At 61.2% G+C, this 57,671-nt stretch carries 45 protein-coding genes (2 of these 45 cut by a window edge); 29 read left to right on the top strand and 16 right to left on the bottom strand.

Annotated features, from left to right (window positions below; translation table 11 throughout):
• The 8 genes in view from LMG28727_RS25640 to LMG28727_RS25605 are tightly spaced (at most 41 nt apart) and all read right to left on the bottom strand, a layout consistent with a single transcriptional unit that may run on beyond the window.
• On the bottom strand, positions 1 to 900 hold the 5' portion of the coding sequence (locus LMG28727_RS25640; RefSeq protein ID WP_201645103.1) for an ATPase, T2SS/T4P/T4SS family. It extends 1,017 nt beyond the left edge of the window; 900 of the gene's 1,917 nt are visible here — the first part of the coding sequence; the start codon lies at positions 898 to 900; its stop codon lies beyond the left edge, outside the window.
• Positions 901 to 921: 21 nt separating this feature from the next.
• Positions 922 to 2,667, bottom strand: coding sequence for a type II and III secretion system protein family protein (locus LMG28727_RS25635; RefSeq protein ID WP_201645102.1), 1,746 nt, complete (start codon positions 2,665 to 2,667; stop codon positions 922 to 924).
• Between the two features lie 19 nt (positions 2,668 to 2,686).
• Positions 2,687 to 3,814 (bottom strand): Flp pilus assembly protein CpaB, encoded by a 1,128-nt coding sequence (cpaB, locus tag LMG28727_RS25630; RefSeq protein WP_201645101.1) that lies wholly within the window; start codon positions 3,812 to 3,814, stop codon positions 2,687 to 2,689.
• 19 nt (positions 3,815 to 3,833) lie between these two features.
• Entirely contained in the window at positions 3,834 to 4,040 is a 207-nt protein-coding gene (locus LMG28727_RS25625) for a hypothetical protein (RefSeq protein ID WP_201645100.1), read from the bottom strand.
• A 1-nt stretch (position 4,041) separates the two neighbouring features.
• The gene (locus LMG28727_RS25620; protein WP_201645099.1) at positions 4,042 to 4,758 is read right to left on the bottom strand and encodes a hypothetical protein; all 717 of its coding nucleotides are present in this window, start codon (positions 4,756 to 4,758) and stop codon (positions 4,042 to 4,044) included.
• Positions 4,755 to 5,594 carry a hypothetical protein gene (locus tag LMG28727_RS25615; protein ID WP_236592338.1) on the bottom strand — a complete coding sequence of 280 codons (840 nt, stop codon included), beginning with the start codon at positions 5,592 to 5,594 and terminating at the stop codon, positions 4,755 to 4,757. Before LMG28727_RS25615 ends, LMG28727_RS25620 begins: the two co-directional genes overlap by 4 nt.
• Before the next feature lie 41 nt (positions 5,595 to 5,635).
• Positions 5,636 to 7,276, bottom strand: a complete 1,641-nt coding sequence (locus LMG28727_RS25610; RefSeq protein ID WP_201645097.1) for a pilus assembly protein TadG-related protein — start codon at positions 7,274 to 7,276, stop codon at positions 5,636 to 5,638.
• Positions 7,277 to 7,303: 27 nt separating this feature from the next.
• Positions 7,304 to 7,594 (bottom strand): Flp family type IVb pilin, encoded by a 291-nt coding sequence (locus LMG28727_RS25605; RefSeq protein WP_201645096.1) that lies wholly within the window; start codon positions 7,592 to 7,594, stop codon positions 7,304 to 7,306.
• 647 nt (positions 7,595 to 8,241) lie between these two features.
• Between LMG28727_RS25605 and LMG28727_RS25600 the strand changes: the two genes are divergently transcribed.
• The 5 genes from LMG28727_RS25600 to LMG28727_RS25580 all read left to right on the top strand — a co-directional run bounded on the left by LMG28727_RS25600 (position 8,242) and on the right by LMG28727_RS25580 (position 21,188).
• On the top strand, positions 8,242 to 16,122 hold the full coding sequence (locus tag LMG28727_RS25600) for a YadA-like family protein (RefSeq protein WP_201645095.1): 7,881 nt from the start codon (positions 8,242 to 8,244) through the stop codon (positions 16,120 to 16,122).
• Positions 16,123 to 16,218: 96 nt separating this feature from the next.
• The gene (locus LMG28727_RS25595; RefSeq protein WP_201645094.1) at positions 16,219 to 17,322 is read left to right on the top strand and encodes an OmpA family protein; all 1,104 of its coding nucleotides are present in this window, start codon (positions 16,219 to 16,221) and stop codon (positions 17,320 to 17,322) included.
• Positions 17,323 to 17,601: 279 nt separating this feature from the next.
• Entirely contained in the window at positions 17,602 to 18,210 is a 609-nt protein-coding gene (locus LMG28727_RS25590) for a response regulator transcription factor (protein ID WP_201645093.1), read from the top strand.
• 12 nt (positions 18,211 to 18,222) lie between these two features.
• Positions 18,223 to 20,001, top strand: coding sequence for a histidine kinase (locus LMG28727_RS34315; RefSeq protein ID WP_236592336.1), 1,779 nt, complete (start codon positions 18,223 to 18,225; stop codon positions 19,999 to 20,001).
• A 125-nt stretch (positions 20,002 to 20,126) separates the two neighbouring features.
• A complete protein-coding gene (locus LMG28727_RS25580; protein WP_201645092.1) occupies positions 20,127 to 21,188 on the top strand; it encodes a hypothetical protein in 1,062 nt (353 codons plus the stop codon).
• Positions 21,189 to 21,355: 167 nt separating this feature from the next.
• Here LMG28727_RS25580 and acnA read toward each other — a convergent pair whose 3' ends face one another.
• The 6 genes from acnA to LMG28727_RS25550 all read right to left on the bottom strand — a co-directional run bounded on the left by acnA (position 21,356) and on the right by LMG28727_RS25550 (position 29,791).
• Positions 21,356 to 24,073 (bottom strand): aconitate hydratase AcnA, encoded by a 2,718-nt coding sequence (acnA, locus tag LMG28727_RS25575; protein ID WP_201645091.1) that lies wholly within the window; start codon positions 24,071 to 24,073, stop codon positions 21,356 to 21,358.
• A 41-nt stretch (positions 24,074 to 24,114) separates the two neighbouring features.
• Entirely contained in the window at positions 24,115 to 25,566 is a 1,452-nt protein-coding gene (locus LMG28727_RS25570) for a bifunctional 2-methylcitrate dehydratase/aconitate hydratase (RefSeq protein ID WP_201645090.1), read from the bottom strand.
• A gap of 25 nt (positions 25,567 to 25,591) precedes the next feature.
• Positions 25,592 to 26,104: a hypothetical protein gene (locus LMG28727_RS25565; RefSeq protein WP_201645089.1), complete on the bottom strand. Its 513-nt coding sequence runs from the start codon at positions 26,102 to 26,104 to the stop codon at positions 25,592 to 25,594.
• A 104-nt stretch (positions 26,105 to 26,208) separates the two neighbouring features.
• Positions 26,209 to 27,396, bottom strand: a complete 1,188-nt coding sequence (gene prpC, locus LMG28727_RS25560) for a bifunctional 2-methylcitrate synthase/citrate synthase (RefSeq protein WP_201645088.1) — start codon at positions 27,394 to 27,396, stop codon at positions 26,209 to 26,211.
• Between the two features lie 183 nt (positions 27,397 to 27,579).
• Positions 27,580 to 28,596 carry an HpcH/HpaI aldolase/citrate lyase family protein gene (locus LMG28727_RS25555; RefSeq protein ID WP_201645087.1) on the bottom strand — a complete coding sequence of 339 codons (1,017 nt, stop codon included), beginning with the start codon at positions 28,594 to 28,596 and terminating at the stop codon, positions 27,580 to 27,582.
• 211 nt (positions 28,597 to 28,807) lie between these two features.
• The gene (locus LMG28727_RS25550) at positions 28,808 to 29,791 is read right to left on the bottom strand and encodes a malate dehydrogenase (protein ID WP_074766652.1); all 984 of its coding nucleotides are present in this window, start codon (positions 29,789 to 29,791) and stop codon (positions 28,808 to 28,810) included.
• Between the two features lie 493 nt (positions 29,792 to 30,284).
• On the opposite strand from LMG28727_RS25550, the gene LMG28727_RS25545 reads away from it, so the two are divergent.
• The 23 genes from LMG28727_RS25545 to LMG28727_RS25435 all read left to right on the top strand — a co-directional run bounded on the left by LMG28727_RS25545 (position 30,285) and on the right by LMG28727_RS25435 (position 55,826).
• Positions 30,285 to 31,085 carry a GntR family transcriptional regulator gene (locus LMG28727_RS25545; protein WP_201645086.1) on the top strand — a complete coding sequence of 267 codons (801 nt, stop codon included), beginning with the start codon at positions 30,285 to 30,287 and terminating at the stop codon, positions 31,083 to 31,085.
• 157 nt (positions 31,086 to 31,242) lie between these two features.
• On the top strand, positions 31,243 to 31,659 hold the full coding sequence (sdhC, locus tag LMG28727_RS25540) for a succinate dehydrogenase, cytochrome b556 subunit (protein ID WP_201645085.1): 417 nt from the start codon (positions 31,243 to 31,245) through the stop codon (positions 31,657 to 31,659).
• A 3-nt stretch (positions 31,660 to 31,662) separates the two neighbouring features.
• Entirely contained in the window at positions 31,663 to 32,031 is a 369-nt protein-coding gene (sdhD, locus tag LMG28727_RS25535; protein WP_201645084.1) for a succinate dehydrogenase, hydrophobic membrane anchor protein, read from the top strand.
• Positions 32,032 to 32,035: 4 nt separating this feature from the next.
• A complete protein-coding gene (gene sdhA / locus LMG28727_RS25530) occupies positions 32,036 to 33,811 on the top strand; it encodes a succinate dehydrogenase flavoprotein subunit (protein ID WP_201645083.1) in 1,776 nt (591 codons plus the stop codon).
• Between the two features lie 24 nt (positions 33,812 to 33,835).
• Positions 33,836 to 34,540 carry a succinate dehydrogenase iron-sulfur subunit gene (locus tag LMG28727_RS25525; protein ID WP_074766662.1) on the top strand — a complete coding sequence of 235 codons (705 nt, stop codon included), beginning with the start codon at positions 33,836 to 33,838 and terminating at the stop codon, positions 34,538 to 34,540.
• A gap of 1 nt (position 34,541) precedes the next feature.
• Complete coding sequence (locus LMG28727_RS25520; RefSeq protein WP_074766664.1) at positions 34,542 to 34,814, top strand: FAD assembly factor SdhE; 273 nt, start codon at positions 34,542 to 34,544, stop codon at positions 34,812 to 34,814.
• A gap of 72 nt (positions 34,815 to 34,886) precedes the next feature.
• Positions 34,887 to 36,188 (top strand): citrate synthase, encoded by a 1,302-nt coding sequence (gene gltA / locus LMG28727_RS25515; RefSeq protein WP_201645082.1) that lies wholly within the window; start codon positions 34,887 to 34,889, stop codon positions 36,186 to 36,188.
• 483 nt (positions 36,189 to 36,671) lie between these two features.
• A complete protein-coding gene (gene leuC / locus LMG28727_RS25510; RefSeq protein ID WP_201645081.1) occupies positions 36,672 to 38,081 on the top strand; it encodes a 3-isopropylmalate dehydratase large subunit in 1,410 nt (469 codons plus the stop codon).
• A 3-nt stretch (positions 38,082 to 38,084) separates the two neighbouring features.
• The gene (gene leuD, locus LMG28727_RS25505) at positions 38,085 to 38,738 is read left to right on the top strand and encodes a 3-isopropylmalate dehydratase small subunit (RefSeq protein ID WP_201645080.1); all 654 of its coding nucleotides are present in this window, start codon (positions 38,085 to 38,087) and stop codon (positions 38,736 to 38,738) included.
• Positions 38,739 to 38,814: 76 nt separating this feature from the next.
• Complete coding sequence (gene leuB / locus LMG28727_RS25500; protein WP_074766672.1) at positions 38,815 to 39,882, top strand: 3-isopropylmalate dehydrogenase; 1,068 nt, start codon at positions 38,815 to 38,817, stop codon at positions 39,880 to 39,882.
• Positions 39,883 to 40,243: 361 nt separating this feature from the next.
• A complete protein-coding gene (gene asd / locus LMG28727_RS25495; RefSeq protein WP_074766674.1) occupies positions 40,244 to 41,365 on the top strand; it encodes an aspartate-semialdehyde dehydrogenase in 1,122 nt (373 codons plus the stop codon).
• Between the two features lie 139 nt (positions 41,366 to 41,504).
• Positions 41,505 to 44,078 (top strand): FimV/HubP family polar landmark protein, encoded by a 2,574-nt coding sequence (locus LMG28727_RS25490; protein ID WP_201645079.1) that lies wholly within the window; start codon positions 41,505 to 41,507, stop codon positions 44,076 to 44,078.
• Positions 44,075 to 44,881, top strand: coding sequence for a tRNA pseudouridine(38-40) synthase TruA (truA, locus tag LMG28727_RS25485; RefSeq protein ID WP_201645078.1), 807 nt, complete (start codon positions 44,075 to 44,077; stop codon positions 44,879 to 44,881). Before LMG28727_RS25490 ends, truA begins: the two co-directional genes overlap by 4 nt.
• A gap of 2 nt (positions 44,882 to 44,883) precedes the next feature.
• Positions 44,884 to 45,597: a phosphoribosylanthranilate isomerase gene (locus LMG28727_RS25480; protein ID WP_201645077.1), complete on the top strand. Its 714-nt coding sequence runs from the start codon at positions 44,884 to 44,886 to the stop codon at positions 45,595 to 45,597.
• Between the two features lie 57 nt (positions 45,598 to 45,654).
• A complete protein-coding gene (gene trpB, locus LMG28727_RS25475; RefSeq protein WP_201645076.1) occupies positions 45,655 to 46,848 on the top strand; it encodes a tryptophan synthase subunit beta in 1,194 nt (397 codons plus the stop codon).
• 11 nt (positions 46,849 to 46,859) lie between these two features.
• Positions 46,860 to 47,768 carry a DNA-methyltransferase gene (locus LMG28727_RS25470; protein ID WP_201645075.1) on the top strand — a complete coding sequence of 303 codons (909 nt, stop codon included), beginning with the start codon at positions 46,860 to 46,862 and terminating at the stop codon, positions 47,766 to 47,768.
• Between the two features lie 64 nt (positions 47,769 to 47,832).
• On the top strand, positions 47,833 to 48,645 hold the full coding sequence (gene trpA / locus LMG28727_RS25465; protein WP_201645074.1) for a tryptophan synthase subunit alpha: 813 nt from the start codon (positions 47,833 to 47,835) through the stop codon (positions 48,643 to 48,645).
• A gap of 78 nt (positions 48,646 to 48,723) precedes the next feature.
• Positions 48,724 to 49,596 (top strand): acetyl-CoA carboxylase, carboxyltransferase subunit beta, encoded by an 873-nt coding sequence (accD, locus tag LMG28727_RS25460; RefSeq protein WP_201645073.1) that lies wholly within the window; start codon positions 48,724 to 48,726, stop codon positions 49,594 to 49,596.
• Positions 49,597 to 49,871: 275 nt separating this feature from the next.
• Positions 49,872 to 51,182 carry a bifunctional tetrahydrofolate synthase/dihydrofolate synthase gene (folC, locus tag LMG28727_RS25455; RefSeq protein WP_201645072.1) on the top strand — a complete coding sequence of 437 codons (1,311 nt, stop codon included), beginning with the start codon at positions 49,872 to 49,874 and terminating at the stop codon, positions 51,180 to 51,182.
• Between the two features lie 29 nt (positions 51,183 to 51,211).
• Positions 51,212 to 52,132: an SPOR domain-containing protein gene (locus LMG28727_RS25450; RefSeq protein ID WP_201645071.1), complete on the top strand. Its 921-nt coding sequence runs from the start codon at positions 51,212 to 51,214 to the stop codon at positions 52,130 to 52,132.
• A 7-nt stretch (positions 52,133 to 52,139) separates the two neighbouring features.
• A complete protein-coding gene (locus LMG28727_RS25445) occupies positions 52,140 to 52,634 on the top strand; it encodes a CvpA family protein (RefSeq protein ID WP_074766695.1) in 495 nt (164 codons plus the stop codon).
• Positions 52,635 to 52,793: 159 nt separating this feature from the next.
• Positions 52,794 to 54,344: an amidophosphoribosyltransferase gene (purF, locus tag LMG28727_RS25440; protein WP_201645070.1), complete on the top strand. Its 1,551-nt coding sequence runs from the start codon at positions 52,794 to 52,796 to the stop codon at positions 54,342 to 54,344.
• Between the two features lie 291 nt (positions 54,345 to 54,635).
• Complete coding sequence (locus LMG28727_RS25435; RefSeq protein ID WP_201645069.1) at positions 54,636 to 55,826, top strand: O-succinylhomoserine sulfhydrylase; 1,191 nt, start codon at positions 54,636 to 54,638, stop codon at positions 55,824 to 55,826.
• Between the two features lie 142 nt (positions 55,827 to 55,968).
• Here LMG28727_RS25435 and LMG28727_RS25430 read toward each other — a convergent pair whose 3' ends face one another.
• Both LMG28727_RS25430 and LMG28727_RS25425 read right to left on the bottom strand, forming a co-directional pair.
• Entirely contained in the window at positions 55,969 to 56,748 is a 780-nt protein-coding gene (locus LMG28727_RS25430) for an AraC family transcriptional regulator (protein ID WP_201645068.1), read from the bottom strand.
• Between the two features lie 52 nt (positions 56,749 to 56,800).
• Positions 56,801 to 57,142 carry an FKBP-type peptidyl-prolyl cis-trans isomerase gene (locus LMG28727_RS25425; RefSeq protein WP_074770998.1) on the bottom strand — a complete coding sequence of 114 codons (342 nt, stop codon included), beginning with the start codon at positions 57,140 to 57,142 and terminating at the stop codon, positions 56,801 to 56,803.
• Between the two features lie 208 nt (positions 57,143 to 57,350).
• On the opposite strand from LMG28727_RS25425, the gene LMG28727_RS25420 reads away from it, so the two are divergent.
• On the top strand, positions 57,351 to 57,671 hold the start of the coding sequence (locus LMG28727_RS25420) for a sensor histidine kinase (protein WP_201645067.1). Its footprint extends 489 nt past the window's final position; the window shows 321 of its 810 coding nt (coding positions 1–321); the start codon lies at positions 57,351 to 57,353; its stop codon lies beyond the right edge, outside the window.

Genomic DNA, 57,671 nt, shown 5'->3' with positions numbered 1-57,671 from the left:
CGACACGGTCGGGTCGGCGATCAGTTCTTCGAGCGGCCCCAGCCCGATGATTTCGTCGAACACGCTTTTTTTCAGCGTTTCGAGCGGGATGTCCGTCGAGCTGAACGCGCGGTCGTGATCCAGGATGTCGTCAAGCGCGGCGCTGACGGTCTTGCGCAACTCGTCGTCTTCCATCCGCGCGACGTTCAGACGGCGCAGGTCGAGTGCCGAGATCACTTTCATGTGAGCCTGCTTGCGCAGTTCGATGCCACGCGGGCTGTTGATCGGCGCAACGGTCAACTCGGCGGCGGCTGTCCGCTTCGCGTGCGAGGTGTTGACGCGCAACGGGGCTTCGGTTGCCGGTGCGGTCTGAGTGGGTATGGAGGGCTGTGGCGCACGCGGCTGTTGAGCCGCGACTGCGGCGGTGGATTCGGTCGTGACCGGGTATGACGCCCCGCTCGACGCAGATGCCGTCGCCGGAGCGGCCGCGACGTTCGTGTGTGCCTGCGACGTGCTTGGCTGAGCAGCATTGGCAGCCTGCAGCCCGACATGTTCGGTGTCTGGCTGAGTGGGCGATGCAGGGTTGACGTCAGCGGGCATGCCTACCGGCGCTTGTGCCGCCTGCTGCGCAGACGCGGCACGCTGGATCTTGATCGTCGTCGTGCCGACTTCGATCTGATCCGCTTCGTTCAGCGGCCCATAGCGCGTGATCGGCGAACCATTGACGAGCGTTGCCGTAATGCCGCCCTGGTCTTCCACGTAGTAGGCGCTGTTTTCTCTCACAATGCGCGCCTGCACCTTGCCAACCAGCATTCCCTTGACGACGATATCGCAACTCGCGCTCTTGCCGATCGTACAACCGTGTTCGATCTGGAATGCCTGCATCGGCGTATTGCGCGCATGTATCTGAAGATTGAGCATGTGTTCCTTGGCGAGAGCCGGTCAGTTAGCCGAACTGCCGAGCACGCCGACTTGCTGCGCGGGTACCTTGCCGTTCAAGGCTGATTGCGCGGGGTCGACCGGCATGCCGGATGGAGCAGGAGGTTGCGCGGTGTTGAGCAGACGAAGCGCCTCGGCGACACCTGGCGGCGGCGTGCTCGCGGGTGGCGGCTGCGGCACAGCAGGCGTTGCGGTGGGGTCGGTCGCCTGGCCCGCTTGCACGGCTTGCACTGCTTGCGCCACTTGTTCATGCGCAGGAGCAGACCCCGCGGCGGCCCCTGATACGGGCGCTTCCGGTTGATCGTGCTGCGGAACGTGTGTCGACGATTCCGCCACCGCGGGCGTACTGCGAATAGGTGCGGGAAGCAGTGCCGGCGTCGCTTCGATAGGCTGACGCGGCGCCACCGTGCGTTTCGCCTTTTCTTCGTCCGACAGAAGCGGGCTCGGGTTGCCGTATTCGTTGCGGAAGCTTTCGTCGATCCGGTTGGCGCGTGCCAGCAAGCCCGTATTCGGGTCGAGCGACGGATCGGAGATGACCGGCGTCACGAAGATCACCAGATCGCTCTTCTTCGCGCGGAAGCTGTCCGACCGGAACAGCTGACCGATGATCGGCAACTTCCCGAGAAATGGCATGCCGTTACTGTCGTTGGCGGCGTCGGCGCTGACGAGGCCGGAGATCGCGAGGGTCTCGCCCGCGCGCATCGAAATATCGGAACTCGTGTTGCGGGTCAGGAAACCGGGCATGCCGCCATAGGTGACGGACGGATCGATCTGACTGATCTCGGTAGTCAGATGCGCGGAAATGATGTTATTCGCGTCGACCACGGGGACGATGTTCAGTTTGATCCCGTAGTCCTTGTACTGGACATTGGTTGTACCAAGCGCACCCGCTTGCGGAATCGGAATCTGGCCACCAGCCAGGAAACTCGCGGTGCCGCCGCTCTTCGTATTCAGCTCGGGCGTGGCGAGCACGAATGCGTCGCCATTGGCAACGGCAAAATTGATACGCGACGTGATGTTCGACGCGATACCCGCGAGGAAGTAACTGGTGCCCGCTGTCGCGGCCGTTGCTGCGCCGGTCGCGGCGCTGATCGCGCCGCCTATCTGCGGCCCATTGAACGTGCTGTCCCACGCAATGCCAAGTTGTTTTTGGGCAGTGCGCGTGACCTCCATGATCTGCACCTTGAAGTGCACGGTCTTTCTGAGCGCCTCGCCTTCATCGGCTTTGGTGGTGTCGATGACATTCGGCATGTCTTGCGTGGCAGACTTGATGATCGGCAGCATGTCGCTATGCACGACACCGGACAACACGATGTTCGAGCCGATTGCATCGATCTGGAGCCCGGTGACGGGCTTCAGCACCGCGCGCAACTGTTGCAGTGACGCATTCACTTCCGACCTGGCAATGCGAACCGTGGTTTGCAGCGCGATACCTTTCTCCGTCCAGACGACGAGGGACGTAATGCCGTCATGCTCGCCCAGCAGCATCAGGCTGCCGTCGACGACATTCGCAGTCAGCAGCTTGCCGTTGCCGATGGCGATCCGCTTGATCGTGCCGTGAATCGGCAGGATACGGACCTCGCCGCGAAACATTTCCAGCACGCGAGCGCTGTCGGACGCGTTGGCGGTTGCTGTGGGATAGGCGGCCTGAGCGAGTGCGGCCGGAGCGGCCTCGCATAGCAGCATGCCGATAAGGACGGACAGCAGAATCCGTTGACGCAGTCGCGCCGGGTTGTGTTTGACTTTCATGGTGTGAAACATGGACTCGCTACTGTAGTTGCGGCGACGTGCTCGGCGCGACGGCGTTCTGCAATTGTTGGGCGATGGCGTTGGCCTGCTCATAGAGACTCGGCTGCGGCTGCGGCTGCGGCTGAGTCTGTGGCGAAGCGGCTGCGCCCGGAAATGGGTTGGCCGAAGCTTGTCCGGCGGCTGGCGCGTTTTGGGCAGACGTTGACGATGTGGCCGGGCTGACGATCAGACTCGTGTTATTCGCACCGCCGCCTGTAATGAGTTCGACCACCTGGCGTGACGGAGCCGTGCTATTCGTGGTGGATGTCGTTGAGCCTTGAGCGGGGTCCATGAACACGTCGTTTTCCTGCACGAGCGATGGCCCTTCGCTGCCCTTGTCGCCGGAATTGCGCAAAATGAGGCGCAAGCCGCCAATCTTCTGCGCGAGCGCGATACGTGCCACGTCCTCTACCGGCACTTGCAGCGTGACTGTGCTGTAGCCGACGCCTTGCTGCCGGCTCATCGCGCTGCTGTTCGGGTTCGTTTGATCCTGCTGCCCGGCTTCGCCCGCGTCGCGCGGACGCAGATCCTGGCCGGTCGCGAGGACCAGCACGTCGGGCATCAGCAGTTGCGCGACTTTTCTGTCGTCAGACGCGCGGTCTTCGTGGAATGTCTTGCCGAGCCAGTACAGATCGACCCGATTGCCGGGGCGCAGCAGCAGCGCCGTCGAGTTGACCGTGTCGATTTCCACCGTCAGCGCGCGTTGTCCCGGTGGCAGCATGTCCGAAAAGTCGCGGCCGCTTAGTGCGTCGACGTCGGCGGCACGTAATGGCAGGCCGCGGCGCAACGGTTTGACGAGATGCGAAGCGCGGTATTTCGGAAAATCCTCGGGACGAATCATGTCGTCATAGACCATGTCGGTCGGGATCTCACGCGCGACGAACACGCTGCTCGACAACGGCGTGCCGACAGGCGCGTCGCTTGACGGTACGACGACCTGGACGCCACTACGGGTGCTCCGTGCTGTGATGTCGGCCTTGAGCTTGCTCTCGCGGTCGTTCAGGTACTTGTAGAGAAGAAACGTGAGACCGCCCGCCACCACAATAGCGAGGAATAGCAATACCCATGAGTTCGTGAATAACGAGCGGAGGTTGATTTTCTTAAGCATGACTTTCGACCGCTGACGGTCAGGGAAGCGAGAGGGTGAAGCTGTAAGCGCTAAAAAACGACTTCAAGCCGGAGGTGAGCGCGACGAGCGGCGCAATGTCGTCACCGGCGGCCAGCAGCAGAATGCCGATCAGTGCCGTGGTGACGACGAGGTACTCCGCATAAGCTTGGCCACGCTGCCGCTGAAGGCGTGTTGCGGATAAACGGAAACGTCCAGGGTGCTGCATCTCAACGGCTCCTGGTTGCATGAATGGTCGCGACGGTCGCGTCGCCGCGACCCGAAAAACTCACATCGAGGTTGTCGCTGCCGTGCTGCATGGCAAACGCGGCGCCTTGAATCGTGCTACCCGTGGACTGGTAGTCCGGCTGATGGCCGACGCTTACCCACCCTCGCGCGGCGAGGCTGTTGCGGTAACGCTGCGCGTTCCATCGCGGCTCCCCTGGCATATCGAGCAGCCATGTGCGTCCTGTTTGGCCCGGGTCGCGGCTTTCCACGTCCGACAGAACCTTGCTGTCTTCCGGCAGCGGAATACTGGACGCTGGAATGCGGTGATCGGCCTCGCCAGTGCCGAGTTGGATCACACTCATGAGTCCGCGTGTGTAGGCCGCATTCTGTTGACGCGGGATGCTGAGCACATAGAGGCAGCCGCCATCCAGGGCGCTGAGCAGCATTCCTGATGAATCGGCTCTTCCTTTCGCGGGCACGTCCTCGCGGGTCCAGAATTCCCGGAAAGCATTCGACACGTCGTTGGTCGTGCCGGCGAACTGCATACCGACTAGCGACGTGGGCACCCCGTTCACGATCATGTCGCGACCAATAGCCTCGCTGCTGTGTGGCGACACTGGCACTCTGTTGCATGCGCTGCCGGCCACTGCCAGACCAGTGCCGCCGACCAATGCACCAGCAAGACAGACAGCGCGCGTCAGATGATGGAGATGTTTCATTGGCTCAAACGGTTGGGTGGTACAACGTCTTGCCGCACACGGCCGAATTCGAGCGTTGAAATTTCGGGGGCGTACTTTTTCATCCCGAGATATCGGTCGGACGGCACCACCGTCGCGTTGGCGGCGCCCACGGCCTGGCTAAACAGCGCCTTGTTGCGAGCGGAACCGTCCGGCATCCAGGTGTTGGTCATCAGCACGTTTGTATCCGAAAAGGTGAGGCCGCCGAATGCGGGCAGTAAGTTGTCCTTGGGCCAGAGTCGCTTGAGTACTTCGTTGTTCTGGCCGACCGAAATGCTGACGGAGCCCGATTGGAGCGTGCGGGTTGGCAGGTTCAGCCGGGTCTTGAACGGCGCCACGTCGACAGTTGGAATGGACCATCTGGCGAGGGCGCCCATGTCGTTACTGCTGTCGGGATCGGCGCTCGAAGCGGTTCCCACGGTGACGGCCGCTTCGGACGCCAACAAAGGATTGCCGCCGTGGTCTTTCCACATGGCCGGCAGAACGGCCGCAAGCTGGGTGTCTTTACGATCGCCCGATGACAGAAGCGCGCGGTCGCTGACAATCACACGTTGCATCACTTCATCTTTTAGTTCGGCATCGGTTTTGCTGACGGACAACGCCGAGTCGCCGTATGCACGCGACCAGCCCTCGGTCGTGCCGGAGTCGCTGGCGAGCGCTTTATTGATGTCGCCGTCGGTCCACACCGTGCGTTCCCACGCGACGTAGCGCGAGCTCATCAGCGCGCGGTTACGCACGTCGTTGAACTTGCCGAGCATGACGATGGCGAGCAGCAGAACGCCCATGACCGCAGTCATGGCGACGACGAATTCCACCATCGCCTGGCCGGCTTGCGTGCCGGCTTTTACGCGGACTGGTTTCATTGCGCGGCTACCTCCGAGGCGGCGGGAATCTGGCCTGCCCAGGCGGCCGTACGCTCATCGGTACTGACGGGTGCGAGGGAAGCCTGCCAATACGGGCTGAACAGGTTCGGATATTCGGTCTTATGATCGGCGCGAGCCCATTGGTCGGCGTTCATTAGCCTGCCTAACATCGAACTGTTCGACCCGGTTTCATCCGGGCGCACGAAGTAGGCGCTCGCGCTCGACAATGCGCGCATGACGCCCCCCGCGCCGTTGTTGTCGATCTGCAGCCGGCCACCGCCCTTCAGGCGCTCGGTTTTCACCAGCGAGTCGACGTTGCGTGTCACTTCAATCGTGATGCGTGGCGCGCGGTTACCGAACTGGACGCCGTCCACTTCCTGATAAGGCAGCAATCCTCCGTTCAGCGGATCGAGCGAATTGCCGGGGCCGACCGAGAATGCTTTCGCCATTGCGTCGGGCACCCCCTGGCCGGGATTGAGCGGAACATCCTGGCCGAGGCCGGGAGGTCTGCTTGCCCGGTAGCCGAAGTTGTAACAGCCGCCGTAGCCTTGCCAGTCCTGCCATGCTGCAAACGGCGGCCGGCTCATGAAACTCGTGATGTTTCCGTTGCTGCTGCCGCCATAGCCGGCAATCGCTTCGATCGGTCCGAGACAACTGACTTTCAGGTGCGCGGTACTCGCGTCGATGGATTGCCAGCCTGCTTTGTCGTTACGAAGCTGCGTGCCGCCGTCGTGCGTCACGGTGATGGTGAACGTGCTATTGGGACCGCATATCTTGTCGGCGGTGGAGTTCAGTTGCTGGAAATTGGGCGCGACACTGCGTATTGACGCGCGATTCTTGACGAAACAGTCGAGACTATCCGGCCCGGTGGTTTGCGGACACGTGCTTGCATCAGGTCCCGGGGACGTCACCACGTCGGCGAAGTTGTCTCGGGCAACCACGACGTCGGGAGGGGGCGGAGCGCTCGGAATGATAGTCGCCGTGTACGAGGCCCATGCTGCGAGTTGAGCCGCATTGCGAGGGCCAGTGAAATAGCCGCTCGTCACGTGCGTGTCAGGCTGGTTGATCTGCGCAACGGCGTCCGCCGTATCGGGCACGACGGTGATCATTTGCGCGTGATAGTTGGCCTGCGCCACGCTCAGTTCGCGGTTCAATGTGCCAATGTTGCGTGCCACGGTGGGCAGCAATGCATCTAAAGCTGCGCGCACGGGCGCGATGTCGGCCTTGCCGATCTGTTTGGGGGCGGTCCACAGCGCCGGGTTGTCGGCGAAATCGTTGACCGTCCTGTCGAGTTCGAGCGAAGTTTTTGGATCGGGGTCCGGTGGTGAGTAAGTGGTGTCGAGTTCGTCGATCCATGACTTCAGCGCGACCACCTGGGCAGCCGTGACCTGATTGGCGACCATCGCGCGGTTCGTATAGGCGGAGAAGTTGTAGTCGCGCGCCTGCAGCACGGCCGCGCTGTAGGCAGCTGCGTCGGCCGTGTTCTGAAGCTTGATCTTCGCGCTGCTCATCTGGAAGGAATTGAACGCTACATAGAGGCCTATGCAGCCAACCAGAAGAAACATCAGTGCAGGGACCAGCGCCTGCCCGCTAGCGCTGGCGACCCTGGCCCTGCCCTTGCGGGCAGAGCGGTTCATGATGGATATGGCGATACGTTGAGAAGCTTAATTGCCACCGCCGCCGACGTTGTTGCTGTCGTTATACGTACCCATGTTCTTTGTCTTGTTCGCGTTGTCCGTTGCGTTGGTCGCGTTGGTTTGCGCCGTCGAGATGTTCGTTGCGGCGTCCTGACCGGACATTTCTTTGGCCAGACCCGCAGTCTGATTCCGCAGCGTTTGACCAAATAGCGAATACACACCGATAGCGGACACGGCAATTAGCGCGACGATAATGATGTATTCCGTCATGCCCTGACCGAGTTGCTTATTTTTGCGCCGAATTTGTGAAATTTTCATAAGCTCTGTTGGATAACTAATACGTAAGAGATTGGTTGCTGGACACAACTGTGCAGTTTTGTCACGTTTTGACAAAAAATAGGAATTTAAAAAATCTTGCTAAAACGCACGAGCAACAGTGTCGATGCGAAGTATAGAAATGGATCTATCTTACAAACGACGGAAACGTCCGAATCTCTACGGCGTAATTCCTCACGCTTATCAGAGTTAAAAGAGCGGTGCGAAATTAAAGCAGGGGCAAAAGAGAGCGCACGTAAGCGCCGGTGCTGTCGGGCCGCATCCGCCGACCATCAGTCATTTACCTTCTATCACGAGTTTCCTCGTTTCCGTCAACGCAATTCTGTTGCAAACAGGCGACGGTAATCAGGAATTGGCGCAAAGTTCACCTGATTAACGAATTCGCTCAAATCCAAGCTGGGCACGGTAAAAGCCCGTGACTACGATTTCTCAGGCGATTGTTCGGACATTTCCTACATGGTTTCCGCATTCCCTGATGTTTAGGGATAAAGCCGGCAGTTAGATTTGCGACGCGTGAAAAACTTTGGGTCGAGCCTTTAGGTGCCGGCCAGTTTTTTTTGCGGGAAGCGTGTGCGCACGATTTCTCAAATCGAACTGCAAGCGGGGCTTGCCCTCTATTTAGGGAATTTATGAACAAGTCGTATATCAGCATCTGGAACGACGTATCCGGAACCTGGGTGGCTGCACCCGAAACCGCCCGAACGGGCGGTGGTGCGGGGACGATCTCCTCGCGTGAGATCGTGTCGGGCAATGACATGACGAGCCGGCCGGCCACTCCGCTCAAGGCTGCTTTCGTCCCGATTGCCATGGCTCTCGGCGCGGTGATGTTGCCGGGTTCGGCAGCGGCACAGGTCAGGCCGGGTGCAGGCGGTCTCGAGTTGTGTGCGGCGCCGATCGGTTCGTCAACCGTGCTCGGGTCTGCCTACGGGTCGGCGGGGTACGCTATCGGCGCCGTTTACTGTGCTCCGGACTCCAACGGCAACCTGTCGTTTTCGCTGAACAACTCGAGTAACCCTGTGGGTGCCGAGGGCTACGACAGCGGCTCGATTTCGGCTCGCGTCGCCGGTTATTCGGACGGCCGGATCCTGATTCAAGGCTCGGGCGGCATTTCGATGATCGGCCAGGTCAACATGAATGGCTACAAGATCGGCAATCTGCAGGCTGGCAGCGTAACGTCCGGAAGCGGCGACGCGGTCAACGGCGGCCAGCTTTATGAGTACACCCGATATTTCAAGGCGAACTCGTCTTCGGCCGATCCGTCTTCCGACGCAGCGGCTACGGGTGCCAACTCGGTGGCGACCGGTGCATTCGCGAAAGCGACCGGTGCCAATTCGGTAGCGTTCGGCGCGAACGCCCGCGCGTTGGTCACCAATTCGGTGGCACTCGGCGCGAACTCGGTGGCAAGCCGTAGCGACTCCGTGTCGGTGGGCTACCTGTCGGCAGACGGCAAGTCGCAGTACACGAGACAGATCACCAACGTCACTGCCGGCGCAGCCGGTACGGACGCGGTCAACGTCGATCAGCTGAACGCCGCCATCGCGAGCGTCAACGGTACGGGTAACGGCATCATCGCCGATAACCCCGTCGGCTATGACAGCCCGGCAGCGGACATGATTACGCTGAAGGGCACGAACGGCACCAGGATCACGAATGTGAAGACTGGCGACGCGTCGTCCGAATGGAGTACCGACGCTGTCAACGGCGGGCAGCTGTACGAGACGAACCAGAAAGTGGCGGGCGTGGCGGATAACGTCGCGAGTGTGTCGGACGACCTCGACGGCGTGAAGAGCACGGTCAACGACCTCGTGAAGAACGGGCTGGCTGGCTCGCCGCTCGTGGTGGGCTACGATTCTACCGACCGCGACAAGGTCACACTCGGCGGCGTGGAAGGCACGAAGCCGGTCTCGCTGACCAATGTGGCGAAGGGCGACGTCTCTTTTGCGAGCAGCGACGCAGTCACGGGTGCGCAGTTGTTCCAGACGAATGAAGACCTGGCCGCACTCTCGGACTCGGTGAACTACGCTGTCGGCAGCTTCCTGATGCGGGGTGCTAACTACTTCTCGGCCAACTCGAATGAACTCGATTCGTCGGCGGAAGGCAATGAGACGGTGGCGATCGGCGGCGGCTCGGTCGCAACGGCAGACAACTCGGTCGCGCTGGGTTCGGGTTCGCTGGCCGATCGCGAAAACGCGGTGTCGGTTGGTGCACGTGGGGCAGAGCGTCAGATCATCAACGTGGCAGCCGGCGACATCTCGTCGGCCAATAGCACCGACGCAGTCACCGGCGGGCAACTGTACGAGACGAATGCCAACCTCGCCAACCTGACGGACAACGTGAATTACGCTGTCGGTGCGTTCCTCGAGCGTGGCGCAAACTATTTCGCGGCGAACTCGAACCAGCCTGATTCGTCGGCTGCGGGCGATGACTCGGTCTCGATCGGCGGTGGGTCCGTTGCATCGGCGAACAACTCGGTTGCACTGGGTTCGAACTCGCTGGCGGACCGTGAGGATGCTGTGTCGGTCGGCGCTGCCGGTGCGGAGCGGCAGATCACCAATGTGGCGGGCGCGACGCAAGACACCGACGCGGTTAACCTCGCTCAGTTGAAGCGGGCAATTTCCAATGCTTCGATCGGTAGTGGTCCCGGGGCAGTCAACGCAGTTGCCTACGACTCAGACGCCCACGACTCGCTAACGCTTGGCGATCTTGACGCCTCTGCACCGGTTGCGTTGAAAAACGTGGCCGCTGGCAAGGTCGGGGCGGGCAGCACGGACGCAGTGAACGGCGGCCAGCTGTACAACACGGCCGACAGCATGGCCAAGGCACTCGGCGGCGGCTCGACGGTCAATCCGGATGGCACGGTTTCGGCACCTGGCTACACGGTTAGCGGCACCACCTACGACAATATGGGCGACGCGCTGAGCGCGATCAACGGCGCAGCGGGCGATCTGGTCGGCGCAGCGAAGTACGTCAAGGTCGTATCGACGCTGAACGCGGCACTCGCAAGCGGCGACGAATCGGTAGCGGTTGGCGGCGGTGCGAGAGCGACCAACACCCGCACGCTGGCAATCGGTACGGGCGCAACCGCAGCGTTCGAGAACTCGACGGCAATCGGCGTGAACGCTACGACGGACGCAGCGAATACGGTCTCGTTCGGCAGCCGCGGCGCGGAAATGCGCCTTACACACATCGCCGACGGTATCGATCCGAACGACGCGGTCACGATGGCGCAGCTCGACGCGCTCCAGGTTCAACTGGCTGGCGTGCAGCCGTCCAGCGGTGTGAAGTCGATGCTGGCGGGCGCGGCTGCCCCCGTGACCAGTTACATGGCAGTGAGTTCGCAGGTGACTGGCGGGTCGAACACGTCCGCGTCAGACGATCTGAATGCCATGGCGATCGGCCCGGTGGCGACGGCGATTGGGGAGAATGCACTCTCCGTGGGCGCCCGTTCTGCGGCATCCAGCAATAACTCCACCGCAGTCGGCGCAGGCGCTGGTGCGCTCTCGCTGAATTCCACCGCGATTGGTGCAAGTGCGACCGTGCAGGCACTATCGGACAATTCGGTGTCCATCGGCTACAACACGCGTGCTAGCGCATTCAACACGTTGGCGCTGGGTGCGAACGCCGGTGCTGCAAGTGCCGGATCGGTTGCGATTGGTTACGGCGCGTTTGCCGGTCAGGCTGGTACCAACGGTCTGGCGCTCGGTTCGAACACGTCGGTTAGCGCGGTCAATGGCGTGGCGATCGGTTATGCGGCACTGGCTGACCGTGCCAACGCTGTGTCGGTGGGTAACAAGTCGCGTCAGAGCCAGATCATTAACATGGCGGCCGGCACTGCCGGCACCGATGCGGTCAACGTCAACCAGTTGTCGAGTCTGGCCGATGCGATCGGCGGCGGCGCGGGCGTGAATCCGGACGGTACGATCCGTAAGCCGAGCTTCACGGTGGGCAGCCAGACCTTTAGCGATGTCGGCGCGGCTATCGCAGCGTCGGTTGCCGAGGGTTCGGCCTCTGCTGTGCAATACGACAACCCCGAACACACCAGGTTGACTCTGGGTGGCACGGACGCATCCGAGCCGGTTACGTTGGCGAACGTGGCGGATGGCGTGGCAGATAACGATGCTGTCAACGTCGGTCAGCTCAAGCAGATGGGCATGGGTGTCGATGCCGACGGCAATGTGACGAACAGCTTCGTTGCGTACGACGACACGTCGCTTGGCGCGATCACGCTGAAGGGTGCGGACGGCACGAAGATCTCGAACCTGAAAGCGGGCGACCTCACGGCGACGAGCCAGGACGCGGTCACGGGCGGCCAGTTGTTCGAAACGAATGCGAACGTTGCCAATGTCGCTGCCGATCTGGCGGACGCCAAGGGCGAAGTGGCGAACGTCACCAACACGATCAACAACATCGTGACCGACGGTGCCGGCATCAAGTATTTCCACGCCAATTCGACGCTCGACGATTCGACGGCAACCGGTGCCAACGCGGTGGCGATCGGTGCCGCGGCGAACGCATCGGCGGACGACGCGGTGGCGCTGGGTTCGAACTCGGTCGCCGACCGTGCTAATACGGTGTCGGTGGGTGCGCTCGGCGCTGAACGCCAGATCGTCAACGTGGCCAGTGGTACGAAGGGTACCGACGCGGTGAACCTGTCGCAGCTGCAGGCGCTGGGCGCAAACGTCGATGAAAATGGTGCGGTCACGAATAGCTTCGTCGCCTACGACAATCCGGAAAAGAGCGCGCTGACGCTCGGCGGTCTGGGCGCCAATACGCCAGTTCTGCTGACGAATCTCGACAAGGGCAAGGTTGCCGAATCGAGCAGCGACGCGGTGACCGGTGGGCAGCTATACAACACGGCGAACTCGATCGCGGACGCATTGGGTGGCGGCGCAGCGGTGGCTGACGGTACGCTGTCCAAACCGTCGTATGTCGTGTCGGGCACGACCTACGGCAGCGTCGGCTCGGCGCTGGACGCGGTGGATAGTCAGATTGGCCAGATCGGCTCGGCGTTGGGCACGGTTGGCGATCAGATCAACCAGATCAACACGAACTTCTCCACCAACCTGAAGTACGTGAAGGTGGTGTCGGAATCGGGCTCGGCATTGGCGAGCGGCGTCGAGTCAGTCGCGATCGGCGGGAATGCGATGGCGAGCGGAGACCACGCGCTGGCAATCGGTGCAGGCGCGAATGCGACCTTCCTCAACTCGGTGGCGATTGGCGTGAACTCCATCGCGGACGGAGACAATACGGTGTCGGTGGGTTCGCGTGGTGCAGAAAAACGCATCACCCACGTCGCCGACGGTATCGATCCGAACGACGTGGTCACCATGTCCCAGTTGGACGCGCTGCAAGCGCAACTGTCTGGCGCGGCACCGACTAGCGGCGTCAAATCGATGATGCAGAGCGCGTCGGCGGTGACGGGCTTTATTGCCGTCAGCTCGAAGGTGACCGGCGGTAGCAACACGACCGCTTCGGACGATCTCAATGCCATGGCAATCGGCCCGGTGGCTTCGGCGATTGGCGAGAACGCGCTTGCCATTGGCGGCCGTGCTGGTGCGGGCAGCAACAACTCCACGGCAGTCGGCGCGGGCGCGGGTGCGTTGTCGGTGAACTCGACTGCGATTGGTGCAAGCGCAAGCGTTCAGGCACTGTCGGACAACTCCGTGTCCATCGGCTACAACACACGTGCCGCCGCGCTCAACACGCTGGCCTTGGGCGCTTACTCCGGCACCTCTGCTGCCGGCGGTGTGTCGATCGGTTACAACGCGTTCGTCGGTCAGAGTGCGTCTAACGGTCTGGCGCTCGGTTCGAATACCTCGGTGAGCGCAGCCAACGGCGTGGCGATTGGTTACGCAGCCGTGGCTGATCGTGCCAACGCAGTATCGGTGGGTAACAAGTCGCGTCAGAGCCAGATTATCAATGTCGCTGTGGGTACCGAGAATACCGACGCGGTGAACCTGGGTCAGGTGCGAGACATGCTTGGCAGCCTGTCGGGCAGCGGTTCGCTTGACGGCGTCTCCTATGACACGGCGGCACACGACGTGTTGACGCTTGGCGGAACAACTAACCCGACGCCGGCAGTGAAGCTCAGGAACGTGGCAGCAGGCGCGGTAGGGTCAACCAGCACCGACGCAGTCAACGGTTCGCAGTTGTACAACACGGCGAGCAGCGTGGCCGCGGCACTGGGCGGGGATGCGACGGTTGGCGCGGACGGCAAGGTGTCCAAGCCGACCTACACGGTGGGCGGCAAGACCTACAGCGACATTGGCTCAGCCCTGGTTGCAGCAGCGGACGGTAATGGCGGTGCAGCGTCGCCTGAAGCGGTGAACTACGACACGCCGGCGCACGACAAGCTGACGTTGGGCACAGCCAGCAAGCCGGTGACGTTGTCGAACGTGGCAGCCGGTGTCGCCGGTAACGACGCGGTGAACGTTGATCAGCTCAAGGCGATGGGCGCGACCGTCGACGGCAGCGGCAAGGTGTCCAACGCGTTCGTCGCTTATGACGATACGACCAAGGGCAAAGTCACGCTCGGCGGCATCGGTGCAAGCGTGCCAGTGACGCTGACGAACGTTGCGGCGGGCCAGGTGAGCGGCAGCAGCAAGGACGCAATCAACGGTTCGCAGCTGTACAACACGGCTAGCAGCGTGGCCGCGGCACTGGGCGGCGATGCGACGGTAGGGGCGGACGGCAAGGTGTCCAAGCCGACCTACACGGTGGGCGGTAAGACGTTCAGCGACATCGGCGCGGCCTTGGTCGCGGCGGCGGACGGCAACGGTAGCGGCGGTGGATCGTCGCCCGAAGCGGTGAACTACGACACGCCGGCACACGACAAGCTGACGTTGGGCACGGCCAGTAAGCCGGTGACGTTGTCGAACGTGGCAGACGGCGTAGCCAGCAACGACGCTGTGAACGTTCAGCAGCTCAAGGCAATGGGCGCGAACATCGGCAGTGACGGCAAGGTCTCCAACGCGTTCGTCGCGTATGACGACGCGTCGAAGGGGCAGGTCACGTTCGGCGGCGCAGGTGCATCCATGCCGGTCATTCTGACCAACGTCGCGCAGGGCCAGATTACGTCGGGCAGCAGGGACGCAATCAATGGTTCGCAGCTGTACAACGCGATGGCCAGCGCGGCGGACGCTATGGGTGGCAACTCGAAGGTGACGGCGGACGGCAAGCTCACCGCGCCGGCGTACACACTTGATGGTCAGACTTTCACCGGCGTGAACTCCGCGCTCGACGCGCTTAACGCGAAGATCGGCACCGACGGTGACGTCAATGGTGTGGTGTACGACACGTCCGAGCACGACAAGCTGACGCTGGGCGGCAGCAATGCCACGAAGCCGGTCACCCTCGCCAACGTAGCCGACGCCACGGCCGACGACGAAGCAGTGAACCTGAAGCAATTGAAGGCCGCTGGCCTCAGCTTCGATTCGGATGGCAACGCGACCAACCCGCTCGTCTCCTATGACGATGCAGGCCGCCGCACGCTGACCTTCGGTAATGGCGTCGATCCGACCCAGTTGAAGAACGTCGCAGCGGGTTCGGCTCTGACTGATGCGGTCAACGTCGGGCAGATGCAGAACTATGTCTCCGACTACGTCGACCAGCATGGCGGCGGAAGTGGTTCGGGCAATGGCAATGGCAACGGCAATGGCGGCACGGCAAACGGCGTTGCCTACGACGATGCATCGAAGAGCAGCGTGACGCTGGGAGGCGGTGACGCCACCGGCCCGGTCAAGCTGTCGAATCTGGCAGACGGTGATACGGCGTCGGACGCAGTGACGTACGGGCAGTTTTCGAGTCTCCAGGACCGCGTGAACAACATCGCCAATGGCGACTTGGGTGAGAGCGGCGCATACGTCAACATCGGCACGCCGTCCGGCACCGATGGCGGCGTAGCCGCAGTCGCTTCCGGCGCGGATTCGATCGCGCTGGGCAATGGCGCGAAGGCAACCGGCGTCGAGTCGATTGCAATCGGCAAGAACGCGGTGACGGCGGGTGACAACGCGGTCGCGATGGGTTCGGGCGCGTCGGCGCAAGGTGCAAACTCGGTGGCGCTCGGCAACGGCGCAACGGCTCCGAATGTCAATTCGGTCGCGCTCGGTGCCGGCTCCACGACGGATCGCGATAACTCGGTCTCAGTGGGTACCGCTGACCTGCAACGTCAGCTCACCAACGTCGCGAACGGTACGCAGGCAACCGACGCCGTCAACCTTGGCCAGTTGCAGCAGTCCATGGGCAACATGAATGCCCAGATCAACAACGTTGATCGCAGCGCTGCCAAGGGTATCGCGTCGGCGTCGGCGTTGAATGTCGTCACGCCGTATCTGCCGGGACGCACCACGTTGAACGCAGGTATCGCCAACTACCGTGGCTTCCAGGCTGTCGGTCTGGGCGTGTCCCGCTGGAACGAGAAGGGCACGATCAACTACAACCTTGGCGTGTCTTCCTCGGGCGGCAATAGCACCATCGTTCGCGCTGGTATCGGCATCGTCCTCGGCAACTAAGCAATCGCCCCGGAGCCTTGAACAAAGGCTCCAGACGTTAGCTGTCTGGGTCGCACGGGAAGCTTCCGTGCGACCCGCTTTCCTTGAGAGACAGACATGAAGTATTCGTTAATGGCCATCGCGTTTGCCGCGATGCTCGCAGGATGTTCTTCGTCCGCGACGCGCGATCGGCTGCAAATCCAGGATCCCACGGTCCTGCAAACCGGCTTCAGCGCAACCCAGACTCAGGCTGCCGGGGCGGTGACGCCTGAGTGGCTCGCAACCTATGGCGGTATGAAGAACGCTGAAGTGATTCGTTCCGTGAGGAACCGTCTGAATGCACTGGGCGAACGCAAAAATAACTATTTTGGTGAGAAGGCGCAGTGCTGGCTGAACGCCGCAACCGACGAACGTTCGCTGCACGACGGTTGGGGTTTCGTGCAGGAGGCGCTGGTCGAGGCCGACCATCTGACCAGGGCGCTGGAGACCAGTCAGGGCCTGTCGGTCGACAATCCGGAATTGCGGACAGCCTCGGTCATCCGGCCGGACTTGTGGAAACAGATTCTCGCGGCCAAAACGTCGCCAATGTTTCCGCAGTGCCAGGAAGCGCAGCGTCTGACCGCCTGCTCCGAAGTCGAGTTGATTCGCGCCGGCCACGAGGCGTGGACGCGTGATTTCTCCGAGAGCCAGCGTCTGGTCGAGGGTGTCGAGCGAGGCGTGCCTCACATCGGGGAGGCGCTTGCGGCATGCCAGCCGCCGCCAGCGCCGCCGGCCGCCGCGTCGCCGGTTCCGGAGAAGGTGACGCTGCAAGCCGACGCGTCCTTCAAGTTCGATCGTGGCGATCTGGGCGGCATGCTGCCTGCGGGCAAGACCAGGCTTGACCAGCTGGTTCGTGACCTCAGGCAGGTGGACGATGTGACGCGCATTCGCATCGAGGGCTTCACGGACCGCCTCGGTAGCGATAGTTACAACCGTCAGTTGTCGGCACAGCGTGCTGAAACGGTCAAACGCTACTTGCAGAGCGGCGGTGTCGATCTGCCGATCATGACGCGTGGCCGCGGCAAGGAAGCGCCGGTCGTTGAATGTAACGACCGCAACCAGCAAGCGTTGATCGACTGCCTCGCGCCGAATCGTCGCGTCGAACTCGACTTTGCGCGCAGCGGTGCGCAGACGTCGGCCGCGCCGCAGATTCAACGTGCGCGAAGGCAACCGCAGCAGTAGCAGTTGCCTTTTCAGATACCCTGGCCTTGTAGGCCGGGGTATTTTTGAATCGATGATCTCGAGATCCAGCGCTGCGTCTCGATAAGGCGCACTGTGAATAATTTTACGCGTAGGAAATTTCAATCGCCTTCGCGAGAAAAATCCCCGCGTTTTGAGGAGATATCCCTTCCGCTTGCCGAAAAGTACCGTCGATGATGGGGTTATTATTTTGCTCAATTTATATTTGGGCAAGTTCGATTCCTTTTGCGCCCATTGATTAATATCAAAGGTGAGTCATAAATGAAGAGAATTGCGATTATCGACGACCATCCCATTATTCGGAGAACAATAGCCGCTGTGCTGCATGCCGATCCCGAACTCGATCTGATTGGCGAATGTGGCGATGGAGAAGATGGTCTGAGAATGGTTCAGAACGAACGCCCAGACCTGGTTATTCTCGATCTCGATTTGCCGCGGCTTGACGGTTTGTCCATGATTCGTCGTATTCGCGCGCAGAATCTCAAAACCTGCATTCTCGTTCTTTCGGCCAAATCGGAACATGTTATGGCAGGCTATACGCGCAGTGCCGGTGCGAATGGTTATGTCAGTAAAGGCCGCGAAATCAGTGAATTAATCACCGCGCTTAAAACGATTTTATTTGGCTACAACTGCTTCCCGGCCGATACTGCCGACGCTTTGTCCGCGAGGGGGCTGAACTCGTTGTCGGCACGAGAGGTGGAGGTGTTGCAGCATCTTGCGCGCGGCGCCAGCAACCGCGACATCGCGGGCCACCTCTATCTCAGCGACAAGACCGTGAGTACTTATAAGAGCCGCATTCAGGAAAAGCTCGGGCTGTCGTCGCTAGCCGCGCTAATTGAATTTGCTGCGCTACATAAGCTGGTCGATTGAGTTTTGCAGTCTATGAACAACATGGCCATGCTGGCTTTTTCCAGGCGCGTGCTTCAGCGTGTGTCACGCTTTATCCACGATCTTCTGCACTCGTGCGCGCAGCAAGCGGCGCGGGTTTCGATTCGTGTTGCGACGCTGTCGGGATGTCTTATTGCGTTTGCACTGTTGGGTCTGTTCTCGACGCAGGCCAACTCCGCGTTGCAGGCTGGCGGCGCGTCGTCGGTGACGCTCGCCGATCACGCAGGTCCTGTCGGTGCCGCGGACCAGAACGGTGCAGTGATCCAGTTGCCGCAACCGCTTGACGAGAGCGACGTACACGAAGGCACAGTCGGCGGCACAGCTCCCGCCGCTATGTCGAACGGCAGCGGATACACGCCTTCCGACAACTCACAGGACGATGCATTCGAGAGGCCTACGTGGTCGCTCGCGCTGGCGTTGGCGCTAGGTCTGTCGCTAACGGTCGGTATAGCCGTCGCGCTGGTCGGCGCGTGGCTGTCTCGATCCGCAATAAGGCGCGTGGTTGGACAGCAGAAGCAGATTGCTGACCAGTGGGCTCGCCAGTTTGAAGCCGCAGAGGCGCGCGAGCGGAATGCGAACGTCGTTGCGTGGGACTGCGCGAAAGCCATCGTCATTCCTCAGCCATTCAATGCTCCGGACGCGACACGTTTTTATGTTGAGGCTTCGTTGCCCGCAGTGACGAACATGCTGGATTATTTGAGTGCGCTCAATCTATCCGATGCGTCCTCCAGGCATTCGCTGCAACGGACCATGATCCAATATGCGATACGAACGTGGAGTCAAACGCTCAGCGATTTGCTGGACGATTCTCCACTGGAATCGCGCGCGTTAGTTATCGACGAAAGCGTGACGAATCTTCGCGAACTCGTGAATGGGGTCGTCGCGCTGTGGGCGCCCTTTGCAACGAGCGTGGGCTTACGCATCCATACGAGTGTCGATCCGGCCGTAGCAGAAGCGATTCTGTGCGATCACGCGCGTCTCGGCCAACTCTGCTTCCATCTGTTGGCCCGCGCGATCCAGCTTGGCGTGCGTGAAGAGATCGTGCTCATGGTGCGCGGCGAGTCTCTGGATGCACGCTCGCAAAGCATCCTGATCAGCTTGACGGAGGCCGGTGAGAAGAGCGCGTTGGTTACGCGACGGCAGCGGCCCGATTTCAGCGCTGGCCGCTCAGATGCAGCCGGCAAGTCTCACCATGCTGATACCTGTCTGACGTTGTGTCGTGCGCTCGCGCAGCGCATGCAAGGTGGACTTTCGATTACGAGCGGGCTGGATGCAATCGCTCGGGTGAGCTTCAACGCGCCGTTTGCTGTCGTGCAAAAGCGCCCCCCTTCAAGTGCTACTCGGAGCGATACAGGCACGCCATACGTTCGAGGCGGCAAACCTCCCCCTGAGTCTGTCGCTGCAACCAGACTACCGCGTGACTCCGTCACCGCCTGCTACGAACCGTTCGACCATCGCTTTCTGGATTCATTGTCCAATGAGGGGCTTAATCTTTCTGTCTTTCTGGACGGCTGGCGTCGCGCAATGGACGACGACGTGGCACGCCTCGGCGGGTTGTGTCGTCAGAGCGAGCCCGACCATATGCGCAGTGTGCTGCACCGGTTGAGCGGTGCTGTAGGTCTTGTTGGCGCGCGTAGTTTGATGGAGGCGTTACGGCGCGCGAGTGCTTCGCCGCTTGAGCAGAACACGATCTCGATCGATTCGCTAATAGAACGCGCGAAGCGCCTCGTGATGCAACTCGAAGTGCGGTCAGCCGTACCCGGGAGTTCCTGAGAATGACTCGACCTTTGGCCTTGATTGAAGGCGATCTTGCGCTTCCGGACGCGCGACTGCTTCGCGGCTTGCCGCCCCCGTTTGGTTCGCGACGACAATCAGCGCGAACCGCTCCGCAGCGCGAGATGCAACGTGCGGCGCAACGTGCGGCGGAACACGACGCGCAACACGCGGCGCAACACGTCACCGCTATCGCGGCACAACAAACGATCCGCCGTGCGATAAGGCACAAGGCGCCGGTGCGCCAAAGGCCGCTTCCGCCTGGCACCCTGTTTCGTTTCTTTTACAAGGTGCGACAGCCACGCGACTACTCCACTCATTTCAACGCACAACTGGCCGAAGCAAGGTACTACCTCGACGCGGGAAAAACACCTGCGCGTTCATCGCGCAAAGATTACATGTTGGGGGCGGCAATCTTCGCCGTCACTGGTATCGCGCTGGCCTGGTTACTGACAATCAGCGTAATGCGTGACGCTGAAAAGGGTGGCAGCGCGGTGATAGCGCAGTCAGGTGCGGCCGGTTCGGAAAAACAGGACCCACCGTCACAACTTGCGATCAAGATTGCGCCCACGGTCGTGAAGGATGCGGCGACAGCGCGCAACCCGGTGCATCGTGCCGCGCGTCCGGTTGAATCGTTGACCGGGTTGCAGGCACAGAACTCGTCCACATCAATGACGTCGCAGCAGGCGGTACGTTCGGTTAAGACCAGTCCAACGCATCAGGCTGCGCGTGCAGCTGAGCGTCCGACGTCGTCACGGCACAGGGAGTCGTACAAAACCGCCGGAGCGTTGACTCCCGACGTCGCTACTCGACATAGCGCCAGGGTGGGCGAGAGCGCCCGTCGCGGCCAGTCAATGTTGCACCTGAGCGAGGCGCAGATCGACGATCGCCTGATGATGAGCCGAGCAGTTGCACCGTCTGCACAGCCTGCCGCATCAATGCAACCTGAATGGACCGCACGCGCGCTTTCAACTAAAGCGGCACCCGAACAGGCCGCGTTGCTCAACTGGGCCGCACAACAACGGCAAGCCTCAGTGGCTGCGACCTCGACAGCTACGACCTCGACAACCACGACCCGCGCCAGCGTCCCCGCAACGCCGGCCGACGCTACGTGGAACGCCGCCCTCACGCATCGCAGGATCACGGACAACCCCCACGCGTTCGACACCGACGCAGCTCGGCCCTAACGAACCGCCCCCCAAACCGCCCCCCAAACCGCCCCCCAAACCGCAAACAAAAAAAGCCCGACCAGAGGTCGGGCTTCAAAGTCGGCTGCGCCCTCCACAGGACGCAGCCCCTGCAAAACAGCCAAGCCGTTTGCTTTGCCGCGAGGTCGAACTGAACTAGGTCGAGCTTACGCAGCCAGCAGCGAACGCAGAACGAACGGCAGAATGCCGCCGTGCTTGTAGTAGTCGACTTCGATCGGCGTATCGATACGCAGCAGCACCGGCACGCGCTTCTCGGTGCCGTCCTTGCCGCGAATCACCAGCGTCACTTCCTGTTGCGGTTTGAAGTCATTGCCGAGGCCTTCGATGTCGTACGTTTCTTCGCCGGTAATGCCAAGCGACTGCACGCTATCCGAGCCCTTGAACTGCAGCGGCAGAACGCCCATGCCGACCAGGTTCGAACGGTGAATCCGCTCGAAGCTACGTGCGACCACGGCCTTCACGCCCAGCAGTTGCGTGCCCTTGGCTGCCCAGTCACGCGACGAGCCCGTGCCGTATTCTTCGCCTGCAAACACCACGGTCGGCGTGCCAGCGTCGATGTACTTCATCGCTGCGTCGTAAATCGATTCCTGTTCGCCGCTCGGCTGGTGAATCGTCAGGCCGCCTTCAACGCGTGAGCCGTCTGCCTTTGTCGGGATCATCAGGTTCTTGATCCGGACGTTCGCGAACGTGCCGCGCATCATCACGTCGTGGTTACCGCGACGCGAGCCGTAGCTGTTGAAATCGGCCTTCTGCACGCCGTTTTCCTTCAGCCACTTGCCTGCCGGCGAGTCTTCCTTGATCGAGCCAGCCGGGCTGATGTGGTCGGTCGTCACCGAGTCACCGAAGATACCCAGGGCGCGCGCGTTCTTGACCGGAGCGATGCTGTCGGCTGGCGTCATCGAGAAGTCCTTGCCGAAGAACGGCGGCTCGGCGATGTACGTCGACTTCGGCCAGTCGTAGACCTGACCTTCTTCGCCTTCGATCTTGCTCCACAGGTCGCCCTTCTTGGTCAGCGACGCGTAGTTCTTGCGGAACGCGTCTGCGTCCAGCGCGAACTTGAGCAGTTCATTGACTTCTTCGCTGGTCGGCCAAATGTCGCCCAGGTAGATGTCCTTACCGCCGGTGCCCTTGCCGACCGGCTCGGTCATCAGATCACGCGTGATGTTGCCCGCGATCGCGTAAGCCACGACCAGCGGCGGCGACGCCAGGAAGTTCGCGCGGATGTTCGGGTGAATACGCGCTTCGAAGTTACGGTTGCCCGACAGAACCGCTGCCGCGACGATGTCGTTCTTCGTGATCGCTTCGTTCAGTTCCGGTGTCAGGTCGCCCGCGTTGCCGATACAGGTCGTGCAACCGTAAGCGGCCAGCGTGAAGCCCAGCTTGTCCAGGTACTTCAGCAGGTTGGTCTTCGTCAGATACTCGGTGACGATACGCGACCCAGGAGCCAGCGACGTCTTGATGTGCGGGGCGACCGTCAGGCCGGCTTCAACCGCCTTCTTCGCCAGCAGACCAGCAGCCAGCAGCACGCTCGGGTTCGACGTGTTCGTGCACGACGTGATCGCGGCGATCAGGATGTCGCCGTTCTTCACGTCGACGCCATTGCTCGTCGTGTATTGCGTGTCGAGGTCATCAGCCTTCTTCGCAAAGCCGTTTTCTGCAACCGGCTTCGAGAACAGGTCACTGAAGGTCGACTTCACATTGCCGATTTCAATACGGTCTTGCGGGCGCTTCGGGCCTGCCAACGACGGAGCCACCGTGCCCAGATCCAGCGTCACGACCTTCGTGAAGTCGATGTCGCCGTCTTTCGGAACGCCGAACAGGTTCTGCGCCTTGAAGTAGTTTTCGAACGCCGAGATTTCTGCGTCCGTGCGGCCCGTGCCCTTGAAGTAGTCGATCGTCTTTTCGTCGACCGGGAAGAAGCCCATGGTCGCGCCGTATTCCGGCGCCATGTTGCCGATCGTCGCGCGGTCCGGCAGCGACAGCGAGCGCGTGCCTTCGCCGAAGAACTCGACGAACTTGCCGACAACCTTTTCCTTGCGCAGCAGTTCGGTGATGGTCAGAACCAGGTCGGTTGCCGTCACACCTTCGCGCAGCTTGCCCTTCAGGTGTACGCCGACCACGTCCGGCGTCAGGAAATACACTGGCTGGCCGAGCATGCCGGCTTCCGCTTCGATACCGCCCACGCCCCAGCCCACCACGCCGATGCCGTTGATCATCGTGGTGTGGCTGTCGGTGCCGACCAGCGTGTCCGGGTAGTACACGGTGTCTGCGCCTTCAGCCTTCTTGTGTACGCCGCGTGCAAGGTACTCCAGGTTCACCTGGTGAACGATACCGACGCCCGGCGGCACGACCTTGAACGTGTCGAATGCCTGCATGCCCCACTTCATGAACTGGTAGCGCTCGTTGTTGCGCTGGAATTCCAGTTTCATGTTCAGATCGAGCGCGTTCTTTTCGCGGAAGTGATCGATCTGCACCGAGTGATCGACAACCAGATCGACCGGGACCAGCGGTTCGATCGATTTCGGGTTTTTGCCGACGCGTTGCGCGACACCGCGCATCGCAGCGATGTCGGCGAGCAACGGCACGCCGGTGAAGTCTTGCAGCACGACACGCGCCACGACAAACGGGATTTCGTCGACGCGTGCAGCGTTCGGTTCCCAGTTGGCCAGTTGCGTGATGTGTTCTTCGGCGATCTTCTTGCCGTCGTAGTTACGCAGCACCGATTCCAGCACGAGACGGATCGAAACCGGCAGACGGTCGATCTTGATGTTCAGTGCCTTGCCGAGTTGCGGCAGGGAGTAGAACTTGCCTTTGCCGGAACCGCTGTCGAATTCCTTGAGCGTTTTGTGGAGGTTGTGGGCCATGGTGTTTTCCTTGGTTTGATCGCGGAACTACAAGTACTCAACTAGATGACGTAAAGATCGACATATTCATTGACCGGCATGGCTTCGAGCCTGGGCTGATCGAGCGACACGTCGAGAATCGCCAGTTGTTGCCTGAGCGGAAAGCGCCGTGCGAGGTTGGTCCTGAACTTCTCGACCAGCAACGGAATTCCGTCCTCGCGGCGACGCTTATGACCGATCGGGTATTCGACTACGACTTCACCGAACGCCGATCCGTCGTTGAATTCGATCGTCAGTGCATTGGCGATCGAACGCTTCTCGGGATCGTGATAATCCTGCGTGAACTGCGCATCTTCGACGCATTCCATCTTGGTTCGCAGCACATCGATGCGCGCGTCCTGCGCGACCGAATCTTCGTAATCCGCCGCCGTCAGGCGACCGTGGATCAGCGGTACGGCGATCATGTACTGGATGCAATGATCGCGGTCGGCCGGATTGTTCAGCGGGCCTTTTTTATCGATGATACGGATCGCGGCTTCGTGTGTCCGGATCGTGATCTTGCTGATTTCCTCTACGTTACGGCCTTGTGCTGCGAGTTGCGCGTGCAACGTAATCGCCGCTTCCACCGCGGTCTGCGCATGGAATTCTGCCGGAAAAGAAATCTTGAAGAGTACGTTTTCCATCACGTACGAGCCGTACGGACGTTGAAATCTGAACGCGTTGCCGTTGAACAGCACATCGTAAAAGCCCCACGTCTTCGCCGTGAGTACCGACGGATAGCCCATCTCGCCGGTTTTCGACATCAGCGCGAGACGCACGGCGCGCGACGTTGCATCGCCTGCGGCCCAGGATTTGCGCGAACCGGTATTCGGCGCATGGCGGTACGTGCGCAACGCCTGGCCGTCGACAAAAGCCTGCGACACTGCGTTGATCAATTCGTCACGCGAAAGGCCGATCATTTGACCGACCACCGCCGTTGACGCCAGTTTCACCAGCAACACATGATCGAGCCCGACCTTGTTGAAGGAATTTTCGAGCGCGATACAGCCTTGAATTTCGTGCGCCTTGATCATCGCGATCAACACGTCTTTCATCGTCAGCAGCGCTTTGCCCGCTGCGATGGCACTGCGCGAGAGCCAGTCGGCTGTCGCGAGAATTCCGCCGAGGTTGTCGGACGGATGCCCCCATTCGGCGGCAAGCCAGGTGTCGTTGAAATCGAGCCAGCGGATCATGGCGCCAATGTTGAAGGCAGCCTGAACGGGATCCAGCTGGAACGACGTGCCCGGCACCTTTGCGCCGTTGGGGACGATCGTGCCCGGCACGATCGGTCCCATCAGCTTGGTGCAGGCCGGGTAGGAGAGCGCCTCGAGTCCGCAGCCGAGCGTATCGATCAGGCAATGGCGCGCGGTTTCCAGCGCGAGCTTGCTGTCGATCGGGAAATCCAGCACGTAGTCGACGATATCGACGAGGACAGAATCCGGGTCGGGTCGCACGTTGGAAACCGGAGCGGACATCGGGGAGCGTTCCTGATGACGTCGATTAGTTGGTGGTCCGGTTAATCGCGTTCGATTGGGTCGGAGCCGGTGCGCCTTGCGTCATTGCTGCCGTCTTGCATTCGTCGGCCAGACGCGAGCTGTCTTTGTCCTGGAACAGCATTGCCTTGGTCGGGATCACGACCAGATCCATGCCGGTTGCAGCGTCGTGGAAGCGGTCTGCGCCCGTCGTAGTCACTTCGCGCGGCAGGCTGTAATTTTTGTTAGCCCAGTGGACGGTAACGATCTGGTCACGCTTCATGTCGCCCTTCAGGTCGAATGCCAGACCTTCGGCACACGACCACTTTTCCGAGCCGTCCGGTACCGGATCAACCTTCGCTTCCTTGGCCGGGTTGGCTTTGCGCTTGATCAGGCGACGCGGTTCCGGGCGCTTTGCCACGGCCTTCTTTGCTGCCGGCTTTGCGGTGGTGGTCGCTGTTTGCGCGCTGGCTTCCGTCGAGACGGACAGCATCGTCGTGGACAGGGCGCCAATCACGGCGGCGATCATCAGCTTTTTCATGGAGAAAACCTTTCTATCTAATTTCAGTTAAACATTACGCGGGCTACCGGTCCTGGCGACCGCGTGGGTTGAACTGCACGCGCTTCGAAAGCGCACAGCGACCGCTATTTTCTCCTATTTAGCGGCAGGTACTTTAAATTCTCGGGTCCGGTGTAATTCGCGCTGGGTCGAATGATCTTGTTGTCGACCCGCTGCTCGATGATGTGCGCGCTCCAGCCGGCCGTGCGTGCGATCACGAAGAGCGGCGTAAACATTGCCGTCGGCACGCCCATCATGTGATACGACACCGCGCTGAACCAGTCGAGATTCGGGAACATCTTCTTCGCTTCCCACATCACCGATTCGAGCCGCTCCGCGATGCTGAACAGCTTCGTGTCGCCTGCTTCCTTCGACAGCTTCTTCGCGACTTCCTTGATGACCTTGTTGCGCGGATCGGAGATCGTATAAACAGGGTGACCGAAGCCGATCACCACTTCCTTGTTCTCGACGCGCCGGCGGATGTCGGCTTCGGCCTGGTCGGGCGTTTGATAGCGCGACTGGATCTCGAACGCGACTTCGTTGGCGCCGCCGTGTTTCGGGCCGCGCAGCGCGCCGATCGCGCCGGTGATCGCCGAGTAAATGTCCGACCCTGTGCCGGCGATCACGCGGCCCGTGAACGTCGACGCGTTGAATTCATGCTCGGCGTACAGGTTCAGCGATACGTGCATCGCGTCGACCCACGCCTTCGACGGCTCCACGCCATGCAGCAGATGCAGGAAATGGCCCCCGATCGAATCGTCGTCGGTCTCGACCTCGATGCGCTTGCCGTTGTGCGAGTAGTGATACCAGTACAGCAACATCGAGCCGAGCGAGGCCATCAGCTTGTCGGCGATATCGCGTGCGCCGGGCAGATTGTGATCGTCCTTCTCCGGCAGCACGGTGCCGAGCACGGACACGCCGGTGCGCATCACGTCCATCGGATGGGCGGCGGCGGGGATCCATTCGAGCGCGGCCTTGACGTTCGCGGGCAGCCCGCGCATGCCCTTGAGCTTGGCCTTGTACGCAGTCAGTTCGGCCTGCGTGGGCAGCTTTTCGTGGACCAGCAGATAGGCGATCTCCTCGAATTCACACGCGCTGGCGATGTCGAGAATGTCGTAGCCCCGGTAGTGCAGATCGTTACCGGTCTTGCCGACCGTGCACAGCGCGGTGTTGCCCGCCGTCACGCCAGACAGCGCGACGGATTTCTTCGGTTTGAAGCCGCTTTGGGGCGTGTTCCCGCCTTGTGCGTCTGCGGATTGCGTCGTCTCACTCATCTCCCGCCATCTCCTTTGGGCCTGCGTGCTTTGAGCCTGCGTGTTACCGCTGTGTGAACCGCGTGTTCGATGCTAGTTCCCTGCCAAAACGGCCAATGCTGTCTTCGGTGTAGGCCGCACCGCGCGCAATCGCATGGCTGCTTGTCAGCGAAACCCGTGCGCTAGCCGCCTGACTCCGAACGCTCATGACGCCGCTTGTCCGTTAGCGCCCACTCCCGCGAAAAGCGGCGCGGCGTCTTGCGGAAGCGCGCGGCCCGTGGCTTGCGCACGGCGCAGCACCGACCAGTAATAGCGATAACTCGCGCGATCATGCAGCGTGTCGTGGTGGCGCGTCGGTCCCCATTGCGCGGACTGCGCGGCCAGCAGGATTTCGGTGGCGGTGGCGATTTCCTCGTCGCGCGGCGCAAACGCGGCGACGATCGCCTCGACCTGCGCCGGGTGAATGCTCCACATGCGCGTGTAGCCGAACTCGTTGCGGGCTCGCGCGGCGTCGTTGGCGACCACGCTCATGTCGCGCACTTCCGTGCTGACGTTATGCGACGGCACTTTGCCGAATGCATGACAGGCCGCCGAAATTTCCAGCTTTGCGCGCCGCACCAGCGGGTGATCGAACTGACCGGGCGAGCGCATGGCGGTATCGGGAATCGCGCCGTTGTGCGCGGAGACAAAGTCCATCAGCCCGAAGCTCAGCGCTTCGACGCCCGGCAGGGCGGCCAGATCGAAGACTCGCGTGAGTGCGCCGTGGGTCTCGACCAGCAGTTGCACCGGAACCGGTTGCGCGATGCCGAGTTCGCGCCGTGTTGCCTCGATGAACGCGACCATTTCGGCAGCATCGGGAACGTTGCGGATTTTGGGCAGCGTGATGTAAGCGGGCGCTCGCTTTGCGGCGCGCAGAACGAGGCGGACGTCGTCGCGCCAGTGCGGATGATCGAAGTCGTGAATCCGCACGCCGACGCGCCCAAACCGGTCATGCTCGCTGCCCAGCAGCGATGCGACCAGCTCCGCATGCTCTGCCTCGCGGCCGACCTGCGCACCGTCTTCGCAATCGAGCGTGATGTCGAAGACCGGACCGAGTTGCTGCTGCAACGCGAGCGACTTCAGCATCAGCTTTTCGCTGCCGGCGTAGTGATCGCAGGCAGGCAGCACAATGGGCGGCACTTCGCCGTCAAAGAGTACTTCGGCGGGGGTGAGGGCGCGCATCTTCGGCGTCAGTAGCGTGGGTTTGATGATGAGTGAAAATATGATCCGGATGCGCTCTGCCTGATCGTGACCACTGTCAGGTAATTGCAAAGCGCGTTCGGATCAGTTGCGAATGGGTGGAATTGCGTGAATCCCTGCATTCGAACGAAAAAAACCGGAATCCGCCGCGGTGACGCTTCGGAGTTCCGGTTTATTTGCATCGGGGAGAGGCTTAGCCGAGCAGGTGTTGAACGCCGTCGCGCTCTTCCAGCAATTCCTGCAGCGTGCCGTCCATCTTTTCGCGCGAGAACGCGTCGATTTCCAGGCCTTCGACGCGCTTGTACTCGCCGTTTTCGCACGTAACCGGCACACCGTAGATGATGTCTTCCGGAATGCCATACGAGCCGTCCGACGGGATACCCATCGTGACCCACTTGCCGTTCGTGCCCAGAACCCAGTCACGCACGTGGTCGATTGCAGCATTAGCCGCCGACGCTGCCGACGACAGCCCGCGCGCTTCGATGATCGCTGCGCCGCGCTTGCCAACGGTCGGGATGAACGTGTTGCGGTTCCATTCTTCGTCGTTGATCAGCTTGGTCAGGTCTTGACCTTCAGCCGTTGCAACGCGGAAGTCCGGGTACATGGTCGGCGAGTGGTTGCCCCACACAGCCAGCTTTTCGATCGACGCGACCGGCTTGCCCGACTTGGCAGCCAGTTGCGACAGCGCGCGGTTGTGGTCCAGACGCAGCATGGCGGTGAAGTTCTTCTTCGGCAGATCCGGCGCCGACTTCATCGCGATGTAGGCGTTCGTGTTGGCCGGGTTGCCGACCACCAGAACCTTCACGTCGCGGCTTGCGACTTCGTTCAGCGCCTTGCCCTGAACCGTGAAGATTTCGGCGTTAGCCGACAGCAGGTCTTTACGCTCCATGCCTTTCGAACGCGGGCGGGCGCCGACCAGCAGGGCCACGTCTGCATCCTTGAATGCAACCTTCGGGTCGTCGGTGATCACGACGCCCGACAGCAGCGGGAATGCGCAATCATCCAGTTCCATCACGACGCCTTTGACGGCGCCTTGCGCTTGCGGGAGGTCGAGCAGTTGCAGGACAACCGGCTGATCCTTGCCGAGCAGATCGCCATTGGCGATGCGGAACAGCAGGGAGTAAGCGATTTGACCTGCGGCGCCGGTGACGGCAACGCGCTTTGCGGGCTTAGCCATTGAGAAATCTCCAGGACGATGCGTTAGACGCTAGGGAAAACGCCATTCTATATGCGCGTTCAGCGAAGCGTTATGAAACACGGCGGAATTCACTGTTCGCGTGCGGCCTCGTAATCTGCCGGGGCCAGGCGGCGCGTTGCGGCAAGACCGCCATGCCGGAAAACTGTACTGAGCGGGAGCGGAACAGGGTGGCGCCTGGGGTAGCCGCTGCACGGTGCGGGCTCCTGCAAACAGCGCGTTTCGGCAAGCGTCTGACCAGCGAATGGCGGCGAATCGAAACCTGAACTGCGAGGGAACTGCATGGTGCGCAGTGGCTGCCGAAGCGTCGCGACGCTGCGTCGAACAGCCGTCGAAAACCCCGCAAACCCTTGCTCGACAAGGAGTGTAGAAGTCGTCACACACAAAGTCAACATTATCTTATGTCTTATATAAGACACATCTGTTGCGGGGAAAACCCTAGACGCGCCATACCCCTTTATGATGAAATGCGCGCATGAATTCGAACCCGGCGAATACCACAAACCCAAGCGGCCAGGGCGCCGCGGGCGAAGGTGTACCCGCTAACTCTCCTGCCACGTCGCCTACTTTTAGCCCCTTGTATCAGCAGATCAAGGGGCTGATTACGCAGAGCCTCGAGAGCGGTGAATGGAAGCCGGGCGAGATCATTCCTAGTGAAGTCGAATTGGCGGCAAGATACAAGGTCAGCCAGGGTACCGTGCGCAAAGCCATTGATGAACTGGCCGCCGACAACCTGCTGGTGCGCCGTCAGGGCAAGGGCACTTTTGTTGCAACGCACAACGAAGATCGCGCCCAGTTTCGCTTCCTCAGATTACTGGCCGATGACGGCGCGGAACATCCGCACGTCAGCCGCCTGCTTGAATGCCGGCGTTTGCGTGCCTCAGCCGACATTGCCCGTCAACTCGATCTGAAGCCCGCCGATCCAGTCGTACTGATCAAGCGTTTGCTGCAGTTCGACGGCGAAGTGACGGTCCTCGACGAAATCTGGCTGCCTGGCGCCGTGTTTCGAGGGCTGACGCTCGAACGCCTATCGGAGTACAAGGGTCCCCTCTACGCGATGTTCGAGACGGAATTCGGCACCCGCATGATTCGCGCCACGGAGAAAATCCGCGCGGTCGCGGCAGATCCTTCTGTGGCCGACCTGCTGCATGTGCCTACGGGTTTTCCGTTGCTGTCAGTCGAACGCGTGTCCTATACCTATGGGGACCGGCCGGTGGAAGTCCGGCGAGGTTGGTATGTCACAACCGGGTATTACTATCAGAACGATCTAAGTTGAATCGGGCTGAATGAAGGCGCAGCGTCCCACACGCGCGCCTCTTTGAAGGCGGCTTTATCGCGCGTGCTGACACGGGCCTGTAGTGGTTTTCGCTGCAGCGCGATATAAAAAGGCGCTAAAATTGCGGATTAGTGTGACTACATAGTAGGGGTCTAGCATGGCAGAAGCCGTAAAAAAACCGAGGCCGGAATTCCGGAACATCGGTATTGGGCAGATATTGACGGCATACCGTCTCCCGCTCGCGGGGCGTGTGTCGATCTTGCACCGCGTGAGCGGTGGTCTTTTGTTTGTTTTCCTTCCGTTCCTGCTGTACCTCTTTGACCAGAGCCTGACTTCCGAATTAAGTTTCGAAGTCTTCAAAGGTTTCCTCTCCAATATCGTCGTCAAGCTCATCACGCTCGTTCTGGCGTGGGCTTTCCTTTTCCATTTCTGCGCCGGCGTCCGCCATCTGATGATGGACACGAATCACAACGCAGTGACGAAGGAAAAAGGCAAGTCGACCTCTATCGTCGTTATCGTTGTGTCGTCGCTGCTCACCATCGCATTCGCGGCAAAACTGTTCGGAGCATTCTAAAAAATGTCATCTAATAACCGAATCGGTTCGAAGCGTCTCGTTGTCGGCGCGCATTACGGTCTGCGCGACTGGCTCGCGCAACGCATCACCGCCACGATCATGGCGATCTACACGGTCATCCTGCTCGCCTGGTTCTTCGGCGCGCGCGATTTCTCGTACGACGGTTGGGCGTCGATCTTCGCGACGCAATGGATGAAGCTCGCTACGTTCGTCACGCTGCTTTCGCTGTTCTATCACGCGTGGGTTGGTATCCGCGATATCTGGATGGACTACGTAAAGCCCGTTGGCGTGCGCCTGACCCTTCAGGTGCTGACGATCGTCTGGCTGCTCGCATGTGCGGGCTACGCTGCGCAGATTCTCTGGAGAGTGTAAAAGAATGGCTGCAATCAAGAATTCTCTGCCGCGTCGCAAGTTTGACGTGGTTATCGTCGGCGCAGGCGGCTCGGGAATGCGCGCTTCGCTGCAACTCGCGCGCGCCGGTCTGTCGGTTTGCGTTCTGTCCAAAGTGTTCCCGACGCGTTCGCACACGGTTGCTGCTCAAGGCGGCATCGGCGCTTCGCTCGGCAACATGAGCGAAGACAACTGGCACTATCACTTCTACGACACGATCAAGGGTTCCGACTGGCTCGGCGACCAGGACGCGATCGAGTTCATGTGCCGTGAAGCACCGAACGCAGTCTACGAACTCGAACACATGGGCATGCCGTTCGACCGTAACGCAGACGGCACGATCTATCAGCGCCCGTTCGGCGGCCACACTGCCAACTACGGCGAAAAGCCGGTGCAACGCGCTTGCGCGGCTGCCGACCGTACCGGTCACGCACTGCTGCACACGCTGTACCAGCAGAACGTGGAAGCCAAGACGCAGTTCTTCGTCGAATGGATGGCGCTGGATCTGATCCGCGACGCCGACGGCGACGTGCTCGGCGTGACCGCGCTGGAAATGGAAACCGGCGACGTCTACATCCTCGAAGGCAAGACCACGCTGTTCGCAACGGGCGGCGCAGGCCGGATCTTCGCGGCATCGACCAACGCGTTCATCAACACCGGTGACGGCCTGGGCATGGCTGCGCGTTCGGGCATCGCACTGCAAGACATGGAATTCTGGCAATTCCACCCGACCGGCGTGGCCGGCGCGGGCGTGCTGATTACCGAAGGCGTGCGCGGCGAAGGCGGCATTCTGCGTAACTCGAACGGCGAGCGTTTCATGGAACGCTACGCGCCGACGCTGAAGGATCTGGCGCCGCGCGACTTCGTTTCGCGTTCGATGGACCAGGAAATCAAGGAAGGCCGTGGCGTAGGTCCGAACAAGGATCACGTGCTGCTCGACCTGTCGCACATCGGCGCAGAGACGATCATGAAGCGTCTGCCGTCGATCCGCGAAATCGCAATGAAGTTCGCGAACGTCGATTGTATTAAAGAGCCGATTCCGGTTGTGCCGACCATTCACTACCAGATGGGCGGTATCCCGACGAACATCAACGGTCAGGTCGTCGGTACGGCGCGTGGCCACGAAGAAATCGTCAACGGTTTCTACGCAGTGGGCGAATGCTCGTGCGTGTCGGTGCACGGTGCAAACCGTCTCGGCACGAACTCGCTGCTCGACCTGGTGGTGTTCGGCCGCGCGGCCGGCAACCACATCGTCAAGCACGTGCAGAGCATGAAAGAGCACAAGCCGCTGCCGGCCGATGCTGCTGACTTCGCTCTGTCGCGTCTCGATAAGCTCGACAAGTCGTCGTCGGGCGAGTATGCGCAGGACGTCGCGAACGACATCCGCAGCACGATGCAGGCTCACGCCGGCGTGTTCCGTACGTCGGAGTTGCTGGCCAAGGGCGTCGAGGCTATTCGTGAAGTGGCTCAACGTGTCGATAGCATCCATCTGAAGGACAAGTCGAAGGTGTTCAACACGGCCCGCGTCGAAGCGCTGGAAGTGGCGAACCTGATCGAAGTGGCGCGCGCCACGATGGTCTCCGCCGAAGCGCGCAAGGAAAGCCGTGGCGCACACGCGCAGAACGACTTCGAACATCGCGACGACGAAAACTGGCTGCGCCATACGCTGTGGTTCAGCGAAGGCGACCGCCTCGACTACAAGCCGGTTCACATGCAACCGCTGACCGTCGAATCCGTGCCGCCGAAAGCGCGTACCTTCTAAGGCACCAGTCAAAGGAATTCAGAAATGGCAAAGCGTATATTTGAAATTTACCGCTACGACCCGGATAAGGACGCTGCTCCGCGCATGCAAACGTACGAGATCGACATCGACTCGCACGAACGCATGTTGCTCGACGCGCTCCTGAAGCTGAAGGCCGTGGACGAGACCTTGTCGTTCCGTCGCTCGTGCCGTGAAGGCGTGTGCGGTTCGGACGCAATGAACATCAACGGCAAGAATGGTCTGGCGTGTCTCACGAACCTGAACGATCTGCCGCAGAAGATCGTGCTGCGCCCGCTGCCGGGCCTGCCGGTCATTCGCGACCTGATCGTCGACATGACGAACTTCTTCAACCAGTATCACTCGATCAAGCCGTACCTGATCAACGATACGCCGCCGCCGGAAAAGGAACGTCTGCAGTCGCCGGAAGAACGCGACGAGCTCGACGGCCTGTACGAATGTATCCTGTGCGCCAGCTGCTCGACGTCGTGCCCGAGCTTCTGGTGGAATCCGGACAAGTTCGTTGGCCCGGCTGGCCTGTTGCAAGCCTATCGCTTCATCGCGGACAGCCGTGACGAAGCGACGGGTGAACGCCTCGACAATCTGGAAGATCCGTACCGTCTGTTCCGTTGCCATACCATCATGAATTGCGTCGACGTCTGCCCGAAGGGCCTGAACCCGACCAAGGCGATTGGCAAGATCAAGGAATTGATGGTTCGCCGCGCGGTCTGAGATGGACGAAACATCGCATCAGTCCGACCCTCTCCGCCGGGCGCGCCTTCGTTGGCGTGCCCGGCGGGGCCTGCTGGAAAACGATCTGATCTTCGAACGTTTTTTCAGCCGATATGAGCATGACCTCAGCGACGCCGACGTAGGTGCACTTACGCGCCTGCTCGAGCTGAGCGATAACGACCTGATGGACTTGCTGCTTGTGCGCAAGGAACCGGAGGGCGAGCTTGCCGACCCGGATGTAATCCGTGTTCTGGAGCTGCTGCGCAACGCGTGAGCGCCGCCAGCCTGTTGTTCCAGGCGTGCAATTATCGAAACCCTGTTTCCATACTTCGATTGAGGATGTGCTATGACCCCGTCAGATGTTAAAGCCACGCTATCGTTCAGCGACAATTCGCCGAGCGTTGAAATGCCGATTTACAAGGGTACCCTTGGCCCGGACGTAATCGACATTCGCAAACTGTACGGCCAGACCGGCAAATTCACGTACGACCCGGGCTTCATGTCGACGGCGGCGTGCAATTCCGCGATCACCTACATCGACGGCGACAAGGGCGAGCTGCTGTACCGCGGCTACCCGATCGACAACCTCGCGGAAAACGCGGACTTCCTCGAAAGCTGCTACCTGCTGCTGAAGGGCGAACTGCCGAACGCGGCGCAGAAAGAAGAATTCGTCAAGACTGTGACGAATCACACGATGGTGCATGAACAAATGCACTTCTTCTTCCGCGGCTTCCGTCGTGACGCGCACCCGATGGCGATTCTGGTTGCCGCAGTCGGCGCGCTGTCGGCGTTCTATCACGACTCGCTCGACATCAACAATCCGCGTCACCGTGAAGTGTCGGCGATCCGCATGATCGCGAAGCTGCCGACGCTGGTCGCAATGGCCTACAAGTACAGCATCGGCCAGCCGTTTGCGTACCCGAAGAACGACCTGTCGTACAGCGCGAACTTCATGCACATGATGTTCTCGAACCCGTGCGAAGAGTACAAGGTCAACGACGTGCTGGTGCGCGCACTCGACCGTATCCTGATCCTGCACGCAGATCACGAACAGAACGCGTCGACGTCGACCGTGCGTCTCGCCGGTTCGTCGGGCGCGAACCCGTTCGCGTGTATCGCTGCTGGTATCGCGTGTCTGTGGGGCCCGGCGCACGGTGGTGCGAACGAAGCCGCGCTGAACATGCTGGAAGAAATCGGCTCGGTCGACAACATTCCTGAGTTCATCAAGCAGGTGAAGGACAAGAACTCGGGCGTGAAGCTGATGGGCTTCGGTCACCGCGTGTACAAGAACTACGATCCGCGTGCGAAGCTGATGCGCGAAACCTGCCACGAAGTGCTGGAAGAGCTGGGTCTGCATGACGACCCGCTGTTCAAGCTCGCGATGGCATTGGAAAAGATCGCGCTGGAAGACGAATACTTCGTGTCGCGCAAGCTGTACCCGAACGTCGACTTCTACTCGGGCATCGTGCAACGCGCACTGGGCATCCCGACGTCGATGTTCACGTGTATCTTCGCGATGGCACGTACGGTCGGCTGGATTGCACAGTGGAACGAAATGATCGCCGATCCGGAACAGAAGATTGGCCGTCCGCGTCAGCTGTTCGTTGGCGACACGCAACGCGAAGCGAAGCCGATCGCACAACGTTGATCCGGCCCGGAGTTGTGTAATTCGTAGCGGCGGTTTGCTACGAGCAAAAAGCACTTTCACGACTCGGTCGATTTTTGAGAAACGCCCCAACGGGATTTATCCGTTGGGGCGTTTTTTTTTGCGCGTGAGACCGCGCCCGACTCCTCTGGGTCGCGCGCAACTGCAAAATGGGTATGCACCGAAAGAGCCAGGAGCAATCGTAGATGGCGTGCCAAGAAAAACCAAACTGGATTGAAATCGTCGCGTTAGATAGAAGCCGCGCCAGCTGTTTCGAAGCGCTTCATACGATTTAGCCGCATGCCGGCGCATAGACTCGCCGTCATGCTCACCCTTTCCGGGTGCCATCGATACAGGTATCGCCACTACCACCCAACTCCCTGTTTTTTATCGGTTTTTCCTTGTGCGGAGGGTCGCGTGGCAAGGTTCTGCGTGGCATAATCGACCGACACAGTCAGCCCGAAAGCTATTACTACCCCGCATACCATGGCACAGACTCTCTACGACAAATTGTGGAACACGCACGTGATCCACACGGAAGAAGACGGTACTTCGATTCTTTATATCGACCGTCACCTGCTGCACGAAGTGACCAGCCCGCAGGCGTTTGAAGGCCTGAAGCTGGCTGAGCGCCCGGTGTGGCGCATCAGCGCGAATCTGGCGGTTTCGGATCACAACGTCCCGACCACCGACCGCACGCACGGTATCGCCGACCCGATCTCGAAGCTGCAAGTCGACACGCTCGATTCGAACTGCGACGCCTACGGCATCACGCAGTTCAAGATGAACGACCTGCGTCAGGGCATCGTGCACATCATCGGGCCGGAGCAGGGCGCTACGCTGCCGGGCATGACGATCGTCTGCGGTGACTCGCACACCTCCACGCACGGCGCGTTCGGTGCGCTCGCGCATGGTATCGGCACCTCGGAAGTCGAACACGTGCTCGCCACGCAAACGCTCTTGCAGAAGAAGAGCAAGAACATGCTGGTGAAGGTCGAAGGTCCGCTGCCGCGCGGCTGTACCGCGAAAGACATCGTGCTCGCCATCATCGGCAAGATCGGCACGGCGGGCGGCACGGGTTATGCCATCGAATTCGGCGGCTCGACTATCCGTTCGCTGTCCATGGAGGGCCGCATGACGGTCTGCAACATGGCAATCGAAGCAGGCGCGCGCGCCGGCATGGTCGCCGTGGACGACACCACCGTCGAATACCTGAAGGGCCGTCCGTTCTCGCCGGAAGGCGTCGAGTGGGATCACGCGGTCGAGTACTGGAAGCAGTTCAAGTCGGACGACGGCGCGCACTTCGATCGCGTGGTCGAGTTGAACGCCGCGGAAATCGTGCCGCAAGTCACGTGGGGCACGTCGCCGGAAATGGTCACGGCTGTGGACGGCCGCGTGCCTGATCCGGAACGCGAAAAAGACCCGGTCAAGCGCGACGCAATGGAACGCGCGTTGAAGTACATGGCGCTGGAACCGAACGCGCCGATCGAGTCGATCAAGCCGGACAAGATTTTCATCGGCTCGTGCACCAACGCGCGCATCGAAGACATCCGCGCGGCGGCTTACGTGGTCCGCAAACTTGGTCGCCGTGTGGCACCGAATATCCGTCTGGCCATGGTGGTGCCGGGTTCGGGTCTCGTGAAGGCGCAAGCCGAACGCGAAGGCCTCGACAAGGTTTTCACCGACGCCGGTTTCGAATGGCGCGAGCCGGGTTGCTCGATGTGCCTCGCGATGAACGCCGACCGCCTCGATCCGGGCGAGCGTTGCGCGTCCACATCGAATCGCAACTTCGAAGGCCGTCAAGGCGCCGGTGGCCGCACGCACCTGGTGAGCCCCGCGATGGCCGCGGCTGCGGCAATCGAAGGTCACTTCGTCGATATTCGGAAGCTCGGGTAAATCATGGATAAATTCATCGTACACACTGGCGTCGTGGCGCCGCTCGATCGCGAGAACGTCGACACGGACGCGATCATTCCGAAGCAGTTCCTGAAGTCGATCAAGCGCACGGGTTTCGGCCCGAACGCGTTCGACGAATGGCGTTATCTCGATCACGGCGAGCCGGGTCAGGACAACTCGAAGCGTCCGCTGAATCCGGACTTCGTGCTGAATCAGCCGCGTTATCAGGGCGCGTCGGTGTTGCTGGCGCGCAAGAATTTCGGTTGCGGCAGCTCGCGCGAGCACGCGCCGTGGGCGTTGCAGCAATATGGTTTTCGCGCGCTGATCGCGCCGAGTTTCGCCGACATTTTCTACAACAACTGCTTCAAGAATGGCGTGCTGCCCATCGTGCTGACCGAGCAACAGGTCGATCACCTGTTCAACGAAACGTACGCGTTCAACGGCTATCAGCTGATCGTGGATCTCGAAGCGCAAGTCGTGCGCACGTCGGACGGCAGCGCTGAATATCCGTTCGAAGTCGCCGGCTTCCGCAAATACTGTCTGCTGAACGGTTTCGACGACATCGGTCTCACGCTGCGTCACGCAGACAAGATTCGTCAGTTCGAAGCGGAACGCTTGGCGAAGCAGCCGTGGTTGAATCACCGCATCGTCGGTTAAAGGCGGACGGGTCTTTCGAGGCCCGCTCGCTGACTCGCGCTTAAAAAGTCCCGAAGAAAATCATCAAGGAATTCGCATGAAGATCGCAGTGTTGCCGGGCGACGGCATCGGTCCCGAAATCGTCAAGGAGGCCGTCAAGGTCCTGAACGTACTCGGCGAAAAGTTCGAACTCGAAGAAGCGCCGGTTGGCGGCGCGGGCTACGAAGCAAGCGGCCACCCGCTGCCCGATGCAACACTGGCGCTGGCGAAAGAGGCCGACGCAATCCTGTTCGGCGCGGTCGGCGACTGGAAGTACGACAAGCTCGAACGCGCGCTGCGTCCGGAGCAGGCCATTCTGGGTCTGCGCAAGCATCTGCAACTGTTCGCGAACTTCCGCCCGGCAATCTGCTATCCGCAGCTCACGGGTGCGTCGTCGCTGAAGGAAGAGATCGTGTCGGGTCTCGACATCCTGATCGTGCGCGAATTGAACGGCGACATTTACTTCGGCGCGCCGCGCGGCGTGCGTGAAGCGCCGGACGGTCTGTTCGCCGGCTCGAAGGAAGGCTTCGACACGATGCGTTATTCGGAACCCGAAGTGCGCCGCATTGCACACGTCGCGTTCCAGGCCGCGCAAAAGCGCGACAAGAAGCTGACTTCGGTCGACAAATCCAACGTGCTCGAAACGTCGCAGTTCTGGCGCGATGTGATGATCGACGTGTCGAAGGAATACGCGGACGTCGAGTTGTCGCACATGTACGTCGACAACGCGGCAATGCAACTGGTGAAGGCGCCCAAGGCATTCGACGTGGTCGTCACCGGCAACATGTTCGGCGACATTCTTTCCGACGAAGCTGCAATGCTGACGGGTTCGATCGGCATGCTGCCGTCGGCGTCGCTCGACAAGAACAACAAGGGCTTGTACGAGCCGTCGCACGGTTCCGCGCCGGATATCGCGGGCAAGGGCGTGGCGAATCCGCTGGCGACGATCCTGTCGGCCGCGATGATGCTGCGTTATTCGCTGAACAAGGCGGAACAGGCGGATCGAATCGAAAACGCGGTGAAGAAGGTGCTGGAGCAGGGCTATCGCACCGGCGACATCCTGACGCCGGGTTGCAAGCAGGTCGGCACGGTCGCGATGGGCGATGCGGTCGTGGCGGCGCTGTAAAGCGCTTCGGCGTTAAAGGCGGTCAGCAAGGTCGGCAACGGCCTTTAAAGCGTAAATTGGCCTTTAAAGAGGCCAATTTACGCGTAAAACACACAACAGCGACGGCTGAAGCGGCGAATGGCGTCGCCAGATTCCGGTTTTCGTGTATATTGTGGCGATGGCGCAGATCTCAAAAATCTCCTCGATTTCCAAACTCCACGGCAAAACGGCCCGTGCGGTTGAACTCGCCATTACCACCATCAAAACGATTACCCCGAAAACGATCACGAAACGCTGATCGTCCGTCGTGCCCGCTCATCTTCCCCGCGCGGTCACTGCGGGCAAAGATGCGGGGAAGTTTCCATTCGAAGGGTATGAAGTCATGAACGTAGGTCTCGTAGGTTGGCGCGGCATGGTCGGCAGCGTCCTGATGCAACGCATGCAGCAGGAAGGCGATTTCGACTTGATCGAACCGGTGTTTTTCAGCACCAGCAACGCGGGCGGCAACGCGCCGTCGTTCGCCAAAAACGAGACCAAGCTCAAAGATGCGACAAGCATCGACGACCTGAAGAAGTGCGACGCGATCATCTCGTGCCAAGGCGGCGACTACACGAATGACGTGTTCCCGAAGCTGCGCGCAGCGGGCTGGAACGGCTACTGGATCGACGCGGCTTCGTCGCTGCGCATGAAGGACGACGCGGTCATCATTCTCGATCCGGTCAACCTCGACGTGATCAAGAACGCGCTGGTCAAGGGCCAGAAGAATTTCATCGGCGGCAACTGCACGGTCAGCCTGATGCTGATGGCGTTGGGCGGCCTGTTCCGCGAAGGCCTCGTCGACTGGATTACGGCGATGACGTATCAGGCCGCTTCGGGCGCGGGCGCGCAAAACATGCGCGAACTGCTGCAACAAATGGGCACGCTGTACGGTGCAGCCAAGGAAGATCTGGCTGATCCGTCGTCGGCGATTCTCGACATCGACCGCCGCGTGCTGGCTGCGATGAACAGCGACCGTATGCCGACCGACAATTTCGGCGTGCCGCTCGCCGGCTCGCTGATTCCGTGGATCGACAAGGATCTCGGCAACGGCATGTCGAAGGAAGAGTGGAAGGGCGGCGCCGAAACCAACAAGATTCTCGGCAAGCCGGCCATGGGCACGCCGGGTTCGATCCCCGTCGACGGCCTGTGCGTGCGGATCGGCGCCATGCGCTGCCATTCGCAGGCGCTGACCATCAAGCTGAACAAGGACGTGCCGCTGGACGAAGTGAACAGCATCCTCGCGTCGGGCAACGACTGGGTCAAGGTGGTGCCGAACGAGCGCGAAGCCACGGTGCGCGATCTGTCCCCGGCAGTGGTCACGGGCACGCTGACGGTGCCGGTCGGCCGTGTGCGCAAGCTCGCGATGGGCGGCGAATATCTGTCGGCGTTCACGGTCGGCGATCAGTTGCTGTGGGGCGCGGCAGAACCGTTGCGTCGTATGCTTCGCATTGTGCTCGACAAGTAAAGTAAACTACGCGCTCACGACGCGTAGACAACTCAAGAAGCGTCGCGCTTGCGCGGCGCTTTTTTCATTGTGTGCTCCGAAAATCTTGTCTCTTTCCAACCGCAAACAAGGGCTGCGCGATGACGCGCCTGGAGTCCCGATGACCCTTCGACTCTCGTCCCTTCGGGCCATGTTCACTCTTCAAGGTAAGAGCCGTGTGGCGGCTGCGGCCGTGGTGGCTGTTGCGCTGACCGGCGCCGGGCTGAACGACGCGCTTGCCGCGCCGGATTCGGCCGCGAGCGCGCCAGAGGCCGCTTCGATGTCGTATGCGGCGGGCAGTCAATATACGGTGCGGCCCGGCCAGTCATTGAATGACGTGGCGATCGCCGTCACGCAGTCACACGACAAAGCGACGCTCGCGCGCGCGTCACACGCGCTGTTCGATGCGAACCCGAACGCCTTCATGAGCCATGATCCAAGCCGGATGCGGGTTGGGGCGATGTTGACGGTGCCGGAGTTGGATGCGTCTGGCGCGTTGGCGTCGTCGTCGGTCTCGGCCTCCTCTGCGGCATCGGCTTCTGCTCCAGGCGCGGCAACGGGTGCGGCGAGTGCGGCCGTTGGGGCGACGAGCAGCGCGTCGCAGGCCAATGCCGCCGCGGACAGTGCGACGAGCGCGGCATCTCACGTTGCAGCACCCACGGCGGTTTCGGGGACAGTAGACGCGGCGACTGAAGCCAGCTCGGCAGCATCGGCGGGCGCAGCCACGAGTGGCGCGACGGCGTCGGCTCCAGCGGCAGGTTCGCAGGCGGCCGCGTTGCCCGCCAGCGACGCGCACGCATGGTCCGGTTCGATTCAACCGTCGGCGAGTGAGCCCGCGGCGGGCGCTCAGCTGCCGGGTACTGCCGCAGCGCCGACGTCGGCCGCTGCGCTATCGGCATCGCAGCCGAAGGTCTCCAGTTTGCAGCAACTGCTCGCGCTGAAAAATCGCGTGCTGATGGAATTGCAGAAGCATGGTATCGGCGGTTCGGCGGGCGTTGGCGGGGCGGTCGCCACGAGTGCCGTAGCGCCGGCCGGTGGTGCACCCGCTGCCGCTTCGGTTACGCCCGGACATGGGGCCGTGACGGCTCCCGCATCGGATAACGGCGATCTGTCGCAAAAGAATCTGAGTATCGCGGCGGCGGTCGGTGCCGCGCTGGTCGTGCTGCTGAGCGCATTGCGTATGCGCCGGCGCAAGCGCGAGAACGTTGCGGCAGCGGAAGCTGCCGCGGCGGATCGCGACGTGGCGGCGCGAGATAGCGAACCGCCGCGCATCGTTTCGACTGGTGAGCCGGCTCCCCTGCCTGATGCATCGGATGACGGCAACGACGCGGCCGTCATCTCGGCGGCGGCGCTGGCGGCGGCCGAGCGCGAAGCGGCTGAGGGCAATGCGGCGCAACGGGAAGCGGCGGAACGCGAAACGGCGCAGCGTGAAGCGGAGATCCGTCGGGCGGCCTCGCAGGCGGCTGAAGAGCGGGATGCTGCTGCGCGCGCAACGGCGGACCACGCAGCCGCTGTCCGTGCCACGGCAGAACGTGTGGAGGCAGAGCAAGCCGCTGCCGCTCAGGCACGCGCTCAGGAAACGGAGCATGAAGCAGGGCACGAAGCAGAGCATGAAGCAGGGCACGAAGCAGAGCACGAAGCAGGGCATGAAGCAGAGCACGAAGCCACGAGCCATCCGTCGCAAGCCGACGCGCTCTCGCAAGAGGCCAATCTGGCTGCGTCCAGCGACGCGTGGCAGGAGCGCGCCACGGCGTCTGCTTCGGGCGAGCCCTCGTCCGGGTTAAAGCCGAACACGCCTCCACCGGTCAACCTCAATTTCAGCCCGGAGCCGCTGCCCGAGCATCCTCACGACACGATCGACGCAGCGACCACCGCAGCCAGCCTGGCCGCCGCAGCGGAACTTGGCGCCGAAGCGCTACCGCTGAAGTCGCTCGAACCAGTCGATGAAACCATCCTGCAAGAGGAACTCACTCGCCACTTGCAATGGAGCAACGAGCCGGCGCCGGGGGCGTTGGCCGAACAAGAACTATCGGCAGAGCCGCAAAACAATCAGAACGTACCACCACCTGTGATCGATTTTCCGCAACAACACACCGAGCCGCACGCAATAGTGCCGCCCGGTCAGCCGTTTGATGACGCAAGCGACGACGCCAGCGACGTGCCGTTGCCGCCGGTCCCCACGATGTCGATACCACCGGTGCCGACCGATTTCCCCAGCGATGCCGTCGATGCCTTCAGCAGCCTCGACATGCCGCTGCCGCCGCGGATCGAGTCGACCGCGGACGATATCCATGCTCCTGAGCCGCTGATAACCCAGCCGGTTGCGTCGCCGGAAACGACTGCGCAACAGGCAGTCGCGCCGCACGAGGACACCACCCCGCATATCGCCGATGAAATCGCCGCCGGTACGGCAGGCCCCGCAGCCGTCGCGGGCCTTGGCGCTGCCGGTTTCGGCGCGCTGAAGCTCGACTTCGATCTCGAGTTGCCGCCGAGTCCGGCACAGCCTTGGCCCGCGTTCACGCAGACTGATCTGATCCGCATCGCGCGTAACAAGCTCGATCTGGCTTCGGAGTACATCGAGCTCGGCGATTTGTCCGGCGCGCGCACGCTTATCAACGAAGTGATCGAGGCGAACGATCCGGCCACGCGTACCGAGGCCCGCGCGTTGCTCTCGACCCTCGCGCCATTGTCGTGAAGCGGATTGCATTAGGCGTCCAGTACGACGGCGCAGCATTCAATGGCTGGCAGTCGCAGCCGCACGGCAATACCGTACAGGACGTGCTCGAACGGGCGCTGGCCGAGTTCGCGCAGACGCCTGTACACATCGTCGTGGCGGGTCGTACGGATGCGGGTGTGCACGGCATTGGCCAGGTCGTGCATTTCGATACCGAACTCGACCGCGCCGACGTTTCGTGGGTTCGCGGCCCGAACGCGTTTTTACCGAAGACGATCGCAGTGCAATGGGCCAAGCCCATGCCGAATGAGTTTCACGCGCGGTTTTCGGCGTTTGAGCGGACCTACTACTACGTGCTGTATGTGAATCCGGTGCGTTCGCCGATGCTGGCAACGCGCGCCGGTTGGGTACATACGCCGCTGGATGTCGACGCAATGCGGGCGGGGGCCGCCTGTCTGCTGGGCGAGCACGACTTTTCGTCGTTGCGCTCGTCGCAATGTCAGTCGAAAACGCCGATCAAGCACCTGTATCAGATCGACGTCATACAGCAGGGCGACTTTATCCACTTCCGCTTCAGAGCAAACGCGTTTTTGCACCATATGGTGCGTAATCTGATGGGCTGTCTTGTCAGCATCGGACGAGGCAATCACCCGCCTGAATGGATGGCCGAAGTGCTCGCGGCCCGCAGCCGCGAATGCGCCGCGCCGACGTTTATGCCCGATGGGTTGTATCTGGCGCAGGTGGGCTATCCTGAGCAATTTGACGTGCCCGCGCCGCAAATCGGCAGCGTGCCGTGGAACACCGTATGGACCGAGCAGGCGTGAACATGAAAGCAACCGAAAATCTGGCAAATCCGGCTGATTCCGGCACGCCGCAGCAGCGTGCGCCGCATCGTACGCGGATCAAGTTGTGTGGATTGTCGAAGCCGGAGGACGTCGCGCACGCAATCGATCTCGGCGCAGACGCGATCGGCCTGGTGTTCTACCCGCCAAGCCCACGCTCGGTGAGCGTCGCGCAAGCGGTCGAACTCGTGCACGACGTGCCGCCGTTCGTGTCGGTGGTCGGCCTGTTCGTCAACGCAACGCCCGACTGGGTTAGCGAAGTGGTCAGCAACGTCGGGCTCACGCTGTTGCAGTTCCACGGCGACGAGACCCCCGAGCAGTGCGAAGCGCTTGCCAGCGTTGCGGGTTTGCCTTGGTTGCGTGCATTACGGGTTGCGGCGGATACTCAGCCGGCTGATTTGGTAAAATCAGCTCTTAACTATTCAGCAGCCAGCGGCCTCCTGTTCGACACCCATGTCGAAGGCTATGGCGGCGGCGGGAAGGTTTTCGATTGGTCACTTATTCCAGCAGAGCTCGCGCGTCGGGGCGTTTTGAGTGGTGGGTTGAACGCGCAAAACGTCAGTGACGCGATCCATCGCGTGCGCCCGTACGCGGTCGATGTCTCGAGCGGCATCGAAGTCGCGGGCGCCAAGGGCGTGAAAGATCACGCCCGGATGGCGACGTTTGTACGCGCGGTGCGCGCGGCAGACGTCGAATGATTCAGGCGTGCGGCCTGTTTCCGAAAACCGCACGCCACACTGAGAAGAGTGATCACCATGTATAACTTGCCTGACGAAAGAGGCCATTTCGGCCAATATGGCGGCGTTTTCGTCGCTGAAACGCTGGTTCACGCGCTGACTGAGTTGCGTGAAGCGTACGAAAAATTCCAGAAAGATCCTGAATTCGTCGCCGAATACGAGCGCGAACTGAAGCATTTCGTCGGCCGTCCGTCGCCGATTTATCACGCGAAGCGCTGGAGTGAGATGGTCGGCGGCGCGCAGATTTTCCTCAAGCGTGAAGATCTGAACCACACTGGCGCGCACAAAATCAACAACGTGATTGGCCAGGCATTGCTGGCGAAGCGCATGGGCAAGCCGCGCGTGATTGCGGAAACCGGCGCGGGTCAGCACGGCGTTGCAACGGCAACGATCGCGGCGCGTTTCGGCATGGAATGCGTGGTCTACATGGGCGCGGAAGACGTGCGCCGCCAGGCCGCCAATGTGTACCGGATGAAACTGCTCGGCGCGACTGTCGTGCCGGTCGAATCGGGCTCGCGCACGCTGAAAGACGCGCTGAACGAAGCAATGCGCGACTGGGTGACGAACGTCGAAAGCACGTTCTATATCATCGGCACGGTGGCAGGACCGCATCCGTATCCGATGATGGTGCGGGACTTCCAACGCGTGATCGGCGACGAATGCAAGGTGCAGATGCCCGAGATGGTGGGGCGTCAGCCTGACGCCGTGATCGCGTGTGTTGGCGGCGGTTCGAATGCAATGGGTATCTTTTACCCATACATTGACGACACTTCGGTTCGATTGATTGGTGTCGAGCCGGCCGGCGACGGCATCGAAACCGGCCGCCACGCGGCTTCGCTGCTGGGCGGCACGCCAGGCGTGCTGCACGGCAACCGCACCTATCTGCTGCAGGACGAAAACGGTCAGATCATGGAGACACATTCGGTGTCCGCAGGTCTCGACTACCCGGGCGTTGGTCCCGAACACGCGTGGCTAAAAGACAGCAAACGCGCTGAATACGTCAGTATCACCGACGAAGAAGCGCTTAAGGCGTTCCACGACTGCTGTCGCATCGAAGGCATTATTCCGGCGCTCGAGTCCAGCCATGCGCTGGCGTACGCCGCGAAGCTCGCGCCGACGCTGCCGAAGGACAAGGTCCTTCTGGTCAATTTGTCGGGCCGTGGCGACAAGGACATGCATACGGTCGCTGAGCGATCGGGCATTCAGTTCTGAGCGCCGCGACGATGCGTGACGAGTTCGACGAGCCGCAGCCGGCGATAGAAACTACGAGTCCGGCCACCGAAGTAGCGGTGGCCGAGGCGCCCGCGCCCTTACTGGCGAAGGTGCCTGCCGGCATCCAGCTGTTGAACCGCGATTTTCTGACCGATGTGGCGAACATTCCGGACGGGTCGATCGATCTGATCGTCTGCGATCCGCCTTATGGGTTGGGCAAGGACTACGGCAACGACTCCGACATGCGCACGGGCGAGGACTTTCTCGCGTGGACGCGTGCGTGGCTCGAGCTGGCTGTTCCCAAGCTCAAGCCGTCTGGTTCGCTCTACATTTTCTGCACGTGGCAGTATTCGCCGGAAATCTTCAGCTTTCTGAAGACAAAACTCGTGATGATCAACGAAATCATCTGGGACCGGCGCGTACCGAGCATGGGCGGCACAGTGCGGCGATTCACTTCGGTGCACGACAACATCGGCTTTTTCGCGGTATCGAAGGATTATTTTTTCGATCTCGATCCCGTCCGCATCCCGTACGATGCAGTCACGAAGAAGGCGCGTTCGCGTAAGTTGTTTGAGGGAAGCAAGTGGTTGGAGCTTGGCTATAATCCAAAGGATCTCTGGTCGATATCGCGGCTGCATCGGCAACACGCCGAACGCGTCGCGCATCCGACCCAGAAACCGCTGGAAATCGTCGAGCGCATGGTGCTGTCCAGCTGTCCGAAGGGCGGGCGCGTGCTCGACCCGTTCATGGGCAGCGGTACCACTGCAGTCGCTTGCGTCCGTCATCAGCGTGAATTCGTCGGCTATGAGATCAATGAAAGTTACTGCGCGATAGCGCGCGAGCGCGTGAGCGCCGCCGCAACGCCTCCTGTGTCGCGTCGGGCCAAGGCGAAAACGCAACGGCCGACCGAAGTCCAGTGAGTGACGCGCTGCGCAAGTCAGCGCGCAAGAGTCACGCGCAGTAACCCAAATTCGAGAAAATTCCATGTCCCGTATCAAGAACACGTTTGCCGCGTTGTCCGCTGAAGGTAAGAAAGGCCTGATTCCGTTCATGACCGCCGGCGATCCCGACCCGGCTCGCACGGTCGAATTCATGCACGCGCTCGCCGCTGGCGGCGCCGATGTGATCGAACTTGGCGTGCCGTTTTCCGACCCGATGGCCGACGGGCCGGTGATCCAGCAATCGTCGGAGCGTGCTTTGGCTCACGGCGTGTCGCTGCGCCACGTTCTCGCCGACGTCAAGCGCTTCCGCGAAACCAACGACAAGACGCCAGTCGTGCTGATGGGCTATGCCAATCCGATCGAACGGATGGGTACAGAGGCCTTTGCGAAAGCCGCACAGGAAGCTGGCGTCGATGGCGTACTGGTTGTCGATTACCCGCCGGAAGAGTGTGTTAATTTCGCCGATCAGATGCGATCTGCCGGTATCGATCCGATCTTTCTTCTGGCGCCGACCTCAACGGATGAGCGCATCGCAGAAGTTGGTAAAATTGCGAGCGGCTACGTCTATTACGTGTCGTTGAAAGGCGTGACCGGCTCGGCAAATCTGGACGTTTCCAGCATCGCGAGTAAAATCCCGGCCATCAAGTCGCGCGTACCCCTGCCGGTGGGCGTCGGTTTCGGCATTCGTGACGCGCAAACGGCGCGTTTGGTGGCCGAAGTATCCGATGCCGTCGTGATCGGCAGCCGTATCGTCCAATTGCTCGAACAGGCAGCTCCCGAAACCGCTGCCGAAACGCTCACGCGCTTCATTGCTGAAGTGCGCGGAGCGATCGATAGCGTCGCGATTGCCCGATAACAGTTATTTTGTCGCTGTAGTGTGTGCGGCGGGTTTATCCCGCCGTTTGCACGACTGTTGACCCCAGAAGGATTCAATATGAGCTGGCTCGATAAGCTGCTGCCGCCGAAAATCAAACAGACCGATCCGAAAAGCCGCAAGGGAATTCCGGAAGGTTTGTGGATCAAGTGTCCGTCTTGCGAAGCCGTGCTGTATCGCAACGACGTCGAGGCGAACCTGCATGTTTGCCCGAAGTGCGACCACCACATGCGGATCGGCGCGCGGGAGCGGCTCGACGGCCTGCTCGATCCGGAAGGGCGCTACGAAATTGGCCAGGAAATCGTTCCGGTCGACGCGCTTAAGTTCAAGGACAGTCGTAAGTACCCGGATCGCCTGAAAGAAGCGATGGACGACACCGACGAAACCGACGCAATGGTCGTGATGGGCGGTGCAATCCATACAATTCCGGTCGTGGTCGCGTGCTTCGAGTTTTCGTTCATGGGTGGCTCGATGGGTTCGGTAGTTGGCGAACGCTTCGCGCGCGGTGCACAGAACGCACTCGAACAGAAAGTGCCGTTTATCTGCTTCACCGCTTCGGGCGGCGCGCGGATGCAGGAAAGCCTGCTTTCTCTGATGCAGATGGCGAAGACCACGGCCATGTTGACCAAGCTCGCCGAAGCCAAGCTGCCGTTCATCTCCGTATTGACCGACCCGACTATGGGCGGTGTGTCCGCGAGCTTCGCGTTCCTCGGTGACGTGGTGATCGCCGAGCCGAAGGCGCTGATCGGCTTTGCCGGCCCGCGTGTGATTGAACAAACCGTGCGCGAAAAGCTGCCGGAAGGCTTCCAGCGCGCCGAGTTCCTGCTGACGAAGGGCGCGGTCGATATGATCGTCGACCGTCGCAAGCTGCGTGAAGAAATTGCCCAATTGATGGCGCTTCTGAGCCATCAACCGGCAGACGCGGTCGCGTAAGCGTTCGTTCGCGCAATGGCGGACCGTCGCGTCAGTGGGCGCGGCCGTGTCTGGCCAATAAATCTGTCACAAAAATAGCGCGCCGCGTGAGTGATCAAGCGGCGCGCTGCCATTTCCAGGATAATCACGGTCTCGTTGTGCGGCGGGATCGCCTGCGTGGCTCAAGCGCGGCTTTGTGCGCATAAACTCTGCCCCCGGCGGCATGCCAAAAACCAGCTCAGCCGCCCCGCTCACATTCGCACCACCGCTTAACCGATTTACTCGCGATTCACTCGATGACCACATTCCCTTCCCTCGACGCGTGGCTCACGCACCTTGAATCCGCGCATCCAGTCGGTATCGACATGGGATTGGGCCGTATCTCGCAAGTGCGCGACGCGATGCAATTGTCGTTTGAGTGTCCTGTCATCACAGTCGGCGGGACCAACGGCAAGGGCTCGACGTGCGCGATCCTCGAATCCATTCTGCTGCGCGCGGGTTTCACGGTGGGATGTCACACGTCGCCGCATCTGCTGACGTTCAATGAGCGGGCGAGGGTGAATGGCTCGATGGCGAGCGACGCTGATCTGCTACTGCACTTCGAAGCCGTCGAAGCCGCGCGTTTGAGTCTCGCCGAGCCGGTTTCGCTGACTTACTTCGAGTTCACGACGCTGGCAATCATGAGCCTGTTCGCCTCGCGCAAGCTGGACGCGGTGATTTTCGAAGTTGGCCTGGGCGGCCGGCTCGACGCAGTCAATATCCTCGATGCAGATTGCGCGATCATTACCAGCATCGATATTGATCACACGGAGTATCTCGGCGATACGCGCGAGAAAATTGCCTTCGAAAAGGCGGGCATTTTCCGCCCGGGCAAGCCGGCGATCTGCGCCGATCCGGTGCCGCCGCAATCGTTGATCGATCACGCGGAAAAAATTGGCGCCGAATTGTGGCTATTCGGCCGTGATTTTCGCTACGAAGGCCAGGCGGGCAGCGAGCGCCAGCAATGGAGCTACGTCGGCCCGACCATGCGGCGTTCGGCGCTCGCCTATCCGGCATTGCGAGGCGCAAATCAATTAATCAACACGTCGGCGGCGTTGGCAGGGCTCGAAACGCTGCGTGACCGTTTGCCGGTGTCGGCGCAGGACATCCGTCTCGGCCTCGCCAATGTGGAACTGCCTGGCCGTTTTCAGGTGTTGCCTGGCAAGCCGGCCATCGTGCTGGACGTCGGCCACAATCCGCATGCAGCCGCTGTTTTGTCGCAAAACCTGGGCAATATGGGGTTCTTCCCGTACACCTACGCGGTATTCGGTGCAATGCGCGATAAGGACATTGCGGGCGTGCTGACGCATCTGAAGGGCGATATCGACCATTGGTGCGTAGCCGATTTGCCGACTCCGCGGGCGGCATCGGCGGAACAACTCGAGGCGGCGTTGCGCGAACAGGGTGTCGAGGACAGCGGCGACAGCAGCATTACGCGCTATGCCACTCCGGCAGAGGCTTTCCAAGACGCGCTAAAACGAGCGTCAGAGAATGATAGAATTGTGGTCTTCGGCAGCTTCTACACGGTAGCAGGCGTGATGGCCTACCGTAAATCGCAGCAACACTGAACGGGCGCCAGGCTCGAACCAAGCGATTCATGGGAATTTTCTCGTTCGGCAAGAAAGACGACGCACCTACCCGGCGCGGCGCAAATACCAGTTCCACTCGGGCCGCCCGTGGTGAGCGTGTGGAGCGGCGAACCCGCCGCACCGAGCGCCCCGTCGACGCTGACGCGATGTTGCTCGACCCCACGTTGCCGGAAAAGCAGCGTGCACGGCGTCGGCTCGTTGGCGCAATCGCGCTGGTCGTGGCAGCGGTCATTATTCTGCCGATGGTGCTGGATTCGCATCCAAAACCCGTCACCGACGACATCTCCATCGACATTCCCAGCCGTCCCGCGCCCAAAGTCTCCCGCGCCGTCGAAGACAGCCAGGCCGGCGTAGCGCCCGACAATCCAGCACCCGACGCGGGTCTCGCGGCTTCCGCGCTGGCGCCGACCACGGCGGCCAACTCGGCGCAGAGCGCAACAAAGCAGAGCGCGGACGCGGCCGCATCACCGGCAGCCAAGCTAACGGCGAAATCGCCGGCGCCGGCTATCGCGGCCAACCCGACTCCGGCGGCGCCTGCAACAGCAGCCAAGCCGGCCAGAACGCCGTCCCCGCAACCGGCAGCCACACGTAACACGGAAAACACCGCAGCCGCTGGCGACGAGGACTCGAGCACGGCAGCCGCCAGCGCAAACGCGAATTCCGGCACGCCGGCGTCGCCCGCAGGCAGCCGTTTCGCGGTCCAACTGGGCGCGTTTGCAGATGAATCCAATGCGCGTAACTGGGCTGGCAAGTTGAAAGCGGCGGGGGTGCCCGCATATACCGAACATCGCAAGCAGGCAGACGGCACAACGCTCACGTTGTTGCGCGCCGGCCCGTTTGCCGACCGTGCAGCGGCCACCGCCGCGATTGCAAAGGTTCGCGCGGCCGGCCTGACGTCGGGCTCGAACAGCAACAGCGCAGCGCAGTAAGCCAGCGATGTTCACTGCCTTCGACTACGCTGTAATGGCGGTGATTGGTTTGTCGGCGCTGCGCGGTACGTGGCGCGGGTTTTTGTCGGAGATATTCGGGCTGATCGGCTGGATCGCGGCGTTTTTCATTGCCTGCCGCTTTGTCGGTTATGTGGTGCCGCATATCCCGTCCACGTGGCCCGGCGGCGCGTTGACCCAGTGGCTGGTCGCGTTCGCGCTGGTGGTGATCGGTGTGGTGCTGGTGGTGGGCGTGCTGAACGCGCTGCTGAGCCGCATCGTGCAGGCAACGGGTTTGAGCGGCGTGGACCGCTCGCTCGGTTTAATGTTCGGCCTCGTACGCGGGGTGATTCTGGTGCTGATTCTGGTCGCCCTTGCTGGCTTGACCGAACTCCCGGAACAGGATTTCTGGCGCAACGCCCTGCTTCGCCCCTATGCGGTCGAGGGCGTGCACGTAATGAAACCGCTGCTTCCCGAGACGCTTGCTGCCTACGTCCGAGTGTGACGATCAGGCGAGCGGTCGGAGGAACATAGCAGGACTCCGGCGCAGCCGGGTGCCTTGATGTGACAACGCGCGTAACACCGCGCTTCGTCACATGACTTCGCGACCCTCATCGCAGGCACCGGACGCCATGACGAATTTCGTACCTTTGAAGGACATGCCATGTGCGGCATCGTAGGCGTAGTTTCCCACTCCCCCGTCAATCAGCTGATCTATGACAGCTTGCTGCTCCTGCAGCATCGCGGTCAGGACGCCGCCGGCATCGCGACAGCGAACGGCAGCAATTTCCACATGCACAAGGCGAACGGCATGGTGCGCGACGTGTTCCGCACGCGCAACATGCGCAGCCTGCCGGGCACCACGGGTATCGGCCAGGTCCGTTATCCGACCGCCGGTTCTGCATCGAGCGAAGAAGAAGCCCAGCCGTTCTACGTGAACGCGCCGTTCGGCATCATCCTCGCGCATAACGGCAATCTGACCAACTGGCAGCAGCTGAAAGATGAGATGTTCCGCATCGATCGCCGCCACATCAACACGAATTCCGACACCGAAGTCATGCTCAACGTGCTCGCGCACGAATTGCAGCTGGCCAGCTCGGGTCTGCAACTCGATCCGGCCGCGCTGTTCAAGGCGGTGTCGGGCGTGCATCGCCGGGTGCGGGGTTCGTATGCGATTGTTTCGCTGATCGCCGGTTACGGTCTGCTGGGCTTCCGCGACCCGTTCGGTATCCGTCCGTTGTGCCTCGGCAAGCAGGAAACGGCTGAAGGCGTCGAATGGATTCTGGCGTCGGAATCGGTCGCGATTGAAGGTATCGGCTTCGAATTCGTGCGCGACATCGAGCCGGGTGAAGCGATTTTCATCGATATTGAAGGCAACCTGCACTCGCAGCAATGCGCGACGAACCCGAGCCTGAACCCGTGCATTTTCGAACTCGTGTATCTCGCGCGTCCGGACTCGGTGCTCGACGGCGTGCCGGTCTATAACGTGCGTCTGCGCATGGGCGATTATCTCGCCGAGAAGATCAGGCGCGAGTTGCCCGACGTCGCGATCGACGTCGTGATGCCGATTCCCGATTCGTCCCGTCCGGCCGCGATGCAGGTCGCGAAGAAGTTGGGCGTCGAGTATCGCGAAGGCTTCTTCAAGAACCGTTATGTCGGCCGTACCTTCATCATGCCGGGCCAGGCAGTGCGCAAGAAGTCGGTGCGTCAGAAGCTGAACGCGATGGGCATCGAGTTCAAGGGCAAGAACGTGCTGATCGTCGACGACTCGATCGTGCGCGGCACCACTTCGCATGAAATCGTGCAGATGGCCCGCGATGCAGGCGCGAACAAGGTGATTTTCGCGTCGGCGGCGCCGCCGGTGAAATTCCCGAACGTCTACGGTATCGACATGCCGACACGCGGCGAACTCGTTGCCCACGGCCGTACGGACGAAGAAGTCGCGCGCATGATCGGCGCCGACCACCTCGTGTATCAGGACGTGGAAGCGCTGAAGCAAGCGGTGCGCGACACGAACCCGGCGCTGAAGGAATTCGAAGCGTCGTGTTTCGATGGCAACTACGTGACCGGCGACATCACGACCGAGTACCTCGACCGGATCGAAACCGCGCGTCTCGCACCGTCGTCGCAATCGGATCGTGACGCTGCTAGCGAAGCGATCGACGGTGGTGGCCCGGCGCGTTCGCAACTGCATCTGCAGTTGTCGGTAGGCTAATGAACGCGACCCGCTCGCGGCGTGGTCGTGCACTGCACGTCACATCGCGAGCGTGTTAGCATGACGGCTTGCGTCGATTTGATCTCAGCTTGCGGACGCGGGGCAACCCGAAACAGCTAAAGCGAAGGGTGGAAAAGCCGCACTCATCCGCCTCCGCTCCAGCTTTACCGCACATGAAGCCCGCTTATGCCGACGCAAAAGCGGGCTTTTTTGTTGCTGCCGTTCGTTGTTGCGCTTGTGTTGTCGAGCCGCACCGAACGCAGCCATCGAACATTGGAAACCAGAACCAACATGGACGACTCCCTGAATTTCGATACGCTGGCAGTTCGCTCGGGCACAGCGCGCAGCGACTTCAACGAGCACTCGGAAGCGATTTTCCTGACCTCGAGCTTCGTGTTCGCGAGTGCCGCAGACGCCGCCGTGCGCTTCGCGAACTCCGAAGACAACTTCACCTACTCGCGTTTCACGAATCCGACTGTGTCGATGTTCCAGGACCGGCTGGCCGCGCTCGAAGGCGGCGAGGCGTGTATGGCAACCGCGTCGGGCATGGCCGCGATCATGTCGGTGGTGATGTCGACATTGCAGGCGGGTGATCATCTGGTCAGCTCGCAGGCGCTGTTCGGCTCGACGCTCGGCATGTTCTCGCAGATCTTCAGCAAGTTCGGCATTACGACCACCTTCGTCGATCCGACCGATCTCGATGCATGGCAAAACGCAGTGCGTCCCGAAACGAAGATGTTCTTCCTCGAAACGCCGTCGAACCCGTTGACTGAAGTGTCCGATATCGCCGCGATCAGCAAGATCGCGAAGGCGGCGAACGCAGTGTTCGTGGTCGACAACTGCTTCTGTAGTCCCGCGTTGCAACAGCCGTTGAAGCTTGGCGCGGACGTCGTCATGCATTCGGCCACCAAGTTCCTCGATGGTCAGGGTCGCGTGCTGGGCGGCGCGCTGGTCGGCTCGAAGAAATTCATCATGGAGAAGGTGTTCCCGTTCGTACGTAGCGCCGGGCCGACGCTGTCCGCGTTCAATGCGTGGGTGTTGCTCAAGGGCATGGAAACGCTGTCGTTGCGTGTCGACAAACAGTCGGCGAATGCGCTTGAAATCGCCCGCTGGCTCGAGACGCATCCGGCGGTGAATCGGGTGTTTTACCCGGGGCTGGAGTCGCATCCGCAGCATGCGTTGGCGATGCGTCAGCAGAAGTCGGGCGGCGCGATTCTGTCGTTCGAATTGAAGGGCGATACGCCGGAGCAGATGCGCGCGAATGCATGGCGTGTGATCGACAGCACGAAGATCTGCTCGATCACCGGCAATCTCGGCGACACGCGCACGACCATCACGCATCCGGCCACCACCACGCATGGCCGCGTCACGCCGGAAGCGCGCGCAGCCGCAGGGATCAGCGAAGGGTTGATCCGTCTTGCCGTGGGTCTGGAAAATGCCGGCGATATTCGCAGTGACCTGGAGCGCGGTCTGGCGAGTTGAGTCGTACGGAAGGAAAGGACGCCGAGTTCCAGCGCCTGATGTTTCCTCTTCGAGCGACCACACGCGCCGAAAAAGGAATCGATTTGCAAAGGCGGGCCGTCCTGTTCAGGCGGCTCGCGTCATCAGGCTCTCGCCACACTACTCAATGGCGCAACGCGCGCCACTGCCCTGGTGCCAGCCCGAAACGCCGCGTGAACGCGTGCGTGTACGCGCTCTGATCGCCGAAACCGATTTCCAATGCGATATCCGTCAGCGAAAGACGTGGGTCCGCGAGTAGCGTGATCGACGTGTCCAACCGTAGCCGCTGCAAATAGCGATGCGGTGTTTCGCCGAAAGCGTCGATAAAAAGCTGATGAAAGCGCCGCATGCCAAAGCCGCAATGCGCGGCGAGGTCGGCGATACGCAACGGCTCGGATAAATGCGCGCGCAGCCAGCGGTCGATCCGCGCGAAGTCGAGACCAGCACCGGCGGCCTGCATGCCCGCTGTCGTGCCTGCGTCGGCGACCAATGCGGCGCCCAGGCGGGCCGCTGCGTCCCAATGAAAACGCCGGCTGTCCAGATCGTCGCCCCGTGCGCCGCCCGTGGCGTGCGCCGCGATTCGATGCACGAGTTGCGCGAGCGAAGGGTCGACCGTCACGGCGCGTGCGCGGTCGAACAAACGTTCCGGCACGGCTAGCGACGTAGCCGGCAAATCCAGCACCAGTTGCCGGTTTTCGCCGACACCCGCGTAGTCGTGCCGCGCACCGGCTGGGATCAGCCATGCCGAGCCGGCGTCGATTTGCTGCGCAACGCCGTCTACCGCCATCAGCATTGCGCCGTCGAGCCCGAGCACGACCTGGTGAAAGTCGTGCACGTCCGACGCTTCGATTGCGCCGTAACGGCGCAACGAAACGCTAGGGGCAGTGACGGCAGCGTGGCTCATTGGCGCGGTTCAGCTTGAGCGGCGATGCGCAACAACACAAACAACGAAAAACTTAAACGTCGAGCAATTCGACTTCGAACACGAGCGTCGCATTCGGCGGAATCACGCCGCCTGCACCGCGCACGCCGTAGCCGAGTTGCGGCGGAATGGTCAGCTTGCGCGTGCCGCCGACCTTCATACCTTGCACGCCTTCGTCCCAGCCCTTGATGACCATGCCGCCGCCCAGCACGAATGCGAACGGGTCGTTGCGGTCCTTGCTCGAGTCGAACTTCTGGCCGTCGGTCAGCCAGCCGGTGTAATGCACGCTGACGGTCTTGCCCGCTACGGCTTCTGCGCCGCTGCCTTCAACGATGTCTTCGTACTTCAGGCCGGATTCGGTAGTCACTGTCGACATATGTCGCTCCTCAGTCAAAATCGTAAAAACCGACATTGTAGGCGTGTTGATGGCTTGCCGGCCACGATTGCCCACGAAGGCCGCGTGGCACGCGGATTGCGTGACGGTTGCCGGGCAATTAGCCATCCGGCCAGGCTATTCGTGCCGGATGCCGTGCCTATAATGGGGCTTATTTCAATCATCATGCACTGCCTGAGAGGGCTCGATTGTGACAACGTCTTCTACCGGCGCTGCTGGCGCATCGCCGGCGTCTTCTTCCGGCTTCGCCGTATCCGAACGCACAGCCCATCTTCGGGCGGAAACCGCGCTGTTCATGCGCGATCATGTGCTGTCACTGGTATCGCACGATTTACGTGGTCCGTTGAACGCCATTCATAGCTGGGCCTATGTGCTCGAGCGCAAGCTCGACGCGAACGACCCCAACGCGCAGCGCGCCGTCACCGGCATTCGTAATGGCGTGGACCAGCAGGTGAAGCTGCTGGAATCTATCGTCGACGCGACGCGCGCCGAGACTAAATCGCTGGCGCTC

This window comes from Paraburkholderia metrosideri, from assembly GCF_904848625.1.
Taxonomy (GTDB): domain Bacteria; phylum Pseudomonadota; class Gammaproteobacteria; order Burkholderiales; family Burkholderiaceae; genus Paraburkholderia; species Paraburkholderia metrosideri.
Note: the sequence above shows the minus strand (reverse complement) of the source record. Positions and strands in the feature narration are given on the sequence as shown.

What these genes read in the sequence shown, in the direction of transcription:
- LMG28727_RS25590 (WP_201645093.1), top strand. Translation starts at nt 17,602, where the DNA reads ATGAAGAGAATTGCGATTATCGACGACCATCCCATTATTCGGAGAACA.
- gltA (WP_201645082.1), top strand. Translation starts at nt 34,887, where the DNA reads ATGACCCCGTCAGATGTTAAAGCCACGCTATCGTTCAGCGACAATTCG.
- LMG28727_RS25600 (WP_201645095.1), top strand. Translation starts at nt 8,242, where the DNA reads ATGAACAAGTCGTATATCAGCATCTGGAACGACGTATCCGGAACCTGG.
- LMG28727_RS25525 (WP_074766662.1), top strand. Translation starts at nt 33,836, where the DNA reads ATGGCAAAGCGTATATTTGAAATTTACCGCTACGACCCGGATAAGGAC.
- leuD (WP_201645080.1), top strand. Translation starts at nt 38,085, where the DNA reads ATGGATAAATTCATCGTACACACTGGCGTCGTGGCGCCGCTCGATCGC.
- LMG28727_RS25620 (WP_201645099.1), bottom strand. Translation starts at nt 4,758, where the DNA reads ATGAAACATCTCCATCATCTGACGCGCGCTGTCTGTCTTGCTGGTGCA.
- LMG28727_RS25425 (WP_074770998.1), bottom strand. Translation starts at nt 57,142, where the DNA reads ATGTCGACAGTGACTACCGAATCCGGCCTGAAGTACGAAGACATCGTT.
- LMG28727_RS25450 (WP_201645071.1), top strand. Translation starts at nt 51,212, where the DNA reads ATGGGAATTTTCTCGTTCGGCAAGAAAGACGACGCACCTACCCGGCGC.
- asd (WP_074766674.1), top strand. Translation starts at nt 40,244, where the DNA reads ATGAACGTAGGTCTCGTAGGTTGGCGCGGCATGGTCGGCAGCGTCCTG.
- sdhA (WP_201645083.1), top strand. Translation starts at nt 32,036, where the DNA reads ATGGCTGCAATCAAGAATTCTCTGCCGCGTCGCAAGTTTGACGTGGTT.
- LMG28727_RS25570 (WP_201645090.1), bottom strand. Translation starts at nt 25,566, where the DNA reads ATGTCCGCTCCGGTTTCCAACGTGCGACCCGACCCGGATTCTGTCCTC.
- sdhC (WP_201645085.1), top strand. Translation starts at nt 31,243, where the DNA reads ATGGCAGAAGCCGTAAAAAAACCGAGGCCGGAATTCCGGAACATCGGT.
- leuB (WP_074766672.1), top strand. Translation starts at nt 38,815, where the DNA reads ATGAAGATCGCAGTGTTGCCGGGCGACGGCATCGGTCCCGAAATCGTC.
- LMG28727_RS25520 (WP_074766664.1), top strand. Translation starts at nt 34,542, where the DNA reads ATGGACGAAACATCGCATCAGTCCGACCCTCTCCGCCGGGCGCGCCTT.
- LMG28727_RS25615 (WP_236592338.1), bottom strand. Translation starts at nt 5,594, where the DNA reads ATGGTGGAATTCGTCGTCGCCATGACTGCGGTCATGGGCGTTCTGCTG.
- LMG28727_RS25480 (WP_201645077.1), top strand. Translation starts at nt 44,884, where the DNA reads ATGAAAGCAACCGAAAATCTGGCAAATCCGGCTGATTCCGGCACGCCG.
- LMG28727_RS25435 (WP_201645069.1), top strand. Translation starts at nt 54,636, where the DNA reads ATGGACGACTCCCTGAATTTCGATACGCTGGCAGTTCGCTCGGGCACA.
- prpC (WP_201645088.1), bottom strand. Translation starts at nt 27,396, where the DNA reads ATGAGTGAGACGACGCAATCCGCAGACGCACAAGGCGGGAACACGCCC.
- LMG28727_RS25430 (WP_201645068.1), bottom strand. Translation starts at nt 56,748, where the DNA reads ATGAGCCACGCTGCCGTCACTGCCCCTAGCGTTTCGTTGCGCCGTTAC.
- sdhD (WP_201645084.1), top strand. Translation starts at nt 31,663, where the DNA reads ATGTCATCTAATAACCGAATCGGTTCGAAGCGTCTCGTTGTCGGCGCG.
- accD (WP_201645073.1), top strand. Translation starts at nt 48,724, where the DNA reads ATGAGCTGGCTCGATAAGCTGCTGCCGCCGAAAATCAAACAGACCGAT.
- folC (WP_201645072.1), top strand. Translation starts at nt 49,872, where the DNA reads ATGACCACATTCCCTTCCCTCGACGCGTGGCTCACGCACCTTGAATCC.
- LMG28727_RS25470 (WP_201645075.1), top strand. Translation starts at nt 46,860, where the DNA reads ATGCGTGACGAGTTCGACGAGCCGCAGCCGGCGATAGAAACTACGAGT.
- LMG28727_RS25565 (WP_201645089.1), bottom strand. Translation starts at nt 26,104, where the DNA reads ATGAAAAAGCTGATGATCGCCGCCGTGATTGGCGCCCTGTCCACGACG.
- LMG28727_RS25595 (WP_201645094.1), top strand. Translation starts at nt 16,219, where the DNA reads ATGAAGTATTCGTTAATGGCCATCGCGTTTGCCGCGATGCTCGCAGGA.
- LMG28727_RS25545 (WP_201645086.1), top strand. Translation starts at nt 30,285, where the DNA reads ATGAATTCGAACCCGGCGAATACCACAAACCCAAGCGGCCAGGGCGCC.
- LMG28727_RS25490 (WP_201645079.1), top strand. Translation starts at nt 41,505, where the DNA reads ATGACCCTTCGACTCTCGTCCCTTCGGGCCATGTTCACTCTTCAAGGT.
- trpA (WP_201645074.1), top strand. Translation starts at nt 47,833, where the DNA reads ATGTCCCGTATCAAGAACACGTTTGCCGCGTTGTCCGCTGAAGGTAAG.
- LMG28727_RS25580 (WP_201645092.1), top strand. Translation starts at nt 20,127, where the DNA reads ATGCAACGTGCGGCGCAACGTGCGGCGGAACACGACGCGCAACACGCG.
- acnA (WP_201645091.1), bottom strand. Translation starts at nt 24,073, where the DNA reads ATGGCCCACAACCTCCACAAAACGCTCAAGGAATTCGACAGCGGTTCC.
- LMG28727_RS25610 (WP_201645097.1), bottom strand. Translation starts at nt 7,276, where the DNA reads ATGAACCGCTCTGCCCGCAAGGGCAGGGCCAGGGTCGCCAGCGCTAGC.
- LMG28727_RS25550 (WP_074766652.1), bottom strand. Translation starts at nt 29,791, where the DNA reads ATGGCTAAGCCCGCAAAGCGCGTTGCCGTCACCGGCGCCGCAGGTCAA.
- cpaB (WP_201645101.1), bottom strand. Translation starts at nt 3,814, where the DNA reads ATGCTTAAGAAAATCAACCTCCGCTCGTTATTCACGAACTCATGGGTA.
- LMG28727_RS34315 (WP_236592336.1), top strand. Translation starts at nt 18,223, where the DNA reads ATGAACAACATGGCCATGCTGGCTTTTTCCAGGCGCGTGCTTCAGCGT.
- trpB (WP_201645076.1), top strand. Translation starts at nt 45,655, where the DNA reads ATGTATAACTTGCCTGACGAAAGAGGCCATTTCGGCCAATATGGCGGC.
- LMG28727_RS25625 (WP_201645100.1), bottom strand. Translation starts at nt 4,040, where the DNA reads ATGCAGCACCCTGGACGTTTCCGTTTATCCGCAACACGCCTTCAGCGG.
- LMG28727_RS25445 (WP_074766695.1), top strand. Translation starts at nt 52,140, where the DNA reads ATGTTCACTGCCTTCGACTACGCTGTAATGGCGGTGATTGGTTTGTCG.
- LMG28727_RS25555 (WP_201645087.1), bottom strand. Translation starts at nt 28,596, where the DNA reads ATGCGCGCCCTCACCCCCGCCGAAGTACTCTTTGACGGCGAAGTGCCG.
- LMG28727_RS25605 (WP_201645096.1), bottom strand. Translation starts at nt 7,594, where the DNA reads ATGAAAATTTCACAAATTCGGCGCAAAAATAAGCAACTCGGTCAGGGC.
- purF (WP_201645070.1), top strand. Translation starts at nt 52,794, where the DNA reads ATGTGCGGCATCGTAGGCGTAGTTTCCCACTCCCCCGTCAATCAGCTG.
- LMG28727_RS25635 (WP_201645102.1), bottom strand. Translation starts at nt 2,667, where the DNA reads ATGAAAGTCAAACACAACCCGGCGCGACTGCGTCAACGGATTCTGCTG.
- leuC (WP_201645081.1), top strand. Translation starts at nt 36,672, where the DNA reads ATGGCACAGACTCTCTACGACAAATTGTGGAACACGCACGTGATCCAC.